This is a genomic window from Pseudomonas sp. LRP2-20 (assembly GCF_024349685.1).
GTDB lineage: Bacteria > Pseudomonadota > Gammaproteobacteria > Pseudomonadales > Pseudomonadaceae > Aquipseudomonas.
Genome location: NZ_AP025944.1, coordinates 3,269,331 through 3,327,001, shown reverse-complemented (window position 1 = coordinate 3,327,001; position 57,671 = coordinate 3,269,331). Strand labels below are relative to the sequence as shown.

The window sequence follows — 57,671 nt, the reverse complement described above, 5'->3', positions numbered from 1 at the left end:
AGAAGTTGCAAAATTGACCCAGCGTTCGGTGACCAAGGCAAAGTGGAAATTGTATTTCCTGGTGGTGTGGAGAGTGGCGTGCATGGGCTGGCAATCAGTCAATCCAGGCTTATCGCGCTGGCCCAGTACCGGGATGCCGGTCAGCCTTATGTTGGGCTGGCGGGCCTGACGGCTGAAGGACAGCCGGATGCCAGCTTCGGTGACGGTGGCTTTGTCATGGCTGCCTTTGGCGCGGGGGTAAGCGCGGTACCAGTGGAGGTGATTGCCTCTGCAGAGGATGGTTTCATCGTACTGGCCGAGGACCGCTCAAGGGCCGTGAGATATCCGCTCCTGGCGCGTTTCAAGCATGATGGTTCCCTGGACACTTGTTTTGGTAAAGGCGGCATTGTCAGGCTCGAACTGAAGGGACTGAGCGAATATGACGAACCGTATGGCCTTATCCAGCAGCGAAACGGCAAACTGTTGATCGCTATAACACGATTCGATGAGCAGGCACAAAGTTGTGGCTTGCTGGTGCGTGTCACGGCATGTGGCAACCTGGACGGTTGTTTCCATGAGGGTGGCGTGTGGCAATTACCGCTATGCGATGAGCCTAACGTCTGGATGGAAGGTGTCACCGAGCTGGCTGATGGTCGAATCGTCGCCTGGGGTGCCACAGACGGTGAAGGCGTGCTGTTGCGCATGGGCCTCGACGACATGCTTGATCCTGCTTTTGGTACAGGCGGGATCCTTCGGGTAACGGCCCCGCGAGGCAAGAACAGGATAGGCATCGAGTTTTATGACGTAATCGAACGTGGAGACGGTGGCTTGATCGTCAGCGGCTCGACCGATCGATTGCCCTACGCAGCTGTACAGGGGCACGTGACCGCCGATGGCCGGCTCGACCCAACCTTCAATGGTGGCGAGGTGCATCTGGCCCCGGTCGCCTCGGGCGCGCGCTGGGTGCACTGTCAGCCGGGGCGCGAAGGCGGTAGCGTGGCTGCCGGCTTGACGGGCATTCCCTACAGCGCCAGGGAAACCGAATTCCTCGTAGGGCGGTTCCAGGCCAACGGCTTGCTCGATCCGACCTTCGGTGACGGCGGCCTCAAACGCACCAATATCGAGGCGGGTGCCGACGTGGCGCGTTGTGCGTTGGCCCCGGACCCACAACGTCTGATCCTGGGCGGTACCGCCAACACCGATCGCCGCGTGGGTAAGTCGTATCTGGTCTGCTACTTCGTCTAAGCGATCCAGGCATGATGCGCCATGCCTCTCGCTCATGGGGCCGGTTGCCACAGCACGAACCGGTCCTTGCCACTGTGCTTGGCCGCATACAGCGCCTGGTCCGCCCGGACCAGCGCTGCTGTCAAGGAATCGCCACGGTTGACCTGGGCCAGGCCGATACTGATGGTCACCGGGTGATCGGCATTGTCTTCGCGCACCCTGCTGCACAAGCCGCCAACCTGCTGCATGGCGCGCTGCTCGTCCAGGCCGTCGAACAGAATCGCGAACTCCTCGCCGCCCAGCCGGGCATACTCGAAACCGTTCATGCTGGCGCGAATATGCATGGCCACGCGCTTGAGTACCTCGTCGCCGACATCATGCCCAAAGCAATCATTGACCCGTTTGAAGTTGTCGATGTCGATCATCGCCAGGTACTGGCCAGGCTTTGCCAGGTGCAGCTGGCGTTCAGCCTTGGCCATGAACGCGCGGCGGTTGGGGATGTCGGTCAGGGCATCGATGTAGGCCTGCTCCAGCAACACTTTGGACAGGTAGAAGTTGTGCAGCTTGGCCTGGCGTATCTGCAGGTAGCTGTAGGTCACCAGGCCGCTGAGGAATAGCGCGTAGCTGATCAGCATGGCGCCTTCGAGTTCATCGGCTTCGATCCGGGTGTGGTAGAAAGGGTTGAGCATCACCCAGGTAATGGTCAGGGCGCAGAAGAACGACCAGCGCCGCACGGGCAGAACCGAAACGGCATAGAGCACGGTCGACACGCCGAGCACCAGCCACACGGGGCGCAGAGGCTCGGGAATACCTTCGATGACCAGGCGCATGCCCAAGGTGATGGCGCTGATGAACAGCAGGTTGAGCACGTCGAAATGGTGGCTGCTGCGGGTGAAGCGCAGGATCACCGTGAGGCAGCCGAGCAGGGTGATGAACAGGTAGGACAGCCAGGTGAAACCCTGGCCGCCGAGGAAGCTGACGATCAGGTCGAACACCAGCCAGATCAGGATGCTGACGCAGAACACCAGCATGCAGAACGGGCGCATGGCTTCGAATTCATGCTGGCGAAACTCGGCACGCAGGGCGGCGGGGGCGACCTGCTTGCGTACGTGTTCTTCAATGGTCTTGAACATCGTGGCTCCTGTGAGTACTGCTTCGTCTGCACCGGCGCTTTCGCGGGCAAGCCCGCTCCCACAGGATCGCCACAGTTCTTGAAATCTGTGCAATCACTGTGGGAGCGGGCTTGCCCGCGAAAGGGCCGGTGCAGGTTGACTCAATTCTGTGGCAGAACACCCCGGGACCAAGGCCGGTAGCGCAGCGCAAACACTGCTTCGGCATGGCACCCCGCATTCAGCATCGGCTCCGCTGGCTCAGCCCGAAATGCCTGCCCCGGCGCACTCACCTGGCGGAACGCCTCGCGCACCACACCCACCCGGCACGGCAGCGCCTGCTCGTAGCGCTGGCGCACCAGCGGCGGCAACCGCCCGGTCCCGGCGCCGTCCTGCCACCACACAGTCAAACCCAACCCGGCCAGCTGATCCAGCCAGGCGCCATTGACGCGCGGTGCCAGTTTGCCCGCGCTGAACGCGCTGATGTGCAATGGCTTGTCCAGCCTTCGGTTGAAGGCCTGCAGCTGGCTGTACAGCGCTTCGCGGCGAGCGGTATCGCGAAAGTGCAGGTCGTCCAGTTCCATGGGCAAGTACCAACCGCTGACGGGCAACTGCCAGTCCCTGCGAAGCTGTTGATACTGGCCGAGCGAACGACCCAGTTGCGACTTCCAGTAATTGTTCAGGCCGTCACCGTCGAGTTCCTCGATGCGCTGGTAATAGGCCGGGTCCATGTACAGCCCGAGCACCAGCTCCAGCCCTTGTGCGCGGGCTTCGCGCAGGCTGTTGGCCAGCCAGCCCTGGGCACCACCGAAATCACTGTTGCCGTAGGCGCTCCATTGCACGATGAGGGTCTTGCCCCCTTGCGCCCTGGTGGCGCGCCACAGCTGCTGCCACTGCGCCGGGGTCACCGTGGCATCGCGGTTGAGTGGCTGGTAGAACAGGCGCTGGTCAGCCATGGCCGGCAGGCACAGGGCGAGCATGCAGATTGCCAGGAGCGTACGCATCAGAAGGTCATCTCCGCGCCAACCAGTACGCCATTGGCGCTCTTGTAGAGGTTGCCACCCAGCGACTGCTGGTATTCGGCGCGCACTTTCAGCGAGCCGCGGTAGGCGTTGTAGCGGTCGTCGTCGAACCACCACTGCCAGCGCACACCGACACCGGCACGGGCGTCCTGGCGCCAGTCGTTGCTCGGGTCCTGGCTGGAGAACTCGAAGAAGCCGTAAGGCATGAGGGTCTGCGGCGAGTTGCCGGGCAGTTTCCAGGCATGGCCTTGCTGGTAGCGCGACAGCCAGGCGTGGTCGCCGGCGCGTGTCCACCAGGCGGCATCGAGGTAGAGGAAACGCTCGTTCCAGTCGTCCTCGTCGACCCGCCAGTCGTTGCGCCAGTCACCCTGGTCGAGGAACGAGGCAGTGGCGCGCAGCAACAGGTCGTTGCTCGATTCGGCATGGTGGCGCAAGTCGCCCCAGTTGCCGCCGACCTTGGCCGGGCTCAGCAGTTCGCCAAGGCTCAGGCCGCTGTAATGATCGTCGTCGATCTGCCGTTGGTGGTACAGCTCGGCGTACAGGTTGAGGTTGGCCTGGCCGAGCGGCTTGTAGCGCAGGCCGACACCGGTACCCATGCTTTGCGCATAATCGGTGCGGCTCTGGCCGCCGAACAGGACCCGGCCGTAGACCGACAGGGTACTGCCATTGCGGCTGGGTTCCTCACCCAGGGCGTGGTCCCACATGGCCAGCTGCACGTTCTGCGATTGCGCCCGACGCGAGGTGCCACTGCGCTGGCCGTTATCGAGGAACTTGTCGTTGGTCGAGGTGCCGGCGGGTGACCAGGTGCTGGCCAGGGTGATGGTGTCGCGCCGTGACAGGGTTTCGTGGGCACGGCGCTGGCGGTACTTGCGGGCTTCGAGGCTGCCGTATTCGTCGTCGCCATCGACCAGGTTTTCCTCTACGTCGATCACCCGGCGCAGTTCGCGGCGTGCGGCGGCACTGTTCTCGGCTTCGTCGTAGCGCAGGGCGAGGGTCTCGCCCAGGCGATAGTCCTCGGGGAAATCGTGGGTGGCACGTTCCAGGTAAGGGATCGACTGGCGGCGCTGGGCTTTGTCCTGCGAGCCGGCCAGGCGCATGCCGTAGTCGGCACGATAGCGCGGCTGGTTGGGCGCCAGGCGCACGGCTTCGGCCAGCCAGGCGGTGCTCTGCGCGCTGTCGCCAGCCAGCTGCGCTGTGCTGGCAGCGGCATAGTAGTGGTCGGCACGCGGATTGTGCGCCAAGGCTTGGCGCTGGAAGCCCAGCGCCGCTTGGAGGTCGCCCTGGCGTTGGGCGATGGCGGCACCCAGTGCCCAGTCATCGGCGCTGTTGTGTGCGGCGGCGTCCCAGTAGCGGCGGGCGGCGTCGGCATCGCCGGTATTCAAGGCCCCGCGTGCGGCGGTCAGGCGGGCGTTGTCGTTCCAGGCGCTGGCCGGCAGGTTGCGCCAGATCGGCTGGGCGGCTTCGGAGTCGCCAGCGGCTTCCAGCGCGTAGGCCAGGGGCAGGCGGTTGCCACTGTCACCCAGGCGTTCGGCGGCCTGGTAATAGACCACCGCTTCACCCGGTTGATCGGGCATGGCGCAGCGGCCCAGAGCGCGGTACTGGCCGGCTTCGGTCGGGTTCGCCGGGATGGCCCGGCGCACGGCGTCGCACTGGCCGTTTTCAGCCAGGCGGCCGAGCAACTGGGCGCGGGTATTGGCGTCGACCCTGGGGATCAGCCCGAGCATGCGCTGGCTGTTCAGGGGGCCATCGTTGCGTGCGTATATATTGCCCAGGCGCTGCAGCAGCGAGGGGGGCAGGTGCCCTTGGCGACGGTCGAAGGCGTGCTCCAGCAATGGGCGGGCGTGCTCGCTCTGGCCTTGTTGCAGCATGAGGAATGTCGCTTGCTCCAACGCTGCCAGGTCGCCGCTCTGGCGGTAGCGTCGTTCCCATTCGGCGGCGGTGCGCGGTTGCGGCGGCTGCACCGGGTCGCCATACAGGCGTTGCTTGAGCACCGCATATGCGCGCGGGTCGGCGCTTGCGGGGCAGTCCTTGAACTGTTCGCGGGCGACATCCGGGTCACGGCGCGACAACCAATCGACGGTCTCCAGGCAAGGGCGCTGCAGCGCGTTGCTAAGGCGCCGTACCAGCGGCGCGTCATCACCCTCACGGGCCAGCTCCCACAACTGCTGGCGTTGTTCCGGTTGCTGCAACTGCTCGGTGGGCAATTTCTGCAACCAACGCTGCGCCAGTTGGTTGTGGCCGACGGCGATGGCCCGATTGGCCATGGCCAGGCGTGCCTGGTTGGCCACTTCAGGGGAGGGCGCGCTTTGCAGCAGCTTTTCCAGGCCCTTTTCGTCGACTTGCTGGACATAGGCATTGGCCAGGCGCTGCCAGTCTTCTGGCGGCAGTTGGCGCTTGTCAGCCAGCGGCTGGAGTTGCTCGATGGTTTCCTTCCAGTTGCGCAGCTGCTCGGCGAAGTTGGCCCGGGCCAGGCGCAACACCTGGCCATCGTCACGCGGCGGCAGCTGGTTCAGCCATTCCAGGGCTCTGCCGGCGCCGCCGAACTTGGCCAGGCTCAGGCTGTAGGCCTGCCACAGGCGTACCCGCTGGGTACCGTCGGCACTGGCCAGCCAACCTTCCACCTGGCTGGCTGGCGGCGGGTCCTGCTCGATCCAGGTCAGGCGCAGCTCCTGCAGGGCGTTGGCGTACTCGGGGCCATTGCCCAGCTGCTCGGCCATGGCTTCGGCGTCCTTGTAGCGGCGCTGGTGGGCCAGGGCCTCGACCAACAGCGCGCGGGCTTCGTCGTTGTTTGGCACGCGGCTGAGGACGTGGCGGGTCAAGCGTTCGACTTCGGCCCAGTTGTCCTTCTTCGCTTCGCGGTAGCTGCGCTCCATGAACGGGTAGCTGGTGAACCGTTGGAAGTCGGTCATCGGCGCTGCCTGGGTGGCCAGCGCGGTGGAGCACAGCAACAGGCCGGAGAGGGTGAGGGACAGACGCGGCTTCATGCCACCTCCCGGGTCAGGTCAAAGGCAGCCTGCTGTTCGCTGGCCTGTTCGGCGAGGGCCTGCTGCAGCACTTCCTCGGTAATGATGCCGCGGGCGATCAGGTGCTCGCCGAGGCTCTGCTGCTCGGGGTCGAAATCGATCAGTGCCTGGTTGAACAGGGTGACCGGGACCATGCCGCGTACCTGCAGCAGGGCGCCGAGCATCACCTGGTGCTGACTCACCCGCTCGAGCAGGTCGGCATCGTCCTGATGCCGCTCCAGCACGGCGAGCATGTCGTGGGTTTCGGGCGTCTGCCAGGGGCTCGGGTAGTGGTAGCGCAGGCCCAGCGTGACCCGGCCCTGGGGCGCCAGGCGGCAGCTGACCGGGCGTTTCAGCTGGCGACTGATGACCCCCAGCGACACCTGGCTGACCGGGCTTTCGCTGGCCAGGATCAGGGTATTGCCGTCTTCGGCGACCGGCAGCACGCCGTAGTGCGTGGCCAGCCGGCGCGGCAGCTGGGCGATCAGGTGCGGATCGAGCTTGAACGGGTTCAGCGGTGCCCAAGGCAGGTCAAGCTGCTCGGCCAGCGTTTGTACAAGCTGCTCGCTGTTCAGCCAGCCCCGCAGCAGCAATTCGCGGCCCAGGCGCCGGCGCACCGGGCTGGTGATTGCCTGCTCCAACTGCTCCTCGGTGATGTAGCCCTTTTCCACCAGGCGATGGCCCAGCGGTGTGCGCGCCGGCGAGGCGAGGGCAGGGAATTCGTGGGTGGTCTTGTCCCACGCCACCCGCCGCGAATCGCCCATCTCCATGACCTGGCGCAGGGCGCGCAGGTTGGCGAAGAAGTTGACGAAGTTGCTCCACATCATCCGGGGCGCCGACAGCAGGCCTTCGAAGATGCCGTAGTAGCGGGTGACGAACCAGCCGCGCTGGAACAGGCGGTTGATCAGCATCAGGCCGTTGAGCCAGAGCAGGGTGGTGAGCAGCTGGCTGTCGCTGAGGATCGACATGAAGCGCCACGAGTCCGGGGCGATCACGGTCACCAGCCACATGGCCAGCAGCACCAGCAGCAACAGGTTGACCAGGAAGCTCAGCAGGTAGGCGAACAGGCCCCGGCGGTCGCGCCAGAGGAAGTAGTTGAGCGCGCCGGTGCGGCTCCAGCCGAGGTTGCTGGTGCCCTGGAAGACGATGCCGACGATCCACCGTGACTTCTGCCGGATGGCATGCTGCCAGTCGCGCGGGAAGTGCTCGCGCACGCAGATCACCTGGGCGAACTCGCGGCTCATGCCCGGTACCCACTCGTGCTTGAGGGCCAGCGCCGGGTCGGTGATGGAGTAGCGGGCGAAGATGCACTTCATGCCTTTCTGCTTCAGGCGAAAGCCGATGTCGTAATCTTCGGTGAGGCTCTGCACGTCGAAGGCGATGCCATCGCCGTCTTCGAGCAGGGCGCTGATGGCGCGGCGGCTGAAGCAGGTGCCGACACCGGCACTGGGCACCTGGCCGGTCAGCGCCTCGCGCACGATCACGTCCTTGCCGTGGTTCTCGGCGAACTCGTCAACGTAGTGCCCGGCGGTGAAACCCTTCCATTCCGGTGCATAGGGGTACACCGGGATCTGGATCATGTCCTTGCTCGGCAACAGGTAGTTGAACAGGCGCAGTTCCATGGGCGAGATCACGTCTTCGGCATCATGCAGGATGAAACCGGCGAACTCGATGCGGGCATCGTCCTGAAAGCGCAGGATGGCATCGATGATGTTGTTCAGGCAGTCAGCCTTGCTGGTCGGGCCTGGGCGCGCGCAGACCACCTTGTGCACGTTCGGGTAATGCAGGCACACGGCGTCGACGTCGGCCTGGGTCTGTGGGTCGTTGGGGTAGGTGCCGACGAAAATCTGGTAGTTCTCGTAGTCGATGGTCGAGGCCGCCAGGCGCGCCATCTCGCCGACCACCCCCACCTCGTTCCAGGCCGGAACCATGATTGCCAAGGGCTTTTCCGCTACTTCGAACAGGCGTTTCTCGTCGGCCTTTTCGTGCTTGTCGTAGATGCGAAAACGGCGGATCAGCTTGCGGCTCCAGTAGCACAGGTCGATGAACAGGTCGTCGAGGCCGAGCAGGAACATCAGCGAGGCGAGGATGATTGCCAGAATCTTCAGGCCGAACAGCACATAGGTGAGGAAGTCGATGAAGGCCAGGCTCATGCGTCGTCTCGCTTGGCGGCGGTTTCCTCGAGCCATCGGCTCAGGCGTTCGGCGATGATTTCGCTGGCATGCCCGTCACCGAATGGGGTGAAGATCCTTGCCATGCGCTGATACGCCTCAGGGTCGTCGAGCAACTGGCCGGTTTCCCGGACGATACGTTCGGTGTTCGTGCCCACCAGTTTCACCGTGCCGCCCTCCAGTACCGATGGGCGTTCGGTGACCTTGCGCAGCACCAGCACCGGTTTGCCCAGCGCCGGGGCTTCTTCCTGGACGCCACCGGAGTCGGTGAGAATGATGTGGGCGCGGTTCATCAGCCAGACGAAATGCTGGTAGTCCTGGGGCGCCACCAGGTGAATGTTGCCGCGCCCGGACAGCAGGCCATAGACCGCCTTCTGCACCTGCGGGTTGAGGTGCACCGGGTAGACGAACTGCACGTCGGGGTAGCGCAGGGCCAGTTCGGCCAGGGCCAGGCAGATACGCTCGAAGCCTGCGCCGAAGTTCTCCCGACGATGGCCGGTGACCAGCACCATGCGCTGGTCGGTTCGCAGCGTGTGCAGCGGTGAATCGGCGGCGGGGTGCCATGCGGATTGTGTGAGGTGTTCGCGCATCCATAGCAGTGCGTCGATGACCGTGTTGCCGGTGACCTCGATCTGCTCCAGTGGCACGCCTTCGCGCAGCAGGTTGTCGCGGGCCTTGGTGGTGGGGGCGAAATGGAGGTTGGCGATCACCCCGGTCAGGCGCCGGTTGGCTTCTTCAGGCCAGGGTTGCTGCAGGTTGCCGGTGCGCAGGCCGGCTTCGACATGGCCGATGGGGATGTGCCGGTGGAAGGCCGCGAGGCTGGCGATGAAGCTGGTGGTGGTGTCGCCATGGACCAGCACGATATCGGGCTTGACCTGCTCATAGGCCTGGTCGAGCTTGCCCAGCAGGTCGCGGGCCAGGCCGTTCAACGTCTGGTTCTGGGTCATCACCTTGAGGTCCTGATCGACGCTCAGGCCAAAGGCGGTGAGTACCTGTTCGAGCATTTCGCGGTGCTGCCCGGTGGAGCAGATATGCAAGTCGACCTCGGGCCACTCGCGCAGCACGCGGGCCAGCGGGGCCATCTTGATCGCTTCGGGGCGGGTACCGAAAACCATCATGACGGAATTCGCCATCGTCTTGTTCCTCGTACAATTCCCTGGACGAAGTGGTAGGTCATGTCGCCGCTTGTAAGTGATAGATACAAGCAGTCGCATGCACGGTTGTCCAATGGGTGACAGGTGTTCGGCGTGACAAGTTCAGAGCCTGTGAGATCGAGCGCCGCCCGCGCGGCGCATCGCGAGCTTTGCTCGCTCCTACGCTTGTTTCGGGCCAGTAAAGCCTGTGACAGGCGCGCGCGACCGCCTGGTTTGTAAGACCGGATATCGCGCCATGCGCCAAGGCGTTCGCGCGCAAATCGCCCAGGACTGATTGGCCCGAAACAAGCGTAGGAGCGAGCAAAGCTCGCGATGCGCCGCGCGGGCGGCGCGCGATTTGCGCAGCACCGCAAAATCCAAGACGAGCACCTGTTCAGAACAACCTTTTTATTCGAGCCTCCATCTTGTAGCTTTGTAGGCCGATTCATCTGGGAGCTGAACATGCAAGGCAAGGCACGCAAGATCGTCCAGGCCATCCTCTACGAAGCCATCGCCGTGGCCTGCGTGGCACCGGCGCTGGAGCTGGCGTTCGGTGCCGGGATGGCGCAGTCGACGGTGCTCTCGGTGCTGATGTCGGGCATCGCCATGAGCTGGAACATGGCCTACAACTGGGCCTTCGAGCGGTGGGAGGCGCGTCAGCGCAAGCGCGAGCGCACCGTGCTGCGCCGGGTGCTGCACGCGCTGGGCTTCGAGGGCGGGCTGGTGCTGATCCTGCTGCCGCTGGTGGCCTACTGGCTGGATGTCAGCCTGTGGGCAGCGTTCCTCACCAACCTGGCCTTGTTCGTGTTCTTCTTCGTCTATGCCTTCGTGTTCCAGTGGGGGTTCGACAAGGTTTTCGACGTGCCGCTGTCGGCGCAGCAAGCCAAGTGTTGACTTGGCCAAGCCAGGCGGGATAACTTCCCTGACCATGAAAACCTTCCAGCACGTCAACGCCATTATTATTACCGCCATTATCAGCTTGGCGGGCTAGCGCGTACGTGCACCGAACCCGCCCTGGAGGCGGGTTTCTACTCTCTGACTCCTGGGCAACGTGAAAAACAGCCAAGGAGTTGCAATCGATGACCAGCCTCAACGTCAGCCCTCGTACACCGTCCACCCCGCAGCAACTGCTGTCGGAACAGGTGCGCCGCATTCTGTCCGCGCCGGTGTACGACCTGGCCATCGAGACGCCCTTGCAAGCCGCGCCCGCGCTGTCTGCCAGCCTCGGCAACCAGGTGCTGCTCAAGCGCGAAGACCTGCAGCCGACCTTCTCGTTCAAGATCCGCGGTGCCTATACTCGGCTGTCGCGCCTGACCACTGCCCAGCGCGAACGCGGCGTGATCACCGCCTCCGCGGGCAACCATGCCCAGGGCGTGGCCCTGGCGGCTGCACACCTGGGCATGAAGGCGACCATCGTCATGCCCACCACCACGCCGTCGCTCAAGGTCGAAGGGGTGCGCTCACGGGGTGGCCACGTGGTGCTGCACGGCGAGAGTTTTCCCCATGCCCTGGCCCACGCGCTGGAACTGGCCGACAGTGACGGGGCGACCTTCGTGCCGCCGTTCGATGACCCGGACGTGATTGCCGGCCAAGGCACCGTGGGCATGGAAATCCTGCGCCAGCAGCCAGGTGCGCTGGACGCGATCTTCGTGCCGGTCGGCGGCGGTGGGTTGGTCGCGGGCATTGCCGCCTACGTCAAGTACCTGCGCCCCGAGGTCAAGGTGATCGGTGTCGAGCCGGAAGACTCCAACTGCCTGCAGGCCGCCATGGCGGCCGGCGAGCGGGTGATCCTGCCGCAGGTCGGTACCTTCGCCGATGGCGTGGCGGTGGCGCAGATCGGTGCCCATTGCTTCGAGCTGTGCCGGCATTTTGTCGATGAAGTGGTGACCGTCAGCAGCGATGAGCTGTGCGCTGCGATCAAGGACATCTACGACGATACCCGCTCGATCACCGAACCCTCGGGTGCCTTGGCCGTGGCCGGGATCAAGAAGTACGTGGCCCGCGAGGGCGTGCAGGGGCAGACCCTGGTGGCCATCGATTCCGGCGCCAACGTCAACTTCGACCGCCTGCGCCACGTGGCCGAGCGCGCCGAGCTGGGTGAGCAGCGTGAAGCGATCATCGCCGTGACCATCCCTGAACAGCCCGGCAGCTTCCGGGCCTTCTGCCAGGCCCTGGGCAAGCGCCAGATCACCGAATTCAACTACCGCTATTACCCGGGCAAGGAAGCGCGCCTGTTCGTTGGCGTGCAGACCCACCCGCTGCACGACCCGCGCGAGCAGCTGCTGGCCAGCCTGCGCGGGCAGGGCTACAGCGTGCTCGACCTGACCGACAACGAACTGGCCAAGCTGCATGTGCGCCATACCGTGGGTGGGCATGCCGCGCCGGGGGCCGACGAGCGGGTGCTACGCTTCGAATTCCCAGAGCGGCCGGGGGCGCTGCTGGGCTTCCTGGAGCGGCTGGGCAAGCGCTGGAACATCAGCCTGTTCCATTACCGTAACCATGGCGCTGCCGAGGCGCGTGTGTTCGCCGCGCTGGAAGTACCGGCCGATGAGCAGGCCAGTTTGCCCCAGGCACTGGATGAGATGGGCTACCGCTACTGGGATGAAACCGCTAATCCGGCTTACCAGCTGTTCCTCGGCTAACGTTGCTCTGGGTCAACATCCTGTTGTTGGAACGGGCGGATCCTCACTGGCAGACAGACCTGCCAGGAGGACCCGGTCATGAGCAGCACGCTCTTCATCCCGCCCGTCAATATCATGGGCATCGATTGCCTTGAAGAGGCCATGACGGCGATCGCCGGTTATGGCCTGCGCAAGGCGCTGATCGTCACTGACCAGGGCCTGGCCAAGGCCGGTATCGCCGCCCGCATCGGCCGCATGCTGGCCTTGCAGGATATCGACTCGGTGGTGTTCGACGGCGCCAAGCCCAACCCCAGTATCGCCAACGTCGAGGCCGGGCTTGCCCTGTTGCAGCGCGAGCGCTGCGACTGCGTGGTGTCGCTGGGCGGTGGCTCGCCCCATGACTGCGCCAAGGGCATTGCCCTGTGTGCCACCAATGGTGGGCATATCAGCGACTACGAGGGCGTGGACCGCTCGCGCAAGCCGCAGTTGCCGCTGATCGCCATCAACACCACGGCGGGCACGGCCAGTGAAATGACCCGTTTCTGCATCATCACCGACGAGGCCCGCCACGTGAAAATGGCCATCGTCGACCGCAACGTCACGCCGATTCTGTCGGTCAACGACCCGGCGCTGATGGTCGCCATGCCCAAGGGGCTGACAGCGGCCACCGGCATGGATGCCTTGACCCACGCCATCGAGGCCTATGTGTCGACGGCGGCCACGCCGATCACCGATGCCTGCGCGCTCAAGGCCATCAGCCTGATCAGCGAGAACCTGCGCCAGGCAGTGAACGACGGCAACGACCTGCAGGCGCGGGAGAACATGGCCTACGCGCAGTTCCTGGCCGGCATGGCGTTCAACAATGCTTCGCTGGGCTATGTGCACGCCATGGCGCACCAGTTGGGTGGTTACTACGACTTGCCCCACGGCGTGTGCAATGCCGTGCTGTTGCCACATGTGCAGCGTTTCAATGCCAAGGTCAGTTCTGCGCGCCTGCGCGATGTGGCCAAGGCCATGGGCATCAAGGTGTGTGGGCTAGATGCGGAGCAGGGCGCGGGGGCGGCGATTTCCGCCATCGAGCACCTGGCGGCGGCTGTGGGCATTCCGGCGGGGCTGGCGGAGCTGGGGGCCAAGCTCGAGGATGTCGGGATCTTGGCGGCGAATGCCTTGAAGGATGCCTGTGGGCTGACCAACCCACGGCCGGCCAGCCAGGATGAGATCGAGGGGATCTTCCGGGCTGCATTCTGATCGACAACGATGTGTGGCTGCACCGGCCTCTTCGCGGCTAAAGCCGCTCCCACAGGTAAAGCGCCCACTTCAGATTCAGCGCGGTCCCTGTGGGAGCGGCTTCAGCCGCGAAGCAGGCGACGCAGTGCTCAGCGCTCACGCATGAAGAACCCGGCCACATACTTGCGGAATGTCTCCAGGCTCTTGAAGTCGGCATAGCGCTTGAAGTTCTCGGCGTCGGGCTCCGGTCCGATCGGTTTCTCCAGCAGCGATACCGAGAGCACCCGGTCCTGATCCGAGGTCAGCACCAGCTCATCCATCACCTGGCCACCGATCACCGGTCGGCGCATCTGCACTTTCACGCCTTTGCTGGCCATCCAGTCGATCAGCGATACCAGCGCCTTGAGTGGTTCACGCTCTTCGTCGCGGTACACCGGGAACAGGTGCGCGCGCGACAGCACCGGCACGCTGGCCACGTGGATCAGTTCATAGAAGCTGCTGCCCGCCGTGGTCGGTGAGTACAAGGCCAGCGCCAGCAGCGGGCCTGACGTTCGGCTGCCGCCCCAGTACAGATGATGCCCCTGGAAATCGAAGCCATCTTCGCTGCGGTTGTTGAACAGCTTGCGCCCCTTGATCTGGTCGACGCAGTCCAGCATCAGGCCATGGCGGCGATGGTTGCCGAACACCGTGGCCTCGCGCAGGCGGGACTTGAGCATCAGCATGTGCTTCATGTCCAGGCGGGTTTCCAGGTAGTTGCCAGCCGGCACCCGTTCGAGCAACGGGTAACGGCTGGCCACACTGCGCAGCTCGGCGAACTGGCCGGTGAGGTCTTTCTTCAGGTGCGTGGCATACAGGTTCAGGCCGCTGGTTTCGATCCAGGTCAGCAGCAGCGACAGCAGGCGCTGCTGTTCGCGGCGCTCGTTGCCGTCGGCCACGCCAGTACCGGCATCGCTGGCACTGCGGTAATCACCGATCAGGCGCAGCGGGGTGTCGGGTGTCAGCCAGGCAGCGGGCGTTACGGGTTCATCCTCGCGTTCGCTGGCTTCACGCTCGTCCTTGGTGAACGGGCAGCCGGGCGCATGCTCGGCAGTGCCCGGGTTGTTCTTCAGGAACAGCGTGCCGGTGCTGCCGTTGAGGGTGACATTGAGCACCGGCAAGGCATCCTTGCGGCAATCGCAGGCCAGCCACTGGTTGGCACTGCGCACCTTCATCAGCAGCTGGTTGGCCTGCAGCAGGCGCGGCCCGGCGAGGCTGCCGGTGGCGAAACCGACAAGCAGTTCTTCTTCGGCCGGGGTCAGGCTGCGCACCTGCGCGGCGGTTTTGTCGATGATTCGCATGAGGCAGCTCCAAGCTACAAGCCTCAAGCTTCAGGCAAACGCGCCGCGCTTTCAACTCGTCGCTCAACTACCACTGAACATCTTGGCGGCGCGGGCGCGGATTTCGTCTGGGGTCAGGTCTTCCTTGTGGGTGGAGACGAACCAGATGTTGCCGAACGGGTCCTTCAAGGTGCCACTGCGGTCGCCGTAGAACTGATCCGTTACCGGGTGCAATTGGCTGCCGCCTGCCGCCAGGGCCTGGGCGTAGACCTTGTCGCAGTCTTCGACATACAGGTGCAGGCCGACGCCGGCACCGGCGAGTTTCTGGCTGGCGGTGAGGCCGCCTTCGCGGTCACAGGGGTCGCCGAGCATCAGTGAAGAATCACCGATGCGCAGTTCGGCGTGGCCGACGCTGCCGTCCGGGCCTTCGAGGCGGAACATCTCGGTGGCGCCAAAGGCCTGCTTGTAGAACTCGATGGCCTTGGCGGCGTTGTTGATGGCCAGGTACGGGGTGATGCTGTGCTGGCCATCGGGAATGGGTTTGGCTGCCATGGTCGACTCTCCTTTGCTTGGGGCGCCGGTTGGCGCCCTGTTGCCTTAGAGTCGTTTGCGCTGATGGAAAATCGACAGGGTTGCTAGATCTATTTCCTATAAGCGCAGCCGTCAGAAGATGTAGTCGGTGGTCAGGAAGGTCGATTGGCGGTTGCGGATGATCTCGCTGATCAGTTCCTTGTTGGCCTCCTGGAAGCGCGTCGCGACCAGGGTACGGATGGAGAACACGCGCAAGGCATCGTGCACCGACAGGGTGCCTTCGGCACTGTTCTTGCGACCGTTGAACGGGTAGGTGTCAGGGCCGCGCTGGCACTGGGCGTTGAGGTTGATGCGGCCGACCTGGTTGGCAAAGATGTCGACCAGGCTGCCGATGGTCGCAGGATCGTTGCCGAACAGGCTCAGCTGCTGGCCGTAGTCGGAATCGAGCACGTAGTCGATCACGGTCTGCAGGTCGCGATAAGGCACCACCGGCACCACCGGGCCGAACTGCTCCTCGTGGTAGACGCGCATGTCACGGTTCACCGGGTAGAGCAGGGCGGGGTAGAAGAACGAGCCGCGGCTCTGCCCACCGCCTTCGTTGAGTACCCGTGCGCCTTTGGCCGTGGCATCGGCCACCAGCTGGTCGAGGTAATCGACCTTGCCCTGTTCCGGCAGCGGCGTCAGTGCAACGCCTGGCTCCCAGGGCATGCCTGGCTTGAGCGCGGCGAGCTTGCGCTGGAACTTGTCGAGGAAGGGCTCGATCACGTCCTCATGGACGAACAGGATCTTCAGCGCCGTGCAGCGTTGGCCATTGAACGACAGCGCGCCGGTCACGGCCTCTTCCACGGCATTGTCCAGGTCCACCTGGGGCAGGACGATGCCGGGGTTCTTCGCGTCCAGGCCCAGGGCCGCGCGCAGCCGGTGCGGGCGGGGGTGCAGTTTCTTCAGATCGCTGGCCGCCTTGTGGGTGCCGATGAAGGCGAATACATCGACCTTACCGCTGGCCATCAGCGCGCTGACTGTTTCCCGGCCACGGCCATAGATGACGTTGATCACCCCCGGCGGGAAGCTGTCGCGGAACGCTTCGAGCAGTGGCCGGATCAGCAGCACGCCGAACTTGGCCGGCTTGAACACCACGGTGTTGCCCATGATCAGGGCCGGGATCAGCGTGGTGAAGGTTTCGTTCAGCGGGTAGTTGTAAGGGCCCATGCACAGCGCCACGCCCAACGGCGCACGGCGGATCTGGCCAAGGGTGCCTTGTTCGAGCTCGAAGCGGCTGGAGCGGCGGTCGAGGTCCTTGAGGGCGTTGATGGTGTCGACGATGTAGTCGCAGGTGCGGTCGAATTCCTTTTCCGAATCCTTGAGGTTCTTGCCGATCTCCCACATCAGCAGCTTGACCACGGCGGTACGCTGCTCACGCATGCGCGCCAGGAAGCGTTCCACATGCTGGATGCGTTCGGCTACGCGCATGTTCGGCCAGGCACCGCGGCCTTTGTCGTAGGCGTTGACTGCCGCGTCCAGGGCGGTGAGGGCGGTGTCGGCGTCGAGCAGCGGCGCGCTGCCGAGCACGACCTGGCGCTCGCCGTCCGCTTCCTTCAGCCAGACCGGGCTGCGCACCGTCGCCAGGGGCCCGTCCCAGCGCCTGAGTTCACCGTTCACCAGGTAGTCGCGTTGTTCCAGCGGGTTCCCGAGACGCCAGTGTTCGGGAATGTCGCCGGCGACAGGAAACAGCGAATCGAGCAGATGTTCCATGGATACTGCACCTCACGTGTCTGAGTAGGTGAAACGCTTCAGCTTCGAGCATGCACCCTGAGCGAGAAAAACACCAGTCTGGCTCAATTTTGCGCGCACCGCGCCGATACAGAGGCATTCGCGCACGCCTGCAGGCTTATGACCCCGTCCAATTCCCCGATGACCCACGAACAGATACCGACTACCGGCACGCTGCGCCGCGCCCTCCGCCGCCTGTTGCCGGTCGGGGTTTCCCTGGCCGGTATCGGCGTGTCCATGGTGCTGGGCCAGGTGGACATCCTGCGTCAGCATGGCCAGCAGGATGCGAGCCTGTTCCACTCGCCGCTGTTCTGGTTCGCCTTGACCTGCAGCGGCCTGCTCAGCCTGTTCATCGCGCAGATCAACCGCAAGCAGCGCCAGCTGCAGCAGCGTAATTTCGAATTGCAGCGTTCGCAGGCACAGCTGGAACGCCTGGCGCATTACGACACCATCACAGGTTTGCCGAACCGGGTGCTGTTCCAGCAGCAGTTGGCCGAAGCCACCGCCGGAGGCCATGGCCTGGCCGTGTTGCTGCTGGATATCGACGGTTTCAAGCAGGTCAACGACAGCCTGGGCCATGCCATGGGCGATCTGCTGCTGCAGCAGGCGACCGCGCGCTTTCTGCAGGAGCTCGACACTGGCGACCGGGTGTGCCGGCTGGGCGGCGATGAGTTCGTGTTCATGCTCCAGGGCACCCAGGGCCAGGTCAGCCATCAGCTGACCCAGCTGCTGCGTTGCCTGCAGCGGCCGTTTGACCTCAATGGCAATGCCGCGCTGGTGACGGGCAGCATCGGCCTGGCCTGGTGCCCACAACATGGTGCAGATGTGGGTAGCCTGTTGCGCCATGCCGACACCGCCATGTACGCGGCCAAGGAAGGTGGCCGCAACGCCTGGCGCCCCTATCACCCGGACATGACGGCACGGCTGCACCAGCGCCTGGAGCTGGAGCGCAACTTGCGCCGGGCGTTGCAGGATAACGAGTTCGAACTGTGGTACCAGCCGAAAATCGACCTGTTCAGCGGGCAGCTGGAAGGGGTCGAGGCCTTGCTGCGCTGGCGTGACCCGGAGCATGGTCTGATACCCCCTGGCGAATTCATCCCGCTTGCCGAGCGCAGCGGCCTGATAATCCCGCTGGGTGAGCGCGTGCTCGAACTGGCCTGTGCGCAGTTGGCCGCCTGGCGCGCCGCCGATTGCCTGCCGGGGCCCCTCGCGGTCAACGTGGCGGCGCTGCAGATCGAGCGCAGCGACTATGTCTCAAGCCTGGCCATGGCCCTGGAGCGCCATGGGCTGGCACCTAATCTGCTGGAAGTGGAAATCACCGAGAGCCTGCTGATGGAAAGCCAGCAACAGGCGTGCGCGGCGCTGGCCCAGCTGCAGGCCATGGGCGTGGCCACCGCGGTGGACGACTTTGGCACCGGCTATTCATCGCTGGCTTACCTGCGCGCGCTGCCCATCGACCACCTGAAGATCGACCGGGCGTTCATCAAGGACCTGCCGGATGACGACGATGCGGTGGCCATCGCCCGGGCGATCATCGACCTGGGGCATGCCCTGGGTTATCGCATCACCGCCGAAGGGATCGAGACCCAGCAGCAGTATGACTTTCTGCGCAATGCCGGGTGTGACCAAGGCCAGGGCTACCTGCTGGGGCGGCCGATGCCGGCCGCCGAGTTGCAGAAGTGGGTGGTGGGCAACCCGCTCAGGGCGCGCTTGCCCCGTTAGGTCGGGCGCTCGAGCACCAGGTTGAACAGCTCACGTGCCGGGCGCTCGAAGGCCTGTTGACGCAGTAGCGGGTTAACGTCGATCACGGTCAGGCGGCGCCAGAATTCCACAAGGGCCCGCCGCGGGCGGGAAGCGAAAGGTTCGAGGTCGAGCAGTTGCCTCAGGTCTCGTCGATACTGCAGCGGCAGGCGCTGCCAGAGCGCCTGTTCCCCGGGGCCGGTGCCCTCGAAAAATTCATCATAATCGCTGTTGTCCACCAGCAGGTCCACCTGATGCGCCGCGTTGTAGGCTTCGATTTCATCGAGCATGCGCGGGCTGAGCCATGGGCTTTCAAGGTGCATGGCCTGGGCGACCTGCTGCGGCACGTGAAAATTGGCAGGCAACTGTTGCAGCTGGTTATCGGCCAGGTCGATGGTCACGGGCGTGCGGGTGATACTTGCCAGTCCGCGCGGCAATTCGGTCAGTGAACAGTTGTCGAGGAACAGCGTGTACAGCCGCGTCAGCCGGCTCAGGTCGGGAGCGTGCAGCAGCGGGTTGCTCCCCATGTCCAGCACGCCCAGGTTGGTGAGTTGGTCGAGCATCTGCTGGGCGTTGTCATCCCAGGTAATGCGGTTGTGGTCGAGGTCCAGCCAGGCCAGTGCCTGGGGATTGGCCAGGCGAGGCAGGCGATTGAAGCGGCAATGACTCAGAAGCAGACGCTTGAGCCTGGGGAAGCGTTCGTAGAACTCGGCGGGTAATTGGCTCAAGTGGCGGTTGCCCTCGAGCGACACATGTTCAATGTGAGTGAAGTCGTCCGGCAGTGCCAGGCTGGCCAGGTCGCGGTCCTCCAGATCGAGGCGCGAAAGGTCAAGGCTGAAGATCATCGCATCGTGGCCCAGCGGCAGCCTGGACAGGCGTCGCCAGGCATTGATGATGCGAGCAACGGCCTCCTGGCGCCGATGAGGGTAGTGCGGGTCGGGGCGTGCCCATTCGCCGAGGTCGCGGCGCAGGGTCTCCAGGCGCCGCTCGAGGTTGCGCATCTCCAACGTGGGTGAGCGCCCTTGCAATCGCCAGTCTTCCATGACGCGGGCGAATTCCTGATCGGTTGCGGTGGGGTACAGGCGGCGGTAGCGCGTAGCCAGCGGGGTTTGCAGAAAGGGGCCGCTGGACACTGCTTTGCGGCCGCCTCGCAGCCCTGCGCGGGCAACCCGACGCCGTGCACCTGCGCCCCATAAATGTTGAAGCAGGTCACTGCGCCGTGGTTCGGTCCAGGCCAGCACGCGCTGACGCAGGGTGTTGCCATCGGTGGTCGAGAAACCCAGCGCCTTGCGATAGGCGCTTGGCAGTGCCTGTTCGATCGCCCGGCACAGGTCCTGATCCTGGGGCGCCGGGACGGGGCGCTCACCCAGGTCGGCCTCATAACCCTCGGCGGACTTGATGACCCGGCAGACCCTGCCGGCCATGCTGCTTCCGCTGCTGTCGAGCAGCGCGCCTTGGGGGCTGCCGGCGCGCAGCTCCAGGCGCAGGTCCGCAGGCCAGTCAGGCAGGTCATCGAGGCAGCTGAACAACAGCCGCTCGCTGTCGGTTGTCGCCTGCAGGGGCACCATCAACTCTTCCAGCGCGTTTACCAGCGGCCATTCGCGGTGACGCTGCAGCAGCTGTTGTGCGGCTTCGTCCAGGAGGGGCGCGACCTTGCGTGTTGCAATGCGCTTCAAGGTGCCGAGCAATAGCGCTGGAGCCGGTTGGCCTTCAAGGTGCACCTGGCGCAAGCTGGCTGCGTCGACACCGCAGATGCGCCCGGCCAACTCCAGTTGCTCCGGCGTATAGACTGCGTAAGCTTCGCCCAGACGTTTTGCCAGCACCGTGAACGGCCACTGCTGCGGCTGTTCATGGGCAGCGCGCCATGCGCCCTGACCGTTGTGCTCCAGCGGCGGCTGGTAAGCATCCGGTGCATCGGGATGGACAATTCGCCATTGCTGGATATCGGGGTCGAGACGTTGTTCGTAGAGATCACCTGCCATGCGTATGTAATGGCTGCCGTCATGCAGGTATTGGCCCTGCGCATCAGGTTGCAGCCCTTCTGGAAGTTGCCGGAGGCTGCGATAGGGTTTCAGGTCTGGTTGCCAGAGGCGGTAACGGCCGTCGCTGCTGCGCACTTCCTGCAGGTTCTCCAGCAAGGGGCTTTTGAACAGCTTCGGCACGATGCGGCCCGCCGTTCCCAGGACGCCGATCACGGCCAGGTTCAGGCCGACGCTTTCGAGGTGCTGCAAGGCCAACTGGCGGTCGCCTTGGTGCCAGGCTTCATAGCCTTCGTACACTTCACCCAGCAATTGGCAGGCGGTGACGGCCAACATCCAGGTGCCGATTGCCGGGATGAAGAAACCTGCCACGGTGAGCACGTCCAGCCCAAGACTTTTTGATAGTTCAATGCGTTTGGCGCGGGCCTCGGCGTCGGCGGTGGCAGTGGGCACCGCGAGGTGTTCGGCTTCGCTTTTCAGGCGGGCCAGGTGCAGGTCCTGATAGAAACCGAAGGGTTCGCCGCTGATGGCCTGGAGCTTGATGTGCAGGTTGGCCGGGTTGCTGCTGTCCAGGTTCTGTTGCAGCAGGTCGAGCAGGCGCGGCTGGTCAGCCTGGCTCAGGTAGGCCTGGAAGCGCTGACGGTTTTCTGGTTCCCGCAGCAGGGTTGCCAGCACCTGGTTGAGGGCATCCAGATCAGCGCAGGCGTGCAGGGCAGGGGTGTTGCCGGGCAAGTAGAGCAGCCAGCCGGCGTTGCCGGCATCGATCAGCATCACTTCGTAGAGCAAAATGCCGAACAGAGTCAGTTGCCAACACGGCACCGTGCCGTCTTGCAGCAGGTGGTCGATCTGATCGCGTGCCGGGCCGTTGAGTTCCTGGCGCAGGTAGCCCAGGTCCGCTGCCAGGCGCAAACGGTCATGTTGGACGGTAATGCCCTGGGTACGCACCTGGGGCGCAGTGAAACATCGCTGCAGGTGGGCCTGGTAAGCGCCTCCGAGGTCGAGTTCGCGGCAGGCCTGGGCAAATGCCTCGGGCGTGAGCGCCAGGCGCTCGACCTGATACTGCTCCGATGCCAGCTCAACTTGCGCGGTCGGCGTCTGCGGGCCAGTCACGACCCTGCCATGGACCGTGATGGGCGTCACATGGATGGCGTCGCTGAGGGCGATGGCGCTTTCGCGGGTGAACGTCTCGTCATCGGCAAAGTTCTGCAATGCGGCCTGCAGCACGTTGTCACGGCGGTGGCTGTAGAGGTAACCCAGCGCGCTCCAGCTCCAGCTGCGTTCGACGCGTAGCAGTTCGCTGCCGCGCAGCGGTGCCGTGAAGCCGAGTTCGGCCAGGCGTGCTTGCAGGATCGGTTCGGCGAACTCGGTGATCTGCTGCAGGCCTGCGAGCAGACGAGCCAGCCTGGCTTGCGAGCGCAGCAGGCGAGTATGGCTGGCCTGCACGGCTTCTCGCAGGTCAGGCGCGGCATTGTTGTACCAGTCCTGATCAAAGGCTTCGAGGCGCTGGCTCTGGCGCAGCGCTTGCCAATGTGCGGATGTGTTGTGGTGGGACCAGGCGGGCAGTTGCGTTGCGATCAGTTCTTCATGGGGCGAAACGGTAGTTGGATTGTCCATGCCGAGGCTCCTTCGGTGAAAGGCGCCATCAAGCAATATGGGCAAGCGCTTGCGGTGGTAGTGGAATAGCGCAAGTTGCAATGCCTTGATACACAGCTGATATATAGCAAAAGCAATACTTGAGGCGCCTGGGTGCGAGAAAAATTGGCGCCATTAATTACCGAGCAATACTGTCAAAATGCCGCTTGCCAAGCAGCGGACCTGCATCTTAAATTGTTACTTAATGCGAAGGCAGCATCCGAAGTTGATAGTATATAAATCAACGCGTTATGCAGGCTTTCAAGCTCCGCTCCATTGTTTTCCGATCAGCCCCGTTGACAACATCAAAGGACGTCGAAGAAGACATGAAAGAGAACTTGGCGGCTGTGGCGCGAAAAGTGATCTCGCCTTCCCTGCGCTACGAGATCCGGACTGTTTCAAGCAAGTTACGCGAGCTGCTGGCCCGTAACTGCTTCTGGCGCTGGGAAATCTCGCGTTTCCGGCTACAGCAGGCCAGCCCGTACGAAATCCTCTACATCGGCAGGAAGCAGCAGCGCGAAATGGCCAAGCTGCTGATTGGCGGCAAGGGCCAGCAGCAAGCAGCTGAAGCCGCCGATGGGGCTGCGCCAGCTTCGACCCGGCATGTTGTGCTGGTGAGCGAGATGCCCACGTCCGGTTCGTTGACGGTACCCCATTACCTGAGCGCTGTGGTGCCCTTGGGCCGTTCGCTCGAAGACATCACCGCCCGCTACGACAGCGAACTGCGCCGCAGCATTCGCAAGAACCGCCCGCTCTACCAGATGCGCCAGACGCTGGCCGATGACGAGATCGCCATGGCCGATCAACAATTTCTGCGGCCGTATGCCACTGCCCGACAGGGTATCCATGCGGCGCAGTTTCCAACCGACGAGGTGTTTCGGCTGGCCAAGGGGGTGGGGCGCCTCGATCTGATCACCTGCGGCGACGAGGTGATTGGCTGCCACCTGGGCTGCGAGATCACCCGCGACGGCAAACGCTACTGGAGCACCCTGCGTTTCGGCTATTGCGAAGCGGTGTTCTCAGACCCGAAAAGGCTGCGCGAGGTCAACTCGATCACCACCTTCATGGCCCTCGAATGGGCCTTGGCCAACGGTTACGACTACTACGATATCGGCCTTTGCCTGGCCCGGCCGGACGACGGCCTGCTGAAGTGGAAGCGCCGGCGCGGCGGTGATATCGATGCCTTGGGCAACCACGCCTATATGTTCATCCGCCTGCCCCGCACAGGTACTGCACAGTTCCTTTGGGACACACCCTTGTTTGCCATCGAGGGCGACAAATTGACGCTTCACCTGGGGCTGCCGGAAGGGCCAAGCGATGATGAGGTCGCCAGCCGCTACCACGAGATGGTGTTCGGTGGGTTGCACAAGATCTACCTCTATGGCGCCAGCAGTAGCGCCGAGTCATTCCTGCAGACGCTGCGCAGCCGTTATGCCACCGTGCAGTCCCCGCCCATGATGGAAAGGGTCGTCGTTTCCAGCTGAACCGCCTGCAAGGCAAGCCTGGAGTGCGTGCCTTGCATCAGGCCAGAGACCTGTCACATCGGGAGGGGCGCTTCATGGGTAGCGGCATTTCGAATTTCAGTGGCTCTAAGGCCGCCAGCCAGCACACCTGGACCCTGGCGGCCTACCGGCACATCGCGAGAAAGCGGCTGGCGCGCAAGGCAGACATCGATATCAAATGCATCGCCGAGAAGTCCTGGGATATCGCCCCTGGAGAAACCACGGTATCGCCACCGGCCTTCTATCTGCCTAATCAGCTGGAGCGAGTGACGGGCTGGGAGGCCAAGCGCTTTTATCCCTATGTGCATCCCGCCCGTACCATGGAAGGCGGGATCAGGGTCGAGCAAGGCCCCACTCGCGGCTACCTGCTCAAGGATGTCTGGCTGATCGACGGCGCCTTGTACAAAGGCAGCGCCAGCCACTGGTTGTCATTGAAGCCGAGCCGCTTCCCAGGCGTTGCGGTGGACCATGAAATCGACCGTGGGGCCATCTATTGCACCCAGAATGGCAATACCTGGTTCGGCACCTGGCTGATGGAAGACTGCCCGACCTACGCCCTGGCCTGCGACGAAGGCGTGCCGGTGACCACTGCGCCGTCGGCCCGTTACCCGCTGTTCACTCAAGGGCCGGCGTATGAACGTTGGCTGGGCATGCAGCCGTTGCGCACGCGAGGCGCATTCTTCCATGAACTGGTGCTGTTCGATGACCTCAGCAACAACCGCAGCCGGTACGCACGCTACCGCGCCATGGGTGACAAGTTGCTGTCGCACGTCGACCCGGCGCCCCACCCCGGGGTGTTCATCCTGCGCGGCAGCGATGGCGACTTGCGCCTGATGCGCAATGAGCTGGAAGTTGCCGCGCACCTGCAGAAATACCGCGGCTTTCGCATCATCGACCCGATGAAAACGGATGTGCCAGGCATCGTCGCTGCCTGCGCGGGGGCCAGGACAGTGATTGGGGTCGAGGGCAGTCAGCTGGTGCATGGCGTCAATGTATTGCAGCCTGGCGGCTCGATACTGGCCCTGCAGCCACCAAACCGGTTCGTGAGCTATTACAAATACCTGACGGATCGCGATCACCAGCACTTCGGTTTCGTCGTCGGGATGCCCCAAGGCGAAGGCTTCACCATCGATATCGATGAAGTGGAGCGAACGCTTGATCTGTTCCCTTATTGATCCCGATGTGCCGGCAATCCACTGCCAGGCTGCGCGCCGCCATGCAGCCTCGGCAGGGCGTCGAATCCAGCAGATTCATGCTGACGGCATTTTGACGAAGCCAGCCGTATCCCATTGAGATTTATTATGGTGTCGGATCATTGACGTAATGTCATTGTGCCCATAAGCTCAAATCAACAGCGATCCAGTCTTCCGCCAAATCAATAACAACTTTCCTCTTTGCAGGAGGCGTCTATGCGCTCGACTCTGCTCATCAAGTCTTTCTTCTTGTTGGTATTGTTGACTGGTGCAGCGCGAGCGGCTGACTCTTATCTGACCGAAAATACCATTGTTCCGCTGTCCACGGCGGGGTGGTTGTTTGCGTCTGCCGTGATCGGTTTTATCGCGGTGGCCGGTAGAAAGAAGATCTAAGTTGTTCCCGCTTTATCGCGATGCCAATGCCTTGACGCTAAAGTGTGGATGTTTACGTTTTTCCGGGTGGCCCATGCTTGTGAATTTTACAGCTGTTGCTATATTCCAGTAGCCAGCGTCCTCGGCGCGAACAGCGGCAAAAAAGCAGGCAGGGCGGCATCGCGGTAAAGGGCCTCCAGGATGGGTGGGGCCGTCGCAGCATTCAAGCAAGCTGCGAAGCGGAGCGAGAGGTTCGTCGTTGTACTCATTCAGTGCTCTTAACCTGGGCCGACTGGCCGGAGGGATCCCTCATGGTACGTTTGCTGATGTCCGTTCTCTGCGCCCTGGTGGCCTGGTCTGGTACCGCCGCTGCCGACTCTCCCTCTTCTGCCTACCTGTTAAGCCCCGGTGACAAAGTCATGATCTCGGTCTGGCAGGAAGACACCCTGCGTCAGGAAACCGTGGTCCTTCCCGATGGCAGTATCACCTTCCCGCTGGCGGGTCGGGTGGATGTCGCAGGCCTCGAAGCCACCGCCGTGGCGAAAAAGATCGAGACCGCGCTGAAGCCTTATCTGGCCCAGCCGAATGTCAGCGTGGTGGTCACCAGCACCGCTGGCAATCTGGTGTATGTTCAAGGCAAAGTGATCAAGCCCGGCCCGGTACCGATGGCAGGCCCTACGGCGGTGCTTCAGGCCCTGAGCATGTCGGGCGGAATGGACAAATTCGCCGACGAAAGCGCCATCAAGGTCATTCGCGGCCAAAAGGTCATGCCGGTGCGTTACAAGGATCTGGTTTCTGGGCGTGACATGTCCACTAACTTCCAACTTCAGGCTGGCGATACGCTGGTCGTACCCTGACTCTCCTAATAACTAAGAACGACTTGTGCCTATCAATAAAACGACGAGTGTTGTAACGGCAATCATGATGATGCCGTTCTCCGGAATGGTTGATGCCGCCAGCTGGCAGTCTTCAGTCGAGGTTCCCACGACTGTCGAGTACGACAGCAACCCATTGCTCCTGACGTCCAAGGAGAAAGGTGTGACGCGTACCATCATTGCGCCTGATTACACCCTGGTAGGTCAGTTCGATCGCGATCAGTTGCGCATGGGCGTGGGCATGCATGTGCTTCGCTCATCCGACCGCTCGGTGATGGATGACCGTGAAGACCCCAACCTCAGCCTGGGCTGGCAGCGCGAAACCGAAAGCGGCGGTTTTGGCTTGCTGGCGCAATACGATGAGAGCTCGACGCTTTCGGGTGCGGTGCAGGATACCGGCGTGGTGACCACCACCGATGGCACCCAGAAGATGTCCAGGCTTTCGGGCAACTGGAGCAGCGCGGTAACCGAGCGCAGCACCTTGGCCAACGAACTTCGTTACTCCCATGCCAGTTACGACATCAGCACGCTGACCGGTTACGACGAGTACGCCAACGACTTCACCTGGACCTACGCCTGGAGCGAGCGCACCGACATCATTACCGGTTTCGAAGCCCGGCGTTACGAGCCCGATGACACCACCGCGGCGGTCGCCACCAATAGCTACGTCCCCAGCATTGGCGTCAAGTATCAGTTCTCCGACAGCCTGGTCGGCGCCATGCATGTTGGCGTCAACCAGACTGACGGTACCGGTACCCAGCGCCGTGGTGAAGGCGGCGCATCGCTGACTTACCGCGGTTCGCGCACCGAGGCCAGTTTCAGTGCCGACCGCAGCACGATGTCCAACGCCCAGGGCGGTGCTGCCGAGATGGACATGGTGCGTGGCAGCTGGAGCTACCTGCTCACTGAAACCACCCGGGTCGGTGCAGATGCCTGGTGGCAGGACAGCAAAGGGCAGAACCCCAACACCCTGCAGACCTACAGCGTCTGGGCCAGCCGAGCGTTTTCGCCGGCCTGGGACCTGCGGTTTTCGTTGCTGTACAAGGAGCGCCAACAGGATGGCCTGCCCGATGCCGACGCTACCATCGCTGGCTTGACGCTGACGTATAGATACCCCGACATCTGATTATCGGATTGGTGGCCACTATGAAATCTGAGTACGAGCTTTCTATCAAAGATTACATCGCCATCATCAAGGATCGTGCCTTGCTGCTGGGGATCGTCATAGTGGTCGTGCTGGCGGCGACCATCGGCGTGGCAATCAGCGTGCCGCCGATCTATCAGTCGACCGGGACCATTCTGGTGGAGTCGCAACAGATCTCTCCGGACCTGGTCTCGGCCGGCAACAACACCTTTGCCGATGAGCGTATCGAGGTCATCCGCCAGCGGGTGATGACCCGCGAGAACCTGATGCGGATCATCGACAAGTACAACCTGTTTGCCGACCGTGGCAGCCGCTTCAGCGAAACCGACAAGGTCGAGCAGATGCGCAGTGCGATCGTGGTCGCCACGCTCAGCACCTACGTCAAGGGACGCGGCGAGGCCACCGTGGCCTTCACCGTTTCCTATGAAGACAAGCGCGCGGACGTGGCCAAGGAGGTGGCCGACGAACTGGTGTCGCTGTTCCTCAACGAGAACATGAAGCAGCGCACCGAGCGCGCCACCGAAACCACCGAATTCCTCTCACAGGAAGCCGACAAGCTCGGCGCCGAACTGGCCGACCTGGAAAACAAGCTGGCGGACTTCAAGCAGGCGCATTCCAATGCCTTGCCTGAAAACCAGCAGTTGCGCATGAGCATGTTGTCGCGCTCGGAACTTGAGTTCCGTGAGGTGGACCGTGACTACAAGGCTGCGCAGGAAGAACTGCGTTATCTGGAGCTGGAACTGGCGGCGGCCAATTCCGGCGTGCCGACTCAGGCGGCCAATGGCAGGGCCGTTGCCCCAGACCCTCAGGATCTGCCTGGGTTGAAGGCCGAGTACGCCCGACTGCTGACCAAATACACCGAAGCGCATCCGGACGTGGTGGCGATCAAGCGCAAGATCGACGCGCTCAAGGCATCGGATAACCAGGGCATTGCCGCAGCAGCCGGCGGCAACCTCGACGCCGCGCGCGTACGGACCAAGATGGCTGCTGCGCAGTCGCGCATCGCCTCGCTGGCCGATCAGAAGCGCCAGCTGACCACCAAGATGGAAGGCTACGAGGCTGACATCCTCGAGGCGCCGCAAGTCGAGCGCGGCTTGGTGACGCTGCTGCGTGACCATGACAACGCACGCAAGAAATACGAAGAAATCCGCAACAAGCAGATGGGCGCGAAGATCACCGAAAGCCTCGAGCAGGAAAACAAGGCCGAGCGCTTCGTGCTGCTGGAGCCGCCGCTGATGCCGGAGAAACCGGTCAAGCCCAACCGCAAGAAAATCGTCGCCCTCGGCCTGGTCCTGGCACCGGCCGCTGGCGGTGGCCTGGTGATGCTGCTGGAAATGCTCAATCAGCGCGTGCGCGGTGTCGGTGCCCTGGAAAGCGTGTTGGGCCGGCGTGTGCTGGTGGCGGTGCCGTACATCTCGACCAACGCGGAAAAGGCCAGGCGCAAGAAGCTGCTGTCGATGATGATCGGTGCTGGTTTGCTGCTGGTAGCTATCCTGTTGGTGGTCGTCCATATGTTCTACATGCCTTTGGACCTCCTGCTTTTCAAAGCTATGGCTCGGTTTGAATAGGGAGCGCAGCGATGGACAGAATTACGCCGGCTGTTGGTAAGAACATTCACCAGGTTTCGCCTGCCACGTCCGAGACGGCGCAGGTACCTTCGGTAATGGACAAGCCCGGGGAGCTCGGGCAATTCGATTACATTCAGACCAAGGTGGTGCCGCTGAGTGCGGAACACCTGGAGCGTAACCGGATCGTCTCCTTCAACAAGAACTCGAACATGAGCGGGGCGATCGACCTGCTGCGTACCCAGGTGCTGCAGGCCATGGAGGACAATGGCTGGCGCACGCTGGCGATCACCTCGCCAACGCCCGAGGCGGGCAAGACGGTGCTGGCCGTCAACCTGGCCATGAGCATCGCTCACCACACCAACAAGACCGCCTTGCTGGTGGACTTCGACCTGCGCCGCCCCAGGGTTGGTCGCACCCTCGGCTTGCCGATGGATAAAGCCCTGAACGATGTGCTCAATGGCAAGGCCTGGCTCGAAGAGGCGCTGGTCAACCCGACGCTGCCGCGCTTTGTCGTGCTGCCGACGCGCGAGCCGGTACCGATGTCCACCGAGGTACTGTCGTCGCCCAAGGTGAACACCCTGATCGGCGAGCTGCGCGACCGCTATGACTCGCGGATCTGCATTTTCGACCTGCCGCCACTGCTGAGTTCGGATGACGCGATCACCGTGCTGCCGAAGTTCGACTGCGTGCTGCTGGTGGTGGCCAATGGCATGAACAGCAAGAAGGACATCGAAGATTGCCTGTATCACCTGGCGTCTTCGAATTTGCTAGGGGCGGTGTTGAACAAGGCGGATGAGCAACCGCGGACCTACTACTGAGGGTTGGCCTCTTCGCGTCGAGCCGGCGCGAAGGGGTTGGCTGTCACTTCCAGGGGTACTTCAGCTCCCACTCCCACGCATGACGGACGATCTCGTCCAGTGAGGTGAGCATGGGCTGCCAGCCCAGTATGCTTCTGGCCTTTGCCGCATCCGCCACCAGCCGGGGCGGGTCACCGGCGCGTCGTGGAGCCTCGTTGACAGCGATCTGTCGCCCGGTCACCGCGCGCGCTGTCTCGACCACTTCCTGCACTGAAAAGCCCAGCCCGTTGCCCAGGTTGAACGCCGTGGTCGCACCACCCGCCAACAGGTACTCCACTGCCAGCGCGTGCGCCGAAGCCAGGTCGGCAACGTGGATATAGTCGCGGATGCAGGTGCCGTCCGCGGTGTCGTAGTCATGGCCGAACACGGTCACCGCTTCGCGCCGCTCGGAGGCCGCCTGCAGGATCAGTGGAATCAGGTGGGTTTCCGGCTCATGGCATTCACCCAGCTCGCCTTGCGGGTCAGCACCGGCCGCGTTGAAGTAACGCAAACTCACCGAACGTAACCCATACGCCCGGTCGAAGTCTTCGAGCATCTGTTCAACCATCCACTTGCTGCGCCCGTAAGGGTTGATCGGCACCTTCGGGTGGAGTTCATCGATGGGAACGTACTGGGGGTCGCCATACACGGCGGCACTGGAGGAGAAGATCAGCCGCTTGATGCCTGCCCGCACCATGGCCTCGAGCAGGCTCAGGGTCGCGCAGACGTTGTTCAGGTAATACTTGTCGGGGTCTGCCACCGACTCACCGACCTGGATGAACGAGGCGAAATGGAATACCGCATCGAAGTGATAGTCGCTGAACAGGGCGTCCAGCGCGTGGCCGTCGGCGATGTCCAGGCATACCCATTCGATGCCGGATGCCGGCGCCTGAAGGTCCGCCACCACCACCTCGTGGCCGGCACGCAGCAGGTGCTTGACCATGTGTGAGCCGATATAACCTGCACCACCGACAACCAAGTACTTCATCCAATCCTCCTGGAACAGACGCAGCGTCGAATGCCTGGAATACAGGGCTTCAATGACTGTAGATGGCGATATGCCCTATTTCAAGAACAGCCAATTGGCCATGTGCTGGCCATCGAAGGTGATCAGGTAGCGCCCATCCTTGTAGCTCGCAGGCAGGGGATTTTCTTTGCCATCGGCACTGCGGCTATAGAGTTTCAGGCCCGCCGGTGCCTTGATGCTCAGGCTGCCTTGCAGGGGTTCGACATGGAATGGTGTTACATCGTCGGGCCTGGGCACGGCGCGGCTGCCCAGTGAAATGAGCAGGTTGCGCGACTGCTTGAGCGGGTTGGCATCCAGGCTCTGCACCACGACGCTGGCATAGGCGGTTTTCAGCTGGAGCTGGAGGTCACCCACGGTGAGCGACTGGCCGCCCAACCAGCCGGTCGCCGCTTGGGTCATGGGCGTATCGATGGTGTAGAGGCCCTGCTGCCAGTTGTGCCGCAGCTCACCGGTGTCGGTTACCGCTTCGCTGGCATCGCCATCGATCAGCGATTGCCCAGGGTCTTTCAGCACCTGCGCATCGGCGGGTATCGCGCCGGCCTGCAGCCACGGCAGCTCTGGGGTTTGCGGCATGGCGATCTGCAGCCGGCCCTTCGCCATGGCCGTGCGCAGCATCACCGAGTTGGCCGGTGAGATGTCCTGGTTGAACAGGGTCGCCGCTGTGGGCGCGAACACGTAGCGGGTCTTGGCCTGGTGCACGTCCTGGCGCCGATAGAGCAGGGCGGCGGCGGGGAGGGTAGCGATCAGCCCCGGGTCGTTGTAGGCATTCCAGTTGTCGGCCCGGCGCCACGGTTCGAAGAATGCCTGCTGGCTGTAGGCGTATTGCATGATCGCATCCCAACCCTGGTGGCTGGCGGTGCCGGCCACGTACAGCGGCAGTGAGTGGCGATCGGGCAGGGGGAAGGGCTCGGCGTTCCACTCGGTGACGGTCATCGGCTTGCCCAGCACCTGGGCCGCACCCAGCCAGTTGATCATGCCATCGCTGCTCAGCGGGTTCTTCTCCAGCTGGCCGAGCCCGCCATAGCTGTGGGCGTCGACCACGTCACCGGCGGTCAGGGCCGGCAGCGAGGACAGGCCATTGAGGCCCCAGGTGCTGGTGGTGGCGATTGGTACCTTGACCCCGAGGTTGCGCAGGTAGCCGATCATGTCGACGTAGAAGCGATGCTCCAGGTCATTGAGAAACAGCTTCGAGGGGCCGTGCTCCCAGGCGCGCCAGGTCTTGTCCGCCGGCAAGTCGTGGCGCTGGGCGAAGGCCTTGGCCTGGTCCATGTAGAGCCGGCTGTGTTTCGGTACATCCTTGTCGGGCAGCAGTGCGTTGCCGAAGTGGTGGGTGACGTCGTTTTCGTTGGTGATCAGCACGGCGGCAATCGCCGGGTCGTCCTTGTAGGCGAGCCCGGTGTAACTGTTCACGTGGGTCAGGTATTGCTCGGCAAAGCGCTTCAGCGCCTGCTGCAGGGTGACGTTGACGAACAGGTAGCCCTTGAGGCCGGCGACACCATGGTCCTTAGGCAGCTCGTCGAAACCGTAGATGTTGTCGGCGGCCGTGACGGGCCGCGACACATGCAGATCGAGCCAGACGTAGATACCTTCGTCCTTGAGGCTCTTGATCCACAGGTCGATCTTCTTCAGCGACTCGGCGCTGAGCGTTTGCGTGTCCTTGATCTTCTGCAGGTCACCGAAAATGTTGGGCGTTACCCAGGGGGAGTCGTGGTGGTGCAGGCGCACGAGGTTGAAGCCCAGGGCCGACAGGCGCTTGGCCTGTGCTGTGATTTCCTCGTCGGGCGTACGGAACAGCGAATAGGCCGACAGGTTGGTCCCCCAGAAACGCACCGGGGTGCCGTCGGCGAACACCAGCTGCTCGCCATCGGCCTTGACGAAGCCGCGCTTGCCGGCCGGTTTCTCCTGCGCGTTGAGGAACGACAGGTCGACCGGTGAGGTGCGCCAGTCGAGCTGGTCATCCGGCCATGTCGTGGGGTCGGTGATGCCAAAGCGTTCAGTGGCGGTCTGGCCGAGGGTGATATCGCCGGTCACGCTCAACTGCGCCTTGATCCGCTGTTGCCCGGCCTTGATCGGGTCGGTGTAGAAGAAGGTGCGTATCTGGTCGGTGTTGCCCCGTTCGAAATAGACCTTGGCCAGCGGTGGCTCGAAGCGCATTTCGACATGTGGCCCTTGGGGGTTCTTGCCCCATGCCCAGCCGCGATTATCAGGCAACAGCACCGGGTCGCCCATTTCCCCGGCAATCAACGAGGGGTCGAAGCGCCAGACGATGCCGCCACCCATCACGTTGCTCTGCCTGCTGTGTGCCTGCAGGTCGAAGTCCCAGGTGAGGGTTTGCGTCTGGGGCTTCTGGATGTCGGCCTTCAGGTCGAAGTCCAGGTCCTTGTTGCTGCCAGTCAGTGTGTAGCGATAGGGCCCCTCGACCTTGAGCGTTGGATAGAACCCGGTCCAGCCCCAGTTCGCGCCCCAGAAGTCGAAACTGGATACGAAGGCCGGGCCACCCCCGTGGGTCAATGTCGGCAAGCCGTTCTGCTCGTCGACACGCACGATCCATTCCGAGGCCCAGCTGCTCACCGGCAAAGCCAGCAGGCCGACCAGGAGCGATGTGCGGGTCCATGTACACAGGGCAAGACTGGGCATCGAACTACCTCGGTTGAAGGCTGACGGCGGTTACCTGGCTGAGCGCTGTCGCGGGTTGTCGGCGCATCATCTGGATGTAGGCGACGCTGAGCCCGGCAAGCGACCAGTACACGATCGGGATGACCGTGATGCTGCTGACGGTGAAAATGGTCACCAGGATCCCCAGCAAGGTCGCCAGCAATACCCGCCCCAACAGGCGGTATGGGTCGGTGTTGTCGGTGAGCGTGCGCATCGCATTGCGGATACCGAGCAGGATGCAGGCGAAGAAGCCCAGGAACAGCCCCAACCCCACCAGGCCGACGCGCAAAGCCAGGCCGACGTAGGTGTTGACGATGTCGATGATGCCTTCGCCCTGGATCATCGATTGCATTTCCGGTGTGCTGCGGTAATCGAAGGAGCCGAACAGCGGGTTGCGCTGGATGACGATCCATGAATTGTCGAGCAGGCGTTGGCGGTAGGTGATGTTTTCCGTGTCGACCTTGCCAATGAACGGCAGCAGGTCGAGCACCTTGTCGCCACCGGGCATGACGCTCAGCAAGGGAATCGCCAGCACCCCGGCCAGGGCCAGCAACGCCAGGCGCGACACGGCGTGCCTGCCCAACGCGATGAACACCACCACGATCACGCCGGCACCTATCCACGGGCCGCGCGAGAGCGGGGCGAACAGCCCGGCGGCCAGCAGCAGGGCACCCAGATAACGGTGTGCAGGTTTCTGCACGAAGTGCTGCACGAACAGGAACAGGCCCATGGCAACGGCCATCACGTAGCCGAGCACGATGGCTTGCCCGGTGGTGACACTGGCGCGCAATGAGCCGCCGCGGCTCAGGTAGGCCTTCATGTCCCATTGCAGGCCTAGGGCATCGAGCAGGGCGTTGTACAGCAGCCAGTGACGGACATACTCGGCAACCCCGAGCAGCGCCAGGAGGAAGCCAGCGAGGACGAATGCCAGCATGGCATCCTTGAAGTCACTGAGCTCGCGCAAGCCACGGCTGGCCACGTAGTAGGGCAGGAACACATCGATATACAGGCTCAGCACCTGGCGCAGCGTGTCGGTGACGGTGGTTTCACGCAGCGCCAGCGCGCTGGTCAGCACCAGGCTGGCCAGCAGCAGCTTGTCGGCCAGCAGGCGGCCGAAGCGAATGCTCTCGCTTTGCTTGCTCAGCACCAAGGCGGCCGGCAGCAGCACGCACAGGGTCAGGACGCGTTGGTGATTGATGTCGAACAGGTAGTTGATCACGCCAAAACCGGGTATTTCGGTCATCGCCGGCGGGATCAGGAACAACAGCAGGAAAAACAGCGCCAGCGGGTTGTGCTCGCGGCGCCTGGCGACCAGCAGGATGACCGTGGCGGCGGCGGCATACAGCCAGAAGCTGTGGGCAAAGAATGCCACCAGGGTCAAGGCAAACCACAGGTTGCGGCGTCGCTTGTAGTCCGTCAGGGGGATCAGGTCCGTTGCCGGACGCCGGGCCATGAAGAAAACCACACTGGCCACAAACACAATGACGACCAGGGCTCGTAGATGTTCTGGCATGGGTTGTAGGCACCTATCCCTCGGTGGGCTGGATGGAGGCTAGCATCGTGGCTAAATGAAACTATAGTGACTTCTAGCCATTCGGTCAGAGATTGACGTCATGCAGTCGATTGAAGTTGTGGCGATGCGAAGTTTCCAGCACAGGCGCGTGGCGCTGGTTATGCCTATGATTGCCAAAGGGGCACTCTGTGCCGCTCGGTTGACGCGCTTTTTCGATTGACCCTGATGGTCGCCCGACAAGGCCCGCAGCAGAGCGCGGGGCATAATAAAATCAACGGTATGGGGCTGTGATCATGGGGAAGCTGCAGTTTTGTACGCCGTTGCTGGGGCGCAGAGGCTTCATTCGCAATTGTGTCTTGTTGGGTGCCGGAGCGGCCTTGTTCGGTGTGAATGACAATGCCAATGCTGCGCGCAAACCTGCGGCAAAGGGTGGCTTCGTCATCATCAATGGCTGGGTGTTGCCGGTTGGCTACTTCCAGGACGGCCAGGACGGACGCTCATGATCAAGGATTACGACGCCGACAAGACCCTGCGTCACGCTTACGACTTCTGCATCATCGGTGCAGGCCCGGCGGGGATCACGCTGGCCTTGCGCCTGGCGGGTGCGGGATGGAGCGTGGCGTTGCTCGAAGGGGGCGGGCGCGAATACACACCGCGCTCGCAGGTGCTGTACAAGTGCACCTCCACCGGCCTCGAGCTATATCCCGGGGAAGCCCGCCTGCGTTACCTGGGCGGCACCTCCAATCACTGGATGGGGCGTTGCCGGCCCTTCACCGCATCTGATTTTGCCGTGCCACCGCCAGGCGACATGCCCGGTTGGCCGATCCCTTATGCTGAAATCGAGCGCTATCTGCCGGGCGCCATGGAGATCGTCGACCTGCCCCAGGGCGCTGAGTTTCGCGCGGTGAATCCGGGCCTGAAAGGTGGCGATTTCGACGCCGACCGTTTCCTGCTCAGCCCGCCAACACGTTTTGCGCAGAAATACGCCACGGAGCTCGACGAAACGCCTGGGCTGGATGTGTTCATCAACTGCAACTGCGTCGACCTCCTGTTCGATCAGGCCAAAGGCCAACTGAAAGCTGTTCAGGTGTCCGATTACGACGGCAAGCGTCAGCCGGTCATCGCGCGCAACTATATCCTGGCCATGGGCGCCATTGAAAACGCCAGGCAGCTGCTCAACAGCCAGTCGTTGGCCGACGCGGGCATTGTTCGCAAAGACGGCCTGGTCGGTCGCTGCTTCATGGAGCACCTGAATATCGACATGGGCAAGTTCATCCTGCGCAGCGGGGAGGACACCGAGCCGCGTCAGTACTTCACCACCGATGCCTTCGTCGCCGAATACCACGCCGGCAAGGGCAATGTACTGGCGTCTGTGCTGGAAGATGTGCGGACCTACGGCCGCACGGCCGAAGTGAAGCGCTTTCTGGAAAACCTGGCCTGTGAAATGGGCGTGGCCAGCAAGATCGAATTCGTAGCCAAGTTCAGCTGCCCGGGCGATGGCGTGATCACCACGCTGATCGAGCAGTTCCCCAACGTTCAGAGTCGTATCTCGCTGCTGGATGAAAAGGACGAACTGGGTGTGGCCAAGGTCAATGTCAACTGGGTATTGAGCGCCGATGACCGGCACACCATCAAGTGCATCGGCAACGAACTGGCCAAGCAGTTCGCCGAAATGGGCCTGGGTTTCATCAAGCTCAGCGATTACGTCTACGACACCAGCCTGCCGCTGATGCTGTCGCCGCATGCACATCACATGGGGACCACGCGGATGGCGGCCAGTGCCAAGGACGGGGTGGTGGATATCAACTGCAAGGTGTTCGGCATCGAAAACCTCTATGTCGCCGGCAGCAGTGTGTTCGCCACCGGCGGGGCCTCGAACCCGACAATGCCGTTGCTGCAGTTCGCCTTGAGGCTGGCCGACCACCTCAACGAGAAAATGCGCTCGGCAAACGGGGCAGCGGCCTGAACCGGTTGAACTGAAACTGAAGTAGCGGTGTGTAAGGGTTGAGTGCAACAGGGTCAGCACCCACAAGAACGAGACCTTGTTCGCCTCAGGGACAGTCCAGGATCGCTTGACTTGCGAGGCTTGCCATATGTTTGGATGGATACGCAATGCAGTGGCGCATTATGCCAACACCACTGGGCGAGGCGTTACCGCCTACCTGAAACTGTGCAAACCCACACCGAGGCAGTGGGGCGAATTTCAGTGTCGATGGGGCAAGTTCTATTCGGTGGGCAGCAACTTTCACATGAACGTCGGTTGCAACGTTACCGACCCGGCACTGGTACGCATCGGCAATAACGTCGGCTTGTCCGATTGCACCCTGATCGGCCATGACGGCGTGGTGGCGCTGATCGAAATCTGCTACGGCGGGAAGCTGGACTCGGTCGGTGTCATCGACGTCAAGGACAACAGTTTTGTCGGCCACGGCGCGATCGTCATGCCGCGGGTTACCATCGGGCCTGATTCGGTGGTGGCTGCCGGTGCTGTCGTGACCAAGGACGTAGCTCCGGGTACCGTAGTCGGCGGCAACCCGGCCAAGTTCATTTGCACCACTGCCGACCTGATCAAGCGGGTCGAGGAACGCTGCAACACCTACCCCTGGATAGACCTGATCAAGCAACGCAAAGGCTCCTTCGACCCTTCGCTGGAGGCAACATTGGCGATGCACAGGCGTCGCTATTTCTTCGGGGACGGCAGCAATGGATAAGAAGCCGGTCGATGTGATGGTGGTCAACTTCAACACCGCTTCGTTGCTGCAGCCGATGTTCGATGCGCTGCGCGCCGCCGGAGGCGAAGCGCTGGCCAGCTACCTGGTGGTGGACAATGCCTCGGTTGATGACTCGGTCGAGCGCCTGGGCAAGGTTTGCCCTGAAGCCCTGTTACTGAGCAACAAGGCCAATGTCGGTTTCGGCCGCGCCAACAATCAGCTGCTGGCGCACCTGCAAGGCAAGTACGCGCTGCTGCTCAATACCGATGCCTTCGTGGCTGCCGACAGCCTGCAGAAAACCGTCGACTACATGGAAGCCCACCCGGAGTGCGGCATTCTCGGTGTGCGCCTGGTGGGCCGTGACGGTGACCTGCAACCGAGTTGCCGCTATTTCCCGACACCCTTGAACGTATTTGTCGGGCGCACCGGGCTCGGGCGTTTCTTCCCGGGCCTGAAAATGGTCGATGAAATGGACTGGGACCACGCCTCGGTGCGTGAGTGTGACTGGCTGCCCGGTTGCTTCTACCTGGTGCGCCGTGAAGTGCTCGACCAGGTGGGCCTGTTCGACCCGCGTTACTTCCTCTATTACGAAGAGGTGGACCATTGCAAGCGGGTAAAGGCGGCCGGCTGGAAAGTGGTGTACTTCCCCGGTACCACCGTGGTGCACATCGGCGGTGAAAGCTCCAAGTCAGTGGCCGAACTTGAAGCGGCGAGCCGGCAGATATCCGGTTATCAGATCGAGAGCGAACTGCTGTATTTCCGCAAGCATCACGGCGCGGCGGGGCTGGCCTTGCACATGCTGCTGGTGAGCCTGGGCGACCTGGTGCTGGCGCTCAAGGCATTGCTCAAGGGCCGCGGCCTGGCTGCGATCAAGGCATGCTGGCGGCACACCCACGCCACCTGGTCGCTGTTGTTCAAGACCCAGTTTGCCAGCCAACCCACACGGTAGGTGAAACCATGTTCGATAACATCCGCGCGGACTTGCGCGCTCATGGTGGTGATTGGGGCGCCCAGGGGTTCTGGGTGCTGCTGGTCTACCGCTTCGGTCGCTGGCGCTATGGCGTACGCCCGGCCCTGCTGCGCAAGCTGTGCTCCTTCGTCTACAAGGTGCTGTTCAAGTTCGTACAGATCATCACCGGGGTGGAGTTGCCTTGCGAGGTGGTGATCGGCCGCAACTTCGTCATCGACCACTTCGGCGGCATCGTCATCAGTGGCTATGCGCGTTTTGGCGATGACTGCCGGATCCGCAATGGTGTGGTGGTGGGCCTGAAGAATGTCGACGAACCCATCGCCCCGGTGTTCGGCAACAACGTGGATATCGGCGCCGGGGCCAAGGTGCTGGGCAATATACGCATCGGTAACAACGTGGCGATAGGCTCGAACGCGGTGGTGCTGACCGATGTGCCGGACAACTGCCTGGCAGTGGGGGTGCCCGCGACCATCAAGGTGCGCAAGCACAGCGATGCGATGCAGTACACGTGACTCAGCCCGCAGCTGAGGAGTGAGGCCCATGGAAACAGGCATTGGAGTGGTGGTGATCGGCCGCAATGAAGGCCAGCGCCTGGAGCGCTGCCTGTTGTCCCTGACGGGCCGTGCGGACCAGCTGGTGTACGTCGACTCCGGCTCCTCCGACGGCTCGGTGCAGCTGGCGAAGCGCCTTGGCGTCGAAGTGGTGGCGCTGGACATGACGCAACCCTTTACCGCGGCTCGGGCGCGCAACGAAGGCTTTGCCTGCTTGCAAGGCATCGTGCCCGGCATCCGCCATGTGCAGTTCGTCGACGGCGACTGTGAAGTGGATGCCGGCTGGCTGGGCAAGGCCCAGGCATTTCTCGACCAGCACCCGGACGTGGCGGTGGTGTGCGGGCGGCGCCGCGAGCGCTTCCCGCAGCGCTCGGTGTACAACCTGCTCTGCGACCTGGAGTGGGACACGCCAGTGGGGGAAGCCAAGGCCTGCGGGGGGGATGCACTGATGCGTGTCGACGCGTTCATGGCGGTGTCCGGTTTTCGCCCGGAACTGATTGCCGGCGAAGAGCCGGAGCTCTGCGTGCGCTTGCGCGCTGGTGGCTGGAAGGTCTGGCGCCTGGCGGATGAAATGACCCTGCACGATGCCGCCATGACCCGTTTCGGGCAATGGTGGCGGCGCAGTCTGCGGGCGGGTTATGCCTATGCCGAAGGTGCCTACCTGCATGGGCAGACACCGGAACGCCATTGGCTGCGCGAATCACGGCGCGCCTGGTTATGGGGCCTCAACCTGCCACTGGCGATCCTGGCCGTGAGCCTGCTGTCGGGCGGTTGGGGGCTATGGTTGTTGCTGGTCTATCCGTTGCAGATCGTGCGCCTGGCCCGCCGCGGCGAGCGTTCGACGCGGGAAAACTGGTGGCAGGCGGTGTTTCTGGTGCTGGGCAAGTTTCCCGAGATGCTCGGCCAGGCAAAGTTCCTGCTTAACAGGTATGCGTCCGGCAAGGCGCTGCTGATCGAGTACAAATGACATGTCGATGACATTCAGGTCGTTAGCCAAGAGTGTGCTCACCTTGCAGCCCGGCTATTCGCTGCGCGCGCTCAACAACAAGTTCAAGTTGACGGTATCGATGGCCCGCGAGTGGCCCGGCTTGCAGGCTTTCGCCCTGCGCATGTCACGGGCACTGGGCAAAGACCGCTTCGAGCGGCTGGGCGTCGACTGCATTGGTGTCGTGCAGTGGCCCTACATCAGCAAGTGCTGGAGCGCCCCACAGCGGCTTGAAGCGGTGGCGTCGCACTATGAAGTGGTCGCGGCGCACTGTGCCCCGTTGCTGCTGTTGCAGCGTGACGAGCACCGGCTGCTGTGCGACCTGTCGGCGTACTCCAGCGAATGCCGCCTGGTGCTCGACCGGCCCATCTGGTTCAAGCGCGAAGGCGAGCTGGTGATCAACCTGTTCCAGGGCGAGCTGCGCGTGGCCTCGCTGGCCTTCACCCTGTGCCGCGAAGCGGCGGGCCTGTGCCTGTACATCGGCGCAGTGCAGGGCATTCACAAGGGGGTGGACAGCGAAACCTCGCTGACGATCTACCGCGACCTGACCAAGGACTTCGAGGGCTTGCGCCCCAGAAGCCTGCTGATCGAGGCGATCAAGTGCGTGGCAAGAACGCTGGGGACCGTGCGCATCTATGCGGTGGGGGATGAGTATCGCCACCATCGCCACCCCTATTTTGGCACCGACAAGCACCAGGACCTGGCGGCCAACTACGACGTGATCTGGCAGGAGAACGGCGCCGGGCCATCGGACCGCGAGGACTTTTTCACCATTCCGCTGGCACCCGCGCAGCGCGCGGTAGAGGAAGTCGCGGCCAAGAAGCGGGCGATGTATCGCAGGCGCCATGCGTTGCTGGATGACGTGTTTGCCCAGATACAAGCCGCCCTGGCTGGCAGCTCTGTACAGCAGAGCACGGCAGACCTGGCCATCCAGTAAACGGACTCAGATTCGGGGCACTATGCGCATTGCTTATTTCATCAATCAGTATCCCAAGGTCAGTCACAGTTTCATCCGCCGCGAAATACTGGCGCTGGAGCGCCAGGGCATCGAGGTTCAACGTATCGCCTTGCGCGGCTGGGATGCCGAACTGCACGACGCCGAAGACCTGGCAGAACGGGGCAAGACCCGCTATGTGCTGCAGGAGGGGGTACGGGGTTTGCTGAAACCGCTGTTCGAAGTGGTACGGGCGCAACCCAAAGCGTTTCTTGCCGCCTTGCGCCTGGCGCTTCGCCTGGGTTGGCGCGCTGATCGCCCATGGCCCTATCACCTGGTCTACCTGGCCGAAGCGTGCCGGGTGGTGCAGTGGTTGCAGGCCTCCGCGGACGAGCATGTGCACGCGCATTTTGGCACCAACTCGGCAGAGGTGGTCATGCTGGCCAACGCCCTGGGTGGGCCTGCCTACAGTTTCACCGTGCATGGGCCGGAAGAGTTCGACAAGGCACAGCGCCTGCACCTGGGCGAAAAGGTGCGCCGGGCCGCGTTCGTTGCGGCCGTCAGCTCCTTCGGGCGCAGCCAGTTGTTCCGCTGGGTGGCGCACGAGCACTGGGGCAAGGTCAAGGTGGTGCATTGCGGCCTGGAACGCAGTTTCCACGAGGGCGCTGCGCCTGCGCTACCGACGGCGCCAAGGCTGGTTTGCGTCGGGCGATTGTGCGAGCAGAAGGGCCAGTTGCTGCTGATCGAGGCCGCGCGCCTCCTGGCGAGCCGGGGCGTGGCCTTTGAACTGGTATTGGCCGGCGATGGCGAGTTGCGGGGGGCGATCGAGACGCTGATCGCCCGGCACGGCTTGCAGGGGCAGGTGCGCATTACCGGCTGGATCAGCAGCGCGCAGGTGCGCGACGAAATCCTCGCCGCGCGCGCGCTGGTCTTGCCCAGCTTTGCCGAGGGCTTGCCGGTGGTGATCATGGAGGCCATGGCGTTGCGTAGGCCGGTGCTTACTACATATGTGGCAGGCATTCCTGAACTGGTGCGTCAGGGTGAGAACGGCTGGTTGTTCCCGGCAGGTTCGGTGCAAGCGTTGACCGAGGCCATGCTCGACTGCCTGCAACAACCCGTGACGGTTCTGCAGGGCATGGGCGAGGCGGCTTACCAGCGTGTGCTCGAGCGCCACGACATCGATACACAGGCGGCCAGGTTGGTCAGCCATTTCAAGGCGCCGACATGCTGACCTTGTTGAGCGGGTTGCTGGGGCTGGCGGCGCTGCTGGTGCTGCTGCCGACACTGGTGCTGTTCACCCAGGTGGTGCTGGCCTGCCTGCCTGAGCCGGCGCGGGTTGCCCGGCAAGGTCAACGGGCGCGGCTAGCCGTGCTCGTGCCCGCGCACAACGAGGCCTCGCTGATCGCGTCCACGCTCGCCAGCATCCGCCCGCAATTGCGCGAAGGCGACCAGTTGCTGGTGGTCGCCGACAACTGCACGGACCAGACCGCCAGCCTGGCCCGCGCGGCGGGCGCGCAAGTGGTCGAGCGCCAGGATCAGCAGCGGCGGGGCAAGGGCTACGCCCTGGACTTCGGGGTGCAGCATCTGCGCCAGTCCCCCCCCGAGGTCCTGATCATCATTGACGCAGACTGCCAGGTAGGCGCGGGTGCGCTGGAGCACCTGGCGCGCTGTTGTGTCGACAACGCCCGGCCCGCGCAAGCGCTTTACCTGATGCATGCCCCTGCCGGTGCAGGGTTGAAGGTGCAGGTCGCCGCCTTTGCCTGGCGGGTGAAGAACCTGGTTCGCCCACGCGGCTGGGCACGGGCGGGTCTGCCTTGCCAGTTGATGGGCGCGGGCATGGCATTTGCCTGGCAACACGTGTCGGCCGTCAACCTGGCAACCGGGCATCTGGTCGAGGACCTGAAGCTGGGCCTGGAGTGTGCCGCGCTCGGCAAACCGCCGCTGTTCTGCCCGGACGCTGTGGTCAACAGTCACTTCCCCACCAGCCAGGAAGGCCTGAGCATCCAGCGCAAGCGCTGGGAGCATGGGCACCTGGGGGTGGTGCTGGCTGAGGGCCCCAAGCTTCTGGCGCGCGCTCTGGTGCGCCGTAACTGGCCATTGTTGGGTATGGCCATCGACCTGCTGGTTCCGCCGCTGGCCTTGTTGTCAATGCTGCTGATGGCGCTTTTCGTGGTCAGCTGGCTGGCATTCGGGTTACTGGGTGTGCTGTGGCCTGCATGGCTTGCCACGCTGGCGTTGGGCCTGTTGGGCGCTGCCGTCTTGCTGGCGTGGGCACGTTTTGCACGGGCGCTGATCCCGTTTTCGGTACTGATGTACGCGCCGTTCTATGCGGCGAGGAAAATTCCCCTGTACCTGGGGTTCCTGCTCAAGCGCCAGGTCGACTGGGTACGTTCGAAACGGGATGACAGCTGATGGGAGACTGGGCCTGGCTGCAACGCTGGAAGACGATCATGGGCAAACTGCACCTGGTTCAGGATGCGGCGCACGAGCAACAGCTGCTGGCGTCGCTTTGTTCAGCGCAGCGGGTAACCGTGCTGGGGTTCGTCAATGCCCATGCCATGAACCTGGTGGCCGGCAAGGCGGATTACTGCCAGGCACTGGCATCCGCTGACGTGCTGCTGTGTGACGGTGCCGGCATGGCGATATTGCTGCGGCGCCTGGGGCTGGCCCCGGGGCTCAACATGAACGGCACGGACTTCATCCCCAAGCTGCTGGCGGCCTTCAATGGCAGGCGCGTGGCATTCTGGGGCACGCGCGAGCCGTATTTGTCCGAGGCCGCCGAGCGCTGCGAAGCGCGGTATGGCGTGCAGGTGGTGTCGCGGCACGATGGTTTTGCCGAGGTCGACACTTACCTCGGGCTCGCCCAGGCACAACAGCCCGAGCTGATCGTGCTGGGCATGGGGATGCCCAAACAGGAACAGCTGGCGGCTCGGCTGGCGACGCTCGACAGCCCCTGCCTGATCGTGTGCGGCGGGGCCATCGTGGATTTTCTGGGCGGCAAGGTAACGCGAGCGCCGCACTGGGTGCGGCGCCTGAACGGGGAGTGGTTGTTCAGGCTGCTCAAGGAACCCAAGCGCCTGTTCGCACGCTATGTACTGGGTAATCCGCTGTTCCTGCTGCGGGCGTTGCTTTATGTGAAGGCACCCGCGCAGCGCGTGCAGCGGCGCAGCTGAATGCTGCCTGTCGGGGCGCTCGATCTGCCCCGCAGCAAGCGCCGGGTGCTGCTACAGTGATATCAATTGACGCGAAACGCCGTGCTGCAAAAATTTCAAAGGTTTTTCAGGTACCTGAGGTGAGTTTCCATCGCTTCGTTGTGATGGTCAGGCATTTGCCACACACAGATCAGTGAGGCCTTACGATGGTTTTCGAACCCAGAAGCAGTCGGTCGTTGCTCCAGCGCAGAAGTAGCGTCAGCAACGCCGTTCAAGCGGGCCTGGACGGGATCGCCGTCACCAGCGTTGCGTGGTACCTGATCTACGACCAGTTCGGCTACATCACTTCCGACTATGTGATCATGCTCCTGCTGCTGATCGGTGCGCTGGCGGTCATCTATGACCACTACGCCATCTACCGCAGCAACGTGGGGCTTTCGGTAAAGGCCTTCAGGTTGTTCAAGGCCTGGTCGGCGACCTTCTGTTTCCTGGTGGTCATCGCCTTCCTGACCAAGCAGAGCGAAACCTATTCACGGCTGCTGGTCGTTCAACTGTTTGTCATTGGTTATTTCGTCCAGCTGTTCCTGCACGTGGCCGTGCGCGAGTTGCAAAAGCGCTTCACGGCCCACGCGCGGCTGGATAACGCGTTGATCATCGGCAATGGCGACCTGGCCAACTTCCTGTATCAGAAGATCAGCAACAACCCGTGGTTCGGCGAGCGGGTGATGGGTTGCATCTGGGTCGATCAGGAAGACGATCAGGGGCGCGAGGGCCAGCAAGATGCAAAGCAGCGCCTGCCGGTGTTGGGCAGCATTGCCGACCTTGACGAGATCATCGCCCAACATGGCATCCGCACGGTCTACCTGGTTACACCTCTGGGGGGCTCCGCCGTCATTCAGGATGTTTACCTCAAGTTGCTCGACAAGTGCATCGCGGTCAACTGGGTGCCGGACATCTTCTCACTGCGTCTGATCAACCACAGCGTGCGCGAAATTGCCGGGATTCCGGTGCTGACCCTGTCGGAAACGCCGCTGACCGGGACCAGCCTGTTCCTGAAGAACCTCGAGGACCGCGTGCTGGCCGCGCTCATCCTGCTGTGCGCCTCGCCGGTGTTGCTGGCGGTCGCGTTGATCATCAAGCTCGACAGCCCCGGGCCGGTGTTCTTCCGCCAAGACCGCACAGGTTGGACCGGGGAGTCGTTCCGTATCTGGAAATTCCGCAGCATGCATGTGCACCAGCCGGAAAACGGCGTGGTCGAACAGGCACAGCGCAATGACCCACGGCTGACCCGGGTTGGGGCATTCATCCGGCGCACCAGCCTCGATGAGCTGCCGCAACTGTTCAACGTGCTGACCGGCGACATGTCGCTGGTCGGCCCGCGCCCCCATGCCTTGCAACACGACACGCTGTATTCACAGGACATTGTCGATTACTTCGCCCGCCACAACATCAAGCCCGGCATGACCGGCCTGGCGCAAGTGCGCGGGTACAGGGGCGAAACCAAGGACCTCGAGCAGATGATCCAGCGGGTCAATTCCGACATCGAGTACATCAACAACTGGTCGTTGTGGCTCGACTTCGTGATCCTGGTGCGAACGGTCAATGCCTTCACCGGCAAGCAGGCTTATTGACGCCGCAAACCTGGGTGGCGTTCAGGGGGAGGCATGGGCAGCGTGTCTGCGGGAGGGGCAGGAGCCGCGAGGCTATTGAAAGCCGAGTGGCCCTCGCTGGTGCTATGGGCGTTTCTGTTGTCGCCGCTGTTCGCCAGGCTGTTGGCGGATTGCCAATGCGCGAAGATCGACTTGCTGGTGTTATACACCTTTGCCCTTTCAATTTCGTGGCTGGTGGCAATCCGCTTCGTATCGGCCAATCAGTTCAGGGTGCACCTGCTGCTGATGCCCTTCTATCTGCTGGCGAGCATCGACCTGTTCGTGGTGCTGAACTTCGGTTCGCGCCTGACGGCGGCCTACCTGTTCATAGCCCTGACCAACTACAAGGAAGCGACAGACTTTCTCGCGACTTACTGGCGCTCGATCGCCGGCATACTGGCTTTGTTTGCACTGTGCTACGGAGTAGGGCTGGCCGGGCTGCATGGGCGCCGCCTGTACCGCAACAAGGCCATTTTTGCACTGGCCCTTGGCGGCTTGCTGCTGGGCTATGGCGCTTATTTCTACCAGACCGTCAAGCTCAACGCGTTCGGTAAAGGTGCAGTGCTGGATCTGATGGCCAAAGACCAGAGCACGCCGGTCGGCTACCTGTCGCAGATCGGCCTGACGGTGACCTTGTATGTGGAATCCAAGGGCTATATCAAGCAGCGCATGGAGTCGCAGGTGAAGATCACCAGCATCTCCGACCAGGCCGACATCGAGACCCTGGTGTTCGTCATCGGCGAATCTTCGCGCCCGCACAACTGGTCGTTGTACGGCTACAACAACAGGACCACGCCCTATCTCGACCAGCAGCCGGGGTTGTTCAAGTTCAACCGCATGTGCACGACCGCGCCCTATACCTCGGTTGCCGTACCTTCGTTGCTCAGCCTGGAACCCATCCGCGACTGGGATCTGATCGCCTCGAACAAATCGTTGGTAGGGATCTTCCGTGCGGCCGGATACGACACGTATTGGCTGTCTTCACAGGAGGTGGACAGCTTTGGCGGGATCATTCCGCAGATCGCCGCAGAAGCTCAATACCGCCAGTATCTGGAGCGCAGCTATGACGGCGCGCTGATACCGGTGTTACAGGAGGTGCTGGGCAAGGCCAACGGCCACCGGCAGGCGATATTCATACATATCAAGGGTAGCCACTTCGAATACGCGCGGCGTTTCCCCAGCGACTTTGCGCAGTTCAAGCCTGCAAGCGCAAGCCAGAAAGACCGGGTCACGGCCGATTATGACAATTCGGTCCTGTATACCGATTGGCTACTGTCGACGATCATGCAACAACTGACGGCCAGCCAGAAAAAAGCGCTGCTGGTCTACGCATCGGACCATGGCGAGAACCTTCTGGATGACAGCCGGGCACTGCTGGGCCATGGCATCGGCAATGAATATGACCTGTCGACCTCGGCGTTTGTCTGGTCCAGCGGCAACCTCTCGCCGGAACAATCGGGCAAGCTGCAGAAGTTGCAGGCCAGGGAGGATCAGCAGGTCAGCGTCGCTTCGTTGCCACATACCTTGCTGAACATCGCCGGGATATCGATGCCGGGCTATGACAGCGCGCAGGACTTGCTCAGCGATGAATTCAAGGCCTCGGAATGCCCGCATCTGCTCGCTACCGGGTATGTGCCGTCGTTCAATTTCGACATCAAGCACATTGCCGCCGAATGATCAGGCCGGCAGCGCCAATGGGTGCAGGGCGCGAAAGCCTTGTGCTTCTTCCACCAGCCAGTCATGCACCGCGCGGGCGCCAGGCTGATTCAACCCACCCGGCGGGTAGTGCACCATGTAGCGCTTGTGATTGGCGATGGGGTGGCCGAACGGCACGATCAAGGCACCGCGCTCAAGCTCGTCATTGAGCAGCGTACGCCGCGCAATGGCCACGCCGATGCCCGCGATCGCCGCTTCGATGGTCAGGTGGTTGCGGTTGAAGGTATGCCCGCGGCGCACGTCCAGCCCTGTGGCGCCGATCCCCTCCAGGTAGAACTCCCATTCCGCGTATTCCGAACTGCCGCGCCAGGCGGTGATGTCATGCAGCAGCGGGTAATGGGCCAGGTCGACCGGGCCATGCAACGGCGGGCGGCCACGCAGCAGCGTGGGTGAACAGACCGGGAAGATCTGTTCGTCCAGCAACGGGGTCGACAGCATGCCGGGGTAACTGCCGTCGTTGAGGTCGATGGCCAGGTCGAAGTCGCCAGGGTGCAAGGCCTGGGCGCTGTCTTCGGCGACCAGGCGCAGCTCGATGTCCGGGTAGCGCTGCTGGAAGCGCGGCAGCCGCGGGGTGAGCCACTTGGCCAGGAACGACGGGATCGAGCGCAGGCGCAAGGTGCCGCGGATTTCGCCGGCGTCCAGGCGCAGCAGTTCGGCTTCGATGCTGCCATAGGCCTCTGTCACTGTCTGGGCCAGGCGCTGGCCCTCGGCGCTCAGCTCCACACCCCGCGCCCGACGCAGAAACAGTTTGTAGCCCAGGCGTTCTTCGAGCTGACGCATCTGCTGGCTGACCGCACCGGGGGTGATGTGCAGTTCTTCGGCGCAGCGGGTGAACGACAGGTGCCGCGCCGCACAGGAAAAGACATGCAGCCAGACAAACATCTGGCCATTGAGTTGCCGTCGCATCGTTTAGTACCGCTAAAGCCTTGCTTAGGAAGTTTCGTTGGTCATCTGCCGATGAGCACGGCAGTATCGCGCAAATTGGCAATACCGTTCAATTTTCTCAGACAACCGTGCGCGGGCGTAATGCGCCGACACGGTCAGGCATTAGTATGGCTATCAGTGTTTTCGACCTTTTCAAGATTGGCATCGGCCCGTCCAGTTCCCACACCGTAGGCCCGATGCGGGCAGCGGCGAGCTTTGCCCAGGCGTTGCGTGAGCAAGGCCTGTTGGCCCAGGTGCAGCGTATCGAAGTGCGCCTGTACGGCTCGCTTTCAGCTACCGGGGTAGGCCATGCTACTGATCGCGCCTGCCTGCTTGGCTTGATGGGGCAGTGGCCGGATCGCATCGACCCGGCCACCATCGAACCACGCATCCATCAGCTGCTGCAGGAGCAGTGCCTGATGCTCGACGGCAGCCATCCGCTGGCGTTCCAGTATGCCCGCGACATGCTGCTGCTGGACGAAAGCCTGCCTTATCACCCCAACGCCATGACCCTGGAGGCATTGGGCGGGCAGGGCAGCCTGTTGCAGCAGACCTACTATTCCATCGGTGGCGGCTTCATCGTCGAGCAGGGCGAGATCGATGCGCCGCAAGTAGAGGCCAACGCCGTTCAGCTGCCGTACGAATTTTCCAGCGGCGCCGAACTGCTGGCCCTGTGCAAGGCCAACCAGCTGAGCGTGGCTCAATTGATGCTGGCCAACGAGTGCGCCTGGCGCCCGGAAACCGAGGTGCGTGAAGGCCTGTTGCGGATCTGGGCGGCGATGCGCGATTGCGTTGACAATGGTCTGCGCAACGAAGGCATCCTGCCCGGTGGGCTCAACGTCAAGCGCCGTGCCGCACGGTTGCACCGCAGCCTGCAGGAGGCCGGGCAGCCCAACGTGATCGGTTCGACCCTGAGCGCCATGGAGTGGGTCAACCTGTTTGCCCTGGCGGTCAACGAAGAGAACGCCGCTGGCGGGCGTATGGTCACCGCGCCCACCAATGGCGCGGCTGGCATCATCCCGGCCGTGTTGCACTACTACATGAAGTTCAACCCAAGCGCCTGCGACGATGATGTGGTGGCGTTTCTGCTGGCCGCTGCTGCAGTCGGCATCCTGTGCAAGAAGAATGCGTCGATTTCCGGTGCCGAAGTCGGCTGCCAGGGGGAGGTCGGTTCGGCCTGTTCGATGGCCGCTGCGGGCCTGGCCGAAGTGCTGGGCGCCACACCACCGCAACTGGAAAACGCAGCCGAGATTGCCCTGGAGCATAACCTCGGGCTGACCTGCGACCCAGTCGGCGGGTTGGTCCAGGTGCCGTGTATCGAGCGCAATGCGATCGCCGCGGTGAAGGCGATCAATGCCGTGCAGATGGCCCTGCGCGGTGACGGTGAGCATTTCATCTCGCTCGACCGGGTAATCCGTACCATGCGCGACACTGGCGCTGACATGCATGCCAACTACAAGGAAACTTCGCGCGGCGGCCTGGCGGTGGCGTTCGTCGAGTGTTGATGAGCGTTGGTCGGCAAGTTGTCTTGCCGGCCAACGTTGCTTGCGGGTTACACGCTTTCCAGCTGGCTGATGGCTGCCTTCAGCCGCTGCGCCAGTTGCGGGCGGCCCTGGTGGGTCACATCCGGCGCCTTGCGCACCCGCCCGTGCTGATCGACCCAGTGGCCGTTACTGAAGTAACGGTAGCTGGCCGAGCCACTGCTCCAGCCGGTTTCCAGCAGGCCGTGCAGGTGGAAGGTCTGCGCGATCTGGCTGAGTGGGCCGCTCGGGCTGCCGTCCAGGCTGAGGACGATCGATGGCGCGCCGGCCGGCGCGAATTGCAGTTCGCTGTAGTCACCCCACACGTTGGCCTGGAATTGCTGCAACGGGTAGGTGGCCTGGCTGGCGCGGGCCTTGCCCGAAACCTTCTTGGTCACCGTGTTGACCAGCAGGTCGAGGGTCAGGACCGGGGCGCCGAGCAAGCCGTTACTGACGTTCAGGCGAACATGGAACAGTCCGATTGCCATGGTGTATCTCCTTGCCTGCTCAGGCTTTCTTGGCGGCCTTGGTGGCCGGGGACTTGGTCGCTGCGATGGCCTGGTCGAGGCCGCTGGTGGCCAGCTGCTTGAGCTGTGCGACATCGCCGTTGGCGATCACCGCCTCCAGGGTGGCGTTGTGCAGTTCGCTGTGCAGGTCGACATTGGCAAGTTGCTGGATGCGCTGGCTTTCCAGGGTGACCGGGACGTTGTCCACGCTCACCCAGCGCTGGCCATTGAAGTACTCGTAGTCGGCCACGCCGCGCTGCCAGCTTGGGTCGAGCAATGCCCTGAACTTGAACTGCACCGGCGAGTTGGCGTGTGGCCCACCCTGGTTGCCCTGGGCAGTGATCAGGATCCTGCCTTCGCTCGGTGGCTGGACGCTGAGGTAGTTGTAGCTGCCCCAGACGTCCAGGTGCAGGTCCAGTGGCGGGTTGATGGCCTGGGTGATCTGGGCTGTGCCGTTGAGGCTACGGTCCGGGGTGTAGACCAGCAGGTCCAGTTGCAGGCGCGGGGCGCCAGCGGCGTTGTTGCCTATCTGGTAGGACACCGGGAACAGCCCTACCGAAGGTGCGAGCAGTGAATCAGACATGATTGCCTCCATTGCATTCGATGAATGAAAAACCGATACACAGCTGCGAAGGCGGGCGGAAAAGGCGGGAAGAAGAGGGAACCGGGCGGTGCTGATGCTTGCCCGGAGCGAGCGGCTGTTGTCAGCCTGCTTGTGCAACCAGTCCCTGGTCTGCGGTGCCACCTGCCTGGCAGCCCGCTTGAGTAAAGCAGGGCTGACAGGCAGTGATGGCGTTTTTCAATGATCTCCGACGAGCGGAGCGGCTTTGGCTTATTTGCTCTTGTTCTTGAGGGTAATGAAGCTGGCGCGCATGTCCTTGGCCCAGCCATCGAGCACTGGCTTGACGTCGTTCAGGGTCAGCTTGGTCTTGTCATTCTCCAGCTCCTTGCCCGTGCCCTTGCGCACCACCTGGGCTAGCACCTTCTGGTTGCCGCCATCGAGGAAGGCCGCTTCGACACCGACATCCACTTGCTGGTCGCGACCGCCCATGGCGGTGTTGACGCCTGCCGAAACCAGGGCGATCGGGATGAATTCGTAAGGTTTGAGGCCTTCATTGCTGGTAGACACCGCGGTGATTGCCGGGCGTACCACGAGGGTGCCTGGGCCGGGCGCCTTGGCCAGGGGCAGCACGCTACCCAGTTCACGGCGCAGGGCATCGTTGAAGTAGCGGGTGATTTCACTCAGCGTCTGCTGGGAAATGACCGCAGTCGCTTGCGGCTTGGGGTAGAACTGGCTGGGCTCGATGAAGACCTGCGAGTACTGGTTGACGTTGACCTTGGGGTCGATCCAGCGCATCACCGGTGCGCCGGATGGGCTCTTCGCTTCCTGCAGGCGACTGTAGTCCTTGAGGAAGCCGGAATAGTCCTTGGGGTCCACGCGGTTGCTGGAGCAGGCAGCCACAGCAAGCAAAGCGGCGCACAACAGGGTAACGCGGGGCAATGATTTCATGATGGTCAGGCATCCATGATGGGTCGGCTTGAACAACGCTAGCAGGTGCTTGGCAGTTGGCCAGTGGCCGAGCGGAAAGTCGCTTTGCAACCGACACGGGTGATGAAGTTCGGCAATGACTTGGCTACTGGCGGTTGGCTCCAGTCGTACCGAGTCATGGTGCTGACATTTCCTACGGTGTCTGCGGAAGATGCTGCCTATGCAGCCGCGGCGACCCTTGAAAAACTATGCCCGTAACGGGTATGGTTTGGAGACCGCTCATGGTAGTTCTCAAGCGCAGGGATTTTGCGCGCTGGCAAGCCGCGCAGAAGCTCACAGATGCGATGTTGTGCCAGGCAGTCAATGAAATGCGCAGGGGGCTGGTAGATGCCAGCCTTGGCGGTGAATTGTTCAAGAAGCGTATTGCAGGGCATGGTATTGGCAAGCGAGGCGGATACCGGACATTGCTCTCGGCTCGTATCGGCAATCGTTACGTGTTTCTCCACGGGTTCGCCAAGAGCGACAAGGCCAACATAACGCTGGAAGAACAAAAGGCACTGAGCTTCGCTGGCAAGATTTTCCTTGAGTTATGTCCCATGGCCCTCAGTCGGGCATTGCAATCAGGTGTATTGATGGAGGTCTCCTGTGAGCAGCAAAATTGTTGAATCGTTGCGCGAGGACCTGGCCGTTCTTCATGAGGCCGGGGCTGTCGGCAAAGTTACGCTTCGGGATTTCGAAGTGCTCTGTCCTGCACCTGTGCGCGATTTCAGTGCTGTGGATATTCGCCAACTTCGCGAAGCGCTGAATTTCAGCCAGTCGGTGTTCGCGCTGCATCTGCATACGAGCGCATCCACGGTACGTAAGTGGGAGCAGGGGGAAACGCGTCCGGCGGGTCCAGCGCTAAAATTGCTAAATGTCATAGCAATCAAAGGGTTGCAGGCAATTCTTTAGGTAGATTATGCGACTGCAACTATTTTTACTGTTATTCATTAAAATCAATGCTTTAGCATAGTATTTTCAAGTTATTTGTATTGGTGGCCCGTCGCGAGCGCGGCCTTCCCGCGACAGGCCCAACCCGCCATTTGTCTAGCCCAACACCTCGCGCAACCGGTACCACAACATCCCCAGTGCCAAAAGCGGCGAGCGCAGTGCCTTGCCGCCCGGGAACGTCAGGTGGGGTACGGCACTGAACACATCCAGCCCCTGGCTCTGCCCCAGCGCGATGCCTTCGGCCAGCAACTTCGCCGTCCAGTGGGTCACGTTCAAGCCGTGCCCTGAATAGCCCTGGGCGTAGAACACGTTGGGGTGCTGGCTCAGCCGCCCGACTTGCGGGAAGCGGTTGGCGGTAATGCCGATCATGCCGCCCCACTGGTAGTCGATGCGCACATCGGCCAGTTGCGGGAACACCTTGAGCACCTTCGGCCGCATGTAGGCAGCGATGTCCTTGGGGTCACGCCCGGAGTAGTGGCAGGCGCCACCGAACAGCAGGCGGCGGTCGGCCGTGAGGCGGTAGTAGTCCAGGCCGACCTTCTGGTCACACATGGCCATGTTCTGCGGGATCAGCTGGCTGGCGAGTGCTTCCGGCAGCGGCTCGGTGGCCACCACATAGCTGCCGGCGGGCAGCACTTTGCCGCTCAGGCGCGGCTCCAGTTCATCGAGGTGGGCATTGCAGCCCAGCACCAGGCTCTGCGCCCGCACCTTGCCCCGTGCCGTGTGCAGGGTCACGGTGGGGCCATGTTCGATGCGCAGCACCGGGCTTTGCTCGAAGATGCGTACACCCAGGCCGTGGGCCACGCGCGCCTCGCCCTGGACCAGGTCGAGCGGGTGCAGATGGCCCGAGCCCATGTCTACCAGGCCGCCGGCGTACTGGTCGCTGGCGACGATCTCATGCATGCCCTCGGGCCCGACCAGGCGGGTTTCGTGGCGGTAGCCAAGGCTGACCAGTTCTTCCTGTTCATCCTTGAATGCAGCGAACTGCGCGGGGGTGTTGGCCAGCTCGCAGAAGCCCCAGCGCAGGTCGCAGGCGATCGCATACTGATCGATACGGCGAGCCACCAGGGCCACCGACTCGATGCCGGCCTGCTGCAGGTAGCGCACGCCGTCCTGGCCGACGTAGCGGGCAAAGCCGCTGACATCATGGCCGATGCCACGGATCAGCTGGCCGCCGTTGCGCCCGCTGGCGCCCCAGCCGATGCGCCGGCCCTCCAGCAGCACCACGGTGAGCCCGCGTTCGGCCAGTTCCAGCGCGGTGTTGACCCCGGTCAGGCCGCCGCCGACCACGCACACGTCGGCCGTCAGTTCGCCGTCGAGGCAGGGGTAGGGCGCCGCGTTGCGCGCCGTGGCGGCGTAGTACGACGCGGTATGTTGGGTATCGAAAGGCATGGCGCGTTCTCGGTTCAGCGGTTGGACTTGATCTTGCTCCAGGAGCGGGTCATGACGCGCATGATCTTCGGGCTTGGGGTGCTGGAAATGTACAGCTTGTCCAGTACCGCCTGGGGTGGGTAGATCTCGGGGTTGTCGACCAGCGACTTGTCCATGTAGGCCTGGGCATCAGGGTTGGCGTTGGCATAGCCGACCGTGGCGCTGACCTTGGCGATCACTTTCGGGTCGAGCAGGTAGTTGATGAAGGCCAGGGCCTGTTCGGGGTTGTTGGCGTCCTTGGGGATCGCCAGCAGGTCGAACCACAGGTTGCTGCCTTCCTTGGGAATGCTGTAGGCGATCTTCACCCCGTTCTTCGCTTCCACGGCCCGGTTGGCCGCCTGGAACACGTCGCCGGAATAGCCGAAGGCCACGCAGATATCACCATTGGCCAGGTCCGAGACGTACTTGGAGGAGTGGAAGTAGGTGATGTACGGGCGCAGTTCGAGCAGGCGTGCTTCGGCCTTGGCATAGTCGCCGGGTTTTTCGCTGCGCGGGTCCAGGCCCAGGTAGTTGAGCATCGCCGGGAACAGTTCGTCTGGCGAATCCATGAAGGCCACGCCGCATTGCTTGAGCTTCTTCAGGTTTTCCGGCTCGAACAGGGTCGCCCAGGAGTCGATATGGTCGACGCCCAGCGCGGCCTTGACCTTTTCGACGTTGTAGCCGATGCCGTTGGTGCCCCACAGGTACGGCACCGCATATTGGTTGCCTGGGTCGTTCTGCTCGAGCTGCTTGAGCAGCTTCGGGTCCAGGTGCTGCCAGTTCGGCAGCTTGCTGCGGTCCAGTGGCAGGAACGCACCGGCCTGTGCCTGGCGGGCCAGGAAGTGGTTGGACGGCACCACCACATCGTAGCCGGTGCGGCCGGCGAGCAGCTTGCCTTCCAGGGTTTCGTTGGAGTCGAACACGTCATAGACGACCTTGATCCCGCTGCTGGCCTGGAAGTCGGCCAGGGTCGTGTCACCGATGTAATCGGTCCAGTTGTAGACGCTGACGCTGGGCGTGGCCTGGGCGGCGGCGCCGAACAGCAGGGCGAATGTGGCGGGGATCAGGGCTTGCAGATGACGCATGTCGACACCTCATAGGTCTTGTTCTTTGAGTTCGATGCAAGGGGGGGGGGCGCCTGGCGCCCCCGGGGGAATCACACGCTCAGTAGCAGGAACTCGCGTTCCCAGGAGCTGATCACGCGCTTGAAGTTCTCGTGCTCGGCGCGCTTGACCGCCACGTAGCCCTGGACGAACTGCTTGCCCAGGTACTGCTGCACGGTCTGGCAATCTTCCATGTGCTGCAGGGCATCCTCGATGGTGATCGGCAGCCGCAGGTTGCGCCGCTCATAGGCCCGGCCCTGTACCGGCGCGCTCGGCTCGATCTTCTCGACCATGCCCAGGTAACCGCACAGCAGGCTGGCGGCGATCGCCAGGTAAGGGTTGGCGTCGGCACCCGGCAGGCGGTTTTCCACCCGCATGGCATCCGGGCTGGAGGTCGGTACGCGAAGGCCGGCGGTGCGGTTTTCCTCGCCCCACTCGACGTTGACCGGTGCCGAAGTGTCCGGCAGGAAGCGGCGGAACGAGTTGACGTTCGGCGCGAACATCGGCAGCAGCTTGGGGATGTACTTCTGCAGGCCGCCGATGTGGTGCAGGAACAGCTCGCTCATGCTGCCGTCGTCATTGGCGAACACCGGCTTGCCGGTGGCGATGTCGACCACGCTCTGGTGCAGGTGCATGGCGCTGCCCGGCTCGTCGGTGATCGGCTTGGCCATGAAGGTGGCGGTGACGTTGTGCTTGAGCGCGGCTTCACGCATGGTGCGCTTGAACACGGTGATCTGGTCGGCCAGGTCCAGCGCGTCGCCGTGGCGGAAGTTGATCTCCATCTGCGCCGGGCCGTCTTCGTGGATCAGCGTGTCCAGGTCCAGGCCTTGCAGTTCACACCAGTCGTAGACGTCTTCGAACAGCGGGTCGAATTCGTTGGCGGCGTCGATCGAGAACGACTGGCGCCCGCTTTCGGCGCGGCCCGAGCGGCCCAGCGGTACCTGCAAGGGCAAGTCCGGGTCTTCGCAGCGCTGGGTCAGGTAGAACTCCATTTCCGGCGCGACGATCGGCTGCCAGCCTTTGTCGGCATACAGTTTGAGCACCTTCTTCAGCACGTTGCGTGGCGACAGCTCGATCGGGTTGCCCTGCTTGTCGAAGGTGTCGTGGATCACGATGGCGGTAGGTTCGATGGCCCACGGAATCTGGTAGACCGCCGTTGGGTCGGGGCGGCAGACCATGTCGATATCGGCCGCATCGAGCAGGCTGTAGTAGATCTCGTCATCGACATAATCGCCGGTGACGGTCTGCAGCAGCACGCTTTCGGGCAGGCGCATGCCGCGCTCGTGAAGGAACTTGGCGGTCGGTGCGATCTTGCCGCGGGCGATGCCGGTCAGGTCACTGATCACGCATTCGACTTCAGTGATGCGGTGTTCTTTCAGCCAGGTGGACAGCTGATCGAAGGGGGCGTTCATACAGACCTCTTGGTTGGGTTTTTGTGTGCGCGGCAGGTGCCGGTGACTTCCCAGGTGGCGCGCTGGAGACTATCTTGGGCGCAGGCCCGCAAAGCCATCTATCCACTTTCTTCGGCAATGAATGCACCAAAAGAGTGCAACTAGGACAAAGCGTGACAACGCCCAATGCCTTGCAGGTCCAGGCTTTCCACACCACCGATGTCACCGAACAGGTGCGCGCCACCCCCGGTTGGCAGCAGCAATACCGGCAGATGTCGCCCGGGCATTTCAGCGGCCAGCTGCGCTGCCTGGGGCTCGATGGCGTGGACGTGTACGAAGAGCGCCTGAATACCCGGGTCGAGCAGTTCTTCCGTGCGCCAAGCGGTTCGCTGGCGTTCTGTTTCGACCAGAGCGAAAACAGCCTGTACCTGCTCAACGAGCAGAGCCGCAACATCTGGATCACACCGGAGAACTACCAGGAAGTGGCGGTGGTGTTCGACCAGGCGTTTCTTGCCCGCCATGGCCTGGA

At 62.9% G+C, this 57,671-nt stretch carries 47 protein-coding genes (2 of these 47 cut by a window edge); 28 read left to right on the top strand and 19 right to left on the bottom strand.

Annotated elements, in window-relative coordinates:
- A protein-coding gene (locus OCX61_RS14830; RefSeq protein ID WP_261940171.1) for a delta-60 repeat-containing protein crosses the window boundary here: on the top strand, window positions 1-1,224 show its 3' portion. It extends 36 nt beyond the left edge of the window; the window shows 1,224 of its 1,260 coding nt (coding positions 37-1,260); its start codon lies off the left edge, out of view; the stop codon is at window positions 1,222-1,224.
- A gap of 32 nt (window positions 1,225-1,256) precedes the next feature.
- On the opposite strand, the gene OCX61_RS14825 is transcribed toward OCX61_RS14830, so the two are convergent.
- The 5 genes from OCX61_RS14825 to wecB all read right to left on the bottom strand — a co-directional run bounded on the left by OCX61_RS14825 (window position 1,257) and on the right by wecB (window position 9,640).
- On the bottom strand, window positions 1,257-2,336 hold the full coding sequence (locus tag OCX61_RS14825) for a GGDEF domain-containing protein (RefSeq protein ID WP_261940170.1): 1,080 nt from the start codon (window positions 2,334-2,336) through the stop codon (window positions 1,257-1,259).
- Between the two features lie 140 nt (window positions 2,337-2,476).
- The gene (locus OCX61_RS14820) at window positions 2,477-3,316 is read right to left on the bottom strand and encodes a DUF4434 family protein (protein ID WP_261940169.1); all 840 of its coding nucleotides are present in this window, start codon (window positions 3,314-3,316) and stop codon (window positions 2,477-2,479) included.
- Window positions 3,316-6,318, bottom strand: a complete 3,003-nt coding sequence (locus OCX61_RS14815; protein WP_261940168.1) for a phage receptor — start codon at window positions 6,316-6,318, stop codon at window positions 3,316-3,318. Before OCX61_RS14815 ends, OCX61_RS14820 begins: the two co-directional genes overlap by 1 nt.
- Window positions 6,315-8,489, bottom strand: coding sequence for a cyclic di-3',5'-guanylate-activated glycosyltransferase NfrB (gene nfrB, locus OCX61_RS14810; RefSeq protein WP_261940167.1), 2,175 nt, complete (start codon window positions 8,487-8,489; stop codon window positions 6,315-6,317). The genes OCX61_RS14815 and nfrB overlap by 4 nt, the downstream gene beginning before the upstream one ends.
- Entirely contained in the window at window positions 8,486-9,640 is a 1,155-nt protein-coding gene (gene wecB, locus OCX61_RS14805; RefSeq protein ID WP_261940166.1) for a non-hydrolyzing UDP-N-acetylglucosamine 2-epimerase, read from the bottom strand. The genes nfrB and wecB overlap by 4 nt, the downstream gene beginning before the upstream one ends.
- A gap of 462 nt (window positions 9,641-10,102) precedes the next feature.
- On the opposite strand from wecB, the gene OCX61_RS14800 reads away from it, so the two are divergent.
- The 3 genes from OCX61_RS14800 to yiaY all read left to right on the top strand — a co-directional run bounded on the left by OCX61_RS14800 (window position 10,103) and on the right by yiaY (window position 13,509).
- Window positions 10,103-10,534, top strand: a complete 432-nt coding sequence (locus OCX61_RS14800) for a PACE efflux transporter (RefSeq protein ID WP_261940165.1) — start codon at window positions 10,103-10,105, stop codon at window positions 10,532-10,534.
- Between the two features lie 185 nt (window positions 10,535-10,719).
- Window positions 10,720-12,282: a threonine ammonia-lyase, biosynthetic gene (ilvA, locus tag OCX61_RS14795; protein WP_261940164.1), complete on the top strand. Its 1,563-nt coding sequence runs from the start codon at window positions 10,720-10,722 to the stop codon at window positions 12,280-12,282.
- A gap of 78 nt (window positions 12,283-12,360) precedes the next feature.
- Complete coding sequence (gene yiaY / locus OCX61_RS14790) at window positions 12,361-13,509, top strand: L-threonine dehydrogenase (RefSeq protein ID WP_261940163.1); 1,149 nt, start codon at window positions 12,361-12,363, stop codon at window positions 13,507-13,509.
- 128 nt (window positions 13,510-13,637) lie between these two features.
- Here the strand turns inward: yiaY and OCX61_RS14785 are convergent, their stop codons facing one another.
- The 3 genes from OCX61_RS14785 to OCX61_RS14775 form a co-directional block, all read right to left on the bottom strand.
- Window positions 13,638-14,825, bottom strand: coding sequence for a DUF8534 domain-containing protein (locus OCX61_RS14785; protein WP_261940162.1), 1,188 nt, complete (start codon window positions 14,823-14,825; stop codon window positions 13,638-13,640).
- 63 nt (window positions 14,826-14,888) lie between these two features.
- Window positions 14,889-15,356, bottom strand: coding sequence for a VOC family protein (locus OCX61_RS14780; RefSeq protein ID WP_261940161.1), 468 nt, complete (start codon window positions 15,354-15,356; stop codon window positions 14,889-14,891).
- Window positions 15,357-15,467: 111 nt separating this feature from the next.
- Window positions 15,468-17,087 (bottom strand): NADP-dependent glyceraldehyde-3-phosphate dehydrogenase, encoded by a 1,620-nt coding sequence (locus OCX61_RS14775; RefSeq protein ID WP_261940160.1) that lies wholly within the window; start codon window positions 17,085-17,087, stop codon window positions 15,468-15,470.
- A gap of 138 nt (window positions 17,088-17,225) precedes the next feature.
- Here OCX61_RS14775 and OCX61_RS14770 point away from each other — a divergent pair, with 138 nt between their 5' ends.
- Entirely contained in the window at window positions 17,226-18,827 is a 1,602-nt protein-coding gene (locus tag OCX61_RS14770; protein WP_261940159.1) for a putative bifunctional diguanylate cyclase/phosphodiesterase, read from the top strand.
- Here OCX61_RS14770 and OCX61_RS14765 read toward each other — a convergent pair.
- Window positions 18,824-22,438, bottom strand: coding sequence for a dermonecrotic toxin domain-containing protein (locus tag OCX61_RS14765; protein WP_261940158.1), 3,615 nt, complete (start codon window positions 22,436-22,438; stop codon window positions 18,824-18,826). The two genes, OCX61_RS14770 and OCX61_RS14765, sit on opposite strands and share 4 nt — an antisense overlap.
- Before the next feature lie 344 nt (window positions 22,439-22,782).
- On the opposite strand from OCX61_RS14765, the gene OCX61_RS14760 reads away from it, so the two are divergent.
- The 7 genes from OCX61_RS14760 (at window position 22,783) to OCX61_RS14730 (ending at window position 29,928) form a co-directional block, all read left to right on the top strand.
- Window positions 22,783-23,940, top strand: coding sequence for a GNAT family N-acetyltransferase (locus tag OCX61_RS14760; RefSeq protein ID WP_261940157.1), 1,158 nt, complete (start codon window positions 22,783-22,785; stop codon window positions 23,938-23,940).
- 74 nt (window positions 23,941-24,014) lie between these two features.
- Window positions 24,015-25,133, top strand: a complete 1,119-nt coding sequence (locus OCX61_RS14755) for a glycosyltransferase family 61 protein (RefSeq protein WP_261940156.1) — start codon at window positions 24,015-24,017, stop codon at window positions 25,131-25,133.
- A 234-nt stretch (window positions 25,134-25,367) separates the two neighbouring features.
- Complete coding sequence (gene eppA / locus OCX61_RS14750) at window positions 25,368-25,544, top strand: EPS-associated small membrane protein EppA (protein ID WP_261940155.1); 177 nt, start codon at window positions 25,368-25,370, stop codon at window positions 25,542-25,544.
- A 290-nt stretch (window positions 25,545-25,834) separates the two neighbouring features.
- A complete protein-coding gene (locus OCX61_RS14745; protein WP_261940154.1) occupies window positions 25,835-26,380 on the top strand; it encodes a polysaccharide biosynthesis/export family protein in 546 nt (181 codons plus the stop codon).
- Between the two features lie 25 nt (window positions 26,381-26,405).
- Window positions 26,406-27,524, top strand: a complete 1,119-nt coding sequence (locus OCX61_RS14740) for a hypothetical protein (RefSeq protein ID WP_261940153.1) — start codon at window positions 26,406-26,408, stop codon at window positions 27,522-27,524.
- Window positions 27,525-27,544: 20 nt separating this feature from the next.
- Entirely contained in the window at window positions 27,545-29,110 is a 1,566-nt protein-coding gene (locus OCX61_RS14735; RefSeq protein WP_261940152.1) for a GumC family protein, read from the top strand.
- A gap of 11 nt (window positions 29,111-29,121) precedes the next feature.
- On the top strand, window positions 29,122-29,928 hold the full coding sequence (locus tag OCX61_RS14730; protein WP_261940151.1) for a CpsD/CapB family tyrosine-protein kinase: 807 nt from the start codon (window positions 29,122-29,124) through the stop codon (window positions 29,926-29,928).
- Window positions 29,929-29,971: 43 nt separating this feature from the next.
- Here the strand turns inward: OCX61_RS14730 and galE are convergent, their stop codons facing one another.
- The 3 genes from galE to OCX61_RS14715 all read right to left on the bottom strand — a co-directional run bounded on the left by galE (window position 29,972) and on the right by OCX61_RS14715 (window position 35,141).
- The gene (gene galE / locus OCX61_RS14725; protein ID WP_261940150.1) at window positions 29,972-30,934 is read right to left on the bottom strand and encodes a UDP-glucose 4-epimerase GalE; all 963 of its coding nucleotides are present in this window, start codon (window positions 30,932-30,934) and stop codon (window positions 29,972-29,974) included.
- A gap of 75 nt (window positions 30,935-31,009) precedes the next feature.
- Window positions 31,010-33,610, bottom strand: a complete 2,601-nt coding sequence (locus OCX61_RS14720) for a glycoside hydrolase 5 family protein (RefSeq protein WP_261940149.1) — start codon at window positions 33,608-33,610, stop codon at window positions 31,010-31,012.
- Window positions 33,611-33,614: 4 nt separating this feature from the next.
- The gene (locus OCX61_RS14715; RefSeq protein ID WP_261940148.1) at window positions 33,615-35,141 is read right to left on the bottom strand and encodes an O-antigen ligase family protein; all 1,527 of its coding nucleotides are present in this window, start codon (window positions 35,139-35,141) and stop codon (window positions 33,615-33,617) included.
- Between the two features lie 293 nt (window positions 35,142-35,434).
- Between OCX61_RS14715 and OCX61_RS14710 the strand changes: the two genes are divergently transcribed.
- The 12 genes from OCX61_RS14710 to OCX61_RS14655 all read left to right on the top strand — a co-directional run bounded on the left by OCX61_RS14710 (window position 35,435) and on the right by OCX61_RS14655 (window position 47,770).
- Window positions 35,435-35,644, top strand: a complete 210-nt coding sequence (locus OCX61_RS14710; RefSeq protein ID WP_261940147.1) for a hypothetical protein — start codon at window positions 35,435-35,437, stop codon at window positions 35,642-35,644.
- Window positions 35,641-37,107: an FAD-dependent oxidoreductase gene (locus OCX61_RS14705; RefSeq protein ID WP_261940146.1), complete on the top strand. Its 1,467-nt coding sequence runs from the start codon at window positions 35,641-35,643 to the stop codon at window positions 37,105-37,107. The genes OCX61_RS14710 and OCX61_RS14705 overlap by 4 nt, the downstream gene beginning before the upstream one ends.
- A 127-nt stretch (window positions 37,108-37,234) precedes the next feature.
- Entirely contained in the window at window positions 37,235-37,852 is a 618-nt protein-coding gene (locus OCX61_RS14700) for an acyltransferase (RefSeq protein WP_261940145.1), read from the top strand.
- Window positions 37,845-38,801 (top strand): glycosyltransferase family 2 protein, encoded by a 957-nt coding sequence (locus OCX61_RS14695; RefSeq protein WP_261940144.1) that lies wholly within the window; start codon window positions 37,845-37,847, stop codon window positions 38,799-38,801. The genes OCX61_RS14700 and OCX61_RS14695 overlap by 8 nt, the downstream gene beginning before the upstream one ends.
- An 8-nt stretch (window positions 38,802-38,809) precedes the next feature.
- Entirely contained in the window at window positions 38,810-39,334 is a 525-nt protein-coding gene (locus tag OCX61_RS14690; RefSeq protein ID WP_261940143.1) for a serine O-acetyltransferase, read from the top strand.
- Window positions 39,335-39,362: 28 nt separating this feature from the next.
- A complete protein-coding gene (locus tag OCX61_RS14685) occupies window positions 39,363-40,340 on the top strand; it encodes a glycosyltransferase family 2 protein (RefSeq protein WP_261940142.1) in 978 nt (325 codons plus the stop codon).
- Window positions 40,341-40,347: 7 nt separating this feature from the next.
- Window positions 40,348-41,295, top strand: a complete 948-nt coding sequence (locus OCX61_RS14680) for a DUF535 family protein (RefSeq protein ID WP_261944320.1) — start codon at window positions 40,348-40,350, stop codon at window positions 41,293-41,295.
- A 22-nt stretch (window positions 41,296-41,317) separates the two neighbouring features.
- Entirely contained in the window at window positions 41,318-42,523 is a 1,206-nt protein-coding gene (locus OCX61_RS14675) for a glycosyltransferase (protein WP_261940141.1), read from the top strand.
- Window positions 42,517-43,704 (top strand): glycosyltransferase family 2 protein, encoded by a 1,188-nt coding sequence (locus tag OCX61_RS14670; RefSeq protein WP_261940140.1) that lies wholly within the window; start codon window positions 42,517-42,519, stop codon window positions 43,702-43,704. The genes OCX61_RS14675 and OCX61_RS14670 overlap by 7 nt, the downstream gene beginning before the upstream one ends.
- Window positions 43,704-44,465, top strand: coding sequence for a WecB/TagA/CpsF family glycosyltransferase (locus OCX61_RS14665; protein WP_261940139.1), 762 nt, complete (start codon window positions 43,704-43,706; stop codon window positions 44,463-44,465). The genes OCX61_RS14670 and OCX61_RS14665 overlap by 1 nt, the downstream gene beginning before the upstream one ends.
- A 185-nt stretch (window positions 44,466-44,650) precedes the next feature.
- Window positions 44,651-46,075, top strand: coding sequence for an undecaprenyl-phosphate glucose phosphotransferase (locus OCX61_RS14660; RefSeq protein WP_261940138.1), 1,425 nt, complete (start codon window positions 44,651-44,653; stop codon window positions 46,073-46,075).
- A 75-nt stretch (window positions 46,076-46,150) separates the two neighbouring features.
- The gene (locus OCX61_RS14655) at window positions 46,151-47,770 is read left to right on the top strand and encodes a phosphoethanolamine transferase (protein WP_261940137.1); all 1,620 of its coding nucleotides are present in this window, start codon (window positions 46,151-46,153) and stop codon (window positions 47,768-47,770) included.
- On the opposite strand, the gene OCX61_RS14650 is transcribed toward OCX61_RS14655, so the two are convergent.
- A complete protein-coding gene (locus OCX61_RS14650; protein WP_261940136.1) occupies window positions 47,771-48,715 on the bottom strand; it encodes a LysR substrate-binding domain-containing protein in 945 nt (314 codons plus the stop codon).
- Between the two features lie 146 nt (window positions 48,716-48,861).
- Here OCX61_RS14650 and OCX61_RS14645 point away from each other — a divergent pair, with 146 nt between their 5' ends.
- Complete coding sequence (locus OCX61_RS14645; RefSeq protein WP_261940135.1) at window positions 48,862-50,238, top strand: L-serine ammonia-lyase; 1,377 nt, start codon at window positions 48,862-48,864, stop codon at window positions 50,236-50,238.
- A 47-nt stretch (window positions 50,239-50,285) separates the two neighbouring features.
- On the opposite strand, the gene OCX61_RS14640 is transcribed toward OCX61_RS14645, so the two are convergent.
- The 3 genes from OCX61_RS14640 to OCX61_RS14630 form a co-directional block, all read right to left on the bottom strand.
- On the bottom strand, window positions 50,286-50,741 hold the full coding sequence (locus tag OCX61_RS14640; protein WP_261940134.1) for a DUF1842 domain-containing protein: 456 nt from the start codon (window positions 50,739-50,741) through the stop codon (window positions 50,286-50,288).
- A gap of 19 nt (window positions 50,742-50,760) precedes the next feature.
- Window positions 50,761-51,342, bottom strand: a complete 582-nt coding sequence (locus tag OCX61_RS14635; RefSeq protein ID WP_261940133.1) for a DUF1842 domain-containing protein — start codon at window positions 51,340-51,342, stop codon at window positions 50,761-50,763.
- Between the two features lie 249 nt (window positions 51,343-51,591).
- Window positions 51,592-52,269, bottom strand: a complete 678-nt coding sequence (locus OCX61_RS14630; protein WP_261940132.1) for a DUF3313 domain-containing protein — start codon at window positions 52,267-52,269, stop codon at window positions 51,592-51,594.
- A 260-nt stretch (window positions 52,270-52,529) separates the two neighbouring features.
- Between OCX61_RS14630 and OCX61_RS14625 the strand changes: the two genes are divergently transcribed.
- Complete coding sequence (locus OCX61_RS14625; RefSeq protein WP_261940131.1) at window positions 52,530-52,913, top strand: type II toxin-antitoxin system RelE/ParE family toxin; 384 nt, start codon at window positions 52,530-52,532, stop codon at window positions 52,911-52,913.
- A complete protein-coding gene (relB, locus tag OCX61_RS14620; RefSeq protein ID WP_261940130.1) occupies window positions 52,894-53,199 on the top strand; it encodes a type II toxin-antitoxin system RelB family anti-toxin transcriptional regulator in 306 nt (101 codons plus the stop codon). The genes OCX61_RS14625 and relB overlap by 20 nt, the downstream gene beginning before the upstream one ends.
- Window positions 53,200-53,334: 135 nt before the next feature.
- Here relB and OCX61_RS14615 read toward each other — a convergent pair whose 3' ends face one another.
- The 3 genes from OCX61_RS14615 to OCX61_RS14605 form a co-directional block, all read right to left on the bottom strand.
- Window positions 53,335-54,630: an NAD(P)/FAD-dependent oxidoreductase gene (locus tag OCX61_RS14615; protein ID WP_261940129.1), complete on the bottom strand. Its 1,296-nt coding sequence runs from the start codon at window positions 54,628-54,630 to the stop codon at window positions 53,335-53,337.
- Window positions 54,631-54,644: 14 nt separating this feature from the next.
- On the bottom strand, window positions 54,645-55,733 hold the full coding sequence (locus tag OCX61_RS14610) for a polyamine ABC transporter substrate-binding protein (RefSeq protein ID WP_261940128.1): 1,089 nt from the start codon (window positions 55,731-55,733) through the stop codon (window positions 54,645-54,647).
- A 71-nt stretch (window positions 55,734-55,804) separates the two neighbouring features.
- A complete protein-coding gene (locus OCX61_RS14605) occupies window positions 55,805-57,163 on the bottom strand; it encodes a glutamine synthetase family protein (RefSeq protein WP_261940127.1) in 1,359 nt (452 codons plus the stop codon).
- A gap of 152 nt (window positions 57,164-57,315) precedes the next feature.
- Here OCX61_RS14605 and OCX61_RS14600 point away from each other — a divergent pair, with 152 nt between their 5' ends.
- Window positions 57,316-57,671, top strand: partial view of a helix-turn-helix domain-containing protein gene (locus OCX61_RS14600; RefSeq protein ID WP_261940126.1) — the 5' end (the start) only. It continues 544 nt past the right edge of the window; 356 of the gene's 900 nt are visible here — the first part of the coding sequence; it begins with the start codon at window positions 57,316-57,318; the stop codon falls past the right edge of the window.

Coding starts and splice junctions, on each gene's coding strand:
- OCX61_RS14825 (WP_261940170.1), bottom strand. CDS start 2,336: ATGTTCAAGACCATTGAAGAACACGTACGCAAGCAGGTCGCCCCCGCC.
- OCX61_RS14820 (WP_261940169.1), bottom strand. CDS start 3,316: ATGCGTACGCTCCTGGCAATCTGCATGCTCGCCCTGTGCCTGCCGGCC.
- OCX61_RS14815 (WP_261940168.1), bottom strand. CDS start 6,318: ATGAAGCCGCGTCTGTCCCTCACCCTCTCCGGCCTGTTGCTGTGCTCC.
- nfrB (WP_261940167.1), bottom strand. CDS start 8,489: ATGAGCCTGGCCTTCATCGACTTCCTCACCTATGTGCTGTTCGGCCTG.
- wecB (WP_261940166.1), bottom strand. CDS start 9,640: ATGGCGAATTCCGTCATGATGGTTTTCGGTACCCGCCCCGAAGCGATC.
- OCX61_RS14800 (WP_261940165.1), top strand. CDS start 10,103: ATGCAAGGCAAGGCACGCAAGATCGTCCAGGCCATCCTCTACGAAGCC.
- ilvA (WP_261940164.1), top strand. CDS start 10,720: ATGACCAGCCTCAACGTCAGCCCTCGTACACCGTCCACCCCGCAGCAA.
- yiaY (WP_261940163.1), top strand. CDS start 12,361: ATGAGCAGCACGCTCTTCATCCCGCCCGTCAATATCATGGGCATCGAT.
- OCX61_RS14785 (WP_261940162.1), bottom strand. CDS start 14,825: ATGCGAATCATCGACAAAACCGCCGCGCAGGTGCGCAGCCTGACCCCG.
- OCX61_RS14780 (WP_261940161.1), bottom strand. CDS start 15,356: ATGGCAGCCAAACCCATTCCCGATGGCCAGCACAGCATCACCCCGTAC.
- OCX61_RS14775 (WP_261940160.1), bottom strand. CDS start 17,087: ATGGAACATCTGCTCGATTCGCTGTTTCCTGTCGCCGGCGACATTCCC.
- OCX61_RS14770 (WP_261940159.1), top strand. CDS start 17,226: ATGACCCCGTCCAATTCCCCGATGACCCACGAACAGATACCGACTACC.
- OCX61_RS14765 (WP_261940158.1), bottom strand. CDS start 22,438: ATGGACAATCCAACTACCGTTTCGCCCCATGAAGAACTGATCGCAACG.
- OCX61_RS14760 (WP_261940157.1), top strand. CDS start 22,783: ATGAAAGAGAACTTGGCGGCTGTGGCGCGAAAAGTGATCTCGCCTTCC.
- OCX61_RS14755 (WP_261940156.1), top strand. CDS start 24,015: ATGGGTAGCGGCATTTCGAATTTCAGTGGCTCTAAGGCCGCCAGCCAG.
- eppA (WP_261940155.1), top strand. CDS start 25,368: ATGCGCTCGACTCTGCTCATCAAGTCTTTCTTCTTGTTGGTATTGTTG.
- OCX61_RS14745 (WP_261940154.1), top strand. CDS start 25,835: ATGGTACGTTTGCTGATGTCCGTTCTCTGCGCCCTGGTGGCCTGGTCT.
- OCX61_RS14735 (WP_261940152.1), top strand. CDS start 27,545: ATGAAATCTGAGTACGAGCTTTCTATCAAAGATTACATCGCCATCATC.
- OCX61_RS14730 (WP_261940151.1), top strand. CDS start 29,122: ATGGACAGAATTACGCCGGCTGTTGGTAAGAACATTCACCAGGTTTCG.
- galE (WP_261940150.1), bottom strand. CDS start 30,934: ATGAAGTACTTGGTTGTCGGTGGTGCAGGTTATATCGGCTCACACATG.
- OCX61_RS14720 (WP_261940149.1), bottom strand. CDS start 33,610: ATGCCCAGTCTTGCCCTGTGTACATGGACCCGCACATCGCTCCTGGTC.
- OCX61_RS14715 (WP_261940148.1), bottom strand. CDS start 35,141: ATGCCAGAACATCTACGAGCCCTGGTCGTCATTGTGTTTGTGGCCAGT.
- OCX61_RS14710 (WP_261940147.1), top strand. CDS start 35,435: ATGGGGAAGCTGCAGTTTTGTACGCCGTTGCTGGGGCGCAGAGGCTTC.
- OCX61_RS14705 (WP_261940146.1), top strand. CDS start 35,641: ATGATCAAGGATTACGACGCCGACAAGACCCTGCGTCACGCTTACGAC.
- OCX61_RS14700 (WP_261940145.1), top strand. CDS start 37,235: ATGTTTGGATGGATACGCAATGCAGTGGCGCATTATGCCAACACCACT.
- OCX61_RS14695 (WP_261940144.1), top strand. CDS start 37,845: ATGGATAAGAAGCCGGTCGATGTGATGGTGGTCAACTTCAACACCGCT.
- OCX61_RS14690 (WP_261940143.1), top strand. CDS start 38,810: ATGTTCGATAACATCCGCGCGGACTTGCGCGCTCATGGTGGTGATTGG.
- OCX61_RS14685 (WP_261940142.1), top strand. CDS start 39,363: ATGGAAACAGGCATTGGAGTGGTGGTGATCGGCCGCAATGAAGGCCAG.
- OCX61_RS14680 (WP_261944320.1), top strand. CDS start 40,348: ATGACATTCAGGTCGTTAGCCAAGAGTGTGCTCACCTTGCAGCCCGGC.
- OCX61_RS14675 (WP_261940141.1), top strand. CDS start 41,318: ATGCGCATTGCTTATTTCATCAATCAGTATCCCAAGGTCAGTCACAGT.
- OCX61_RS14670 (WP_261940140.1), top strand. CDS start 42,517: ATGCTGACCTTGTTGAGCGGGTTGCTGGGGCTGGCGGCGCTGCTGGTG.
- OCX61_RS14665 (WP_261940139.1), top strand. CDS start 43,704: ATGGGAGACTGGGCCTGGCTGCAACGCTGGAAGACGATCATGGGCAAA.
- OCX61_RS14660 (WP_261940138.1), top strand. CDS start 44,651: ATGGTTTTCGAACCCAGAAGCAGTCGGTCGTTGCTCCAGCGCAGAAGT.
- OCX61_RS14650 (WP_261940136.1), bottom strand. CDS start 48,715: ATGCGACGGCAACTCAATGGCCAGATGTTTGTCTGGCTGCATGTCTTT.
- OCX61_RS14645 (WP_261940135.1), top strand. CDS start 48,862: ATGGCTATCAGTGTTTTCGACCTTTTCAAGATTGGCATCGGCCCGTCC.
- OCX61_RS14640 (WP_261940134.1), bottom strand. CDS start 50,741: ATGGCAATCGGACTGTTCCATGTTCGCCTGAACGTCAGTAACGGCTTG.
- OCX61_RS14635 (WP_261940133.1), bottom strand. CDS start 51,342: ATGTCTGATTCACTGCTCGCACCTTCGGTAGGGCTGTTCCCGGTGTCC.
- OCX61_RS14630 (WP_261940132.1), bottom strand. CDS start 52,269: ATGAAATCATTGCCCCGCGTTACCCTGTTGTGCGCCGCTTTGCTTGCT.
- OCX61_RS14625 (WP_261940131.1), top strand. CDS start 52,530: ATGGTAGTTCTCAAGCGCAGGGATTTTGCGCGCTGGCAAGCCGCGCAG.
- OCX61_RS14615 (WP_261940129.1), bottom strand. CDS start 54,630: ATGCCTTTCGATACCCAACATACCGCGTCGTACTACGCCGCCACGGCG.
- OCX61_RS14610 (WP_261940128.1), bottom strand. CDS start 55,733: ATGCGTCATCTGCAAGCCCTGATCCCCGCCACATTCGCCCTGCTGTTC.
- OCX61_RS14605 (WP_261940127.1), bottom strand. CDS start 57,163: ATGAACGCCCCCTTCGATCAGCTGTCCACCTGGCTGAAAGAACACCGC.